Below are 44929 nucleotides of genomic sequence, written 5' to 3' on the forward strand. Positions count from 1 at the left end.
AAATCTCAGGCGAAAAAAGCAAGTTGACATACATAGGAGCTTCGAGCAGCAAGGATACCGAGCTTTGTGGGAAACCGGTCAGACAGCAAGCCGGGACGCTGCGACGGGAACGGGGGGCAAACGGCGACTCGAAGCACTAGGCGGAAAGGAAAACGGGGGACCGAGACAATGCGCACTGAGAGGCCACCTGCAAGCTATAGCGCCGTGGAGCAGACGGACCTCGAAGAACACTGGGTAATACATATGGCGAACTCGTTACGCGTTGGTGACAGCGTCGGCATACGCGGGCCCGCGGCACTCGCGACGCGATACCCTACGGATAGCGGAACGTGGCTGCTAGGCCCGTCCCGCACAACGATTACCCGCGCCGCCCCGTGCGGCGCTACGCATAAGGAGCAGCTCATGGCGTTCTCGAAACATCCCATCATCGACGTGACCCCCGTTGACGCGGCGCGCGGCTCCGTCGCTGCGGCCCAAGCTGCTGCGGAGCCCTTCATGCCGCCCTCGTTCGGCAAGCGCGTCGGGAAGATGGATAACCAGCCGCTGCATACCACGTTCGTCGACGGTCGCGGCAATCCCGTTCGCAATCAAGGCGATGCTGCCGCTGCCGCATCGCGCCTGACAGGCGCAGCCCAAACCGTCGCCGGCGCCGCCGTCATGGCGGTGGGCGTGCCCATGCTTATATTGCCCGGGCCCGGCGTGCTCGCCATCGGCGCCGGGGCCGCCATTGCCGCCGGTGGAATCAAGAAGATCCGCAACGGGAAATAGCGCAAGGGGCGGCGGGTTTCGCCGCTCCTTAGCCTTTCCCTCCCATCAGCCCCTCTACGAACCCCATAGCCCGCATATCGCCTTGTGCGATGCGCGGGCTGTTCTCTCTTAGCCCCAAGTCCTTCTCGATATCATCCTTCCGCGCACCGTTTTACGGCAGAGCGAACATTCCGCGTCGCGATTCCCGCCCTACGAGCTGCACGCACCCCCGCTCAACGGCTTCGCAACGTAACAGCCGCATCGCCTTGTGCGATGCCCGAGCCATTCGCTTCCTTTGCCCGCATGCCGCGCCAACCTCCGCTCAACGGCTTCGCAACGCGAAGGCAACGCCCGGGCTTTCCCCATTGCAACCCGCTGCCGCAGGCGTACTATTCCTTTCTAGCAGGGGCAAAACGCCCCGAAAGAGCAAACGCAGGCGCAAACCCGCACGTCAACATTGAACGGAGGCACGTATGTGCACGGCGATTCGATTCACCGATTCTGACGGAAACCTATATTTCGGCCGCAATCTGGACTGGGCGTACGGCTACGGCGAGACCATCACGTTCACGCCGCGCAACCACCCCGCGAACACGGGGCATCGCGCAGTGCTGGGCATGGCCATCGCATCGGAAGGGTTTCCGCTGTATTTCGACTGCGCCAACGAGAACGGCCTAGCCATCGCAGGTCTGAACTTCCCCGGCTACGCCTACTTCCCCGACGATGCATGCCCGGGAACCGCAGCCGTGGCCCCGTACGAGTTCCCCTTGTGGGTCACCTCGAACTTCGACAACGTTGATGACGTCGAGGCAGCGCTGGCGAGCATCACGCTGGTGAACAAGGGCTTCGGCGACTTCCCCATCGCCCTGCTTCACTGGATCATCGCCGATGCCAGCGGTTGCATCGTGGTGGAGTCGACCGCCGACGGCCTGCAGGTGATGCGCGACCCCGCCGACGTGCTGGCCAATCAGCCGGGCCTTGCATGGCATCTGGAGAACCTGCGCAGCTACATGAACGTGACCCCCAGCGCACCAAGCTCCGTGACCTGGGGAAACGCGACATTGACGCCCTACGGTGCGGGCGCAGGCATGCGCGGGCTGCCCGGCGACGTGTACTCCCCGTCGCGCTTCGTGCGCGCGGCATACTTGAACGCACACCATGCGCCGAAGGACACCGAGCGCGGCAACGTGGCGCGCGTGTTCCGCACGCTCGGCGGCGTGGCCATGGTGGAGGGAAGCGCGCAGATGAACGACGGCGCGAACGAGTTCACCGTGTTCACCAGCGCCTATTCCGCACGCGAGGGCCGCTACTACTTCAACACCTATGAGAACGCCGCCTACGCCACCGCCGCATTCGCCGATTTCGACATGGACGGCACCGAAGTCCAGCAGGCGCATTAGACGAAGCGACAAGGCGAACCGAGCAAGGCGCCCATCACCTTACAAGCTGACAGTTAGTGCTACGTCCCCAAAGCGTCCGAAGTGTCCGACCCGAAGTGTCCGGCAAATGTCACGTAGCAGGTGCTAATTGGCTGCCGTGTGGACGCGTTGTGCTATCATCCCTTCAGGACGAGTGACGCTCCCGGGCATCTGGGAGCACAATAAGAAAGAAGGAATCATGGCAGAAGAGTGCTCGCACGAGTGCGGCAGCTGCGGTGTTTCGGGATGCGGCGAGCGCACCGCTGCCGGCCCCACCAAGCTTGAAACGAACAAGCGCAGCAACGTCAAGCACGTCATCGGCGTTGTCTCCGGCAAGGGCGGCGTCGGCAAGTCCCTGGTCACCAGCCTGCTTGCCAGCGAAATGAATAAGCGCGGCAACAAGGTCGGCATCCTGGACGCCGACATCACCGGCCCCTCCATCCCGAAGACCTTCGGCATCACCAACCCGCTGACCGCCGACGCTGACGGCATCCTGCCCGGTCAAACCCAAACGGGCATCAAGGTCATGTCCACCAACCTCATGCTTCCGAAGGGCGACCTGCCCGTGGCATGGCGCGGCCCGGTCGTGTCCAACGCCATCCGCCAGTTCTGGAGCGAGACGAACTGGGGCGACATCGACTACCTGTTCGTCGACATGCCTCCGGGAACCTCCGACGTGCTGCTGACCGTGTTCCAGTCGCTGCCCGTCGACGGCATTGTCACCGTGTCGGCCCCGCAGGAGCTGGTTGCCATGATCGTGGGCAAGGCGGTCAACCTTGCGCATGACATGGACGTCGAGGTGCTGGGCCTGGTGGAGAACATGGCCTACTTCAAGTGCGACGACTGCGGCAAGAAACACCACATCTTCGGCGAGCCGCAGGGCGCCGAGGTTGCCGAGCGCTACAACATCCCCGCCTACACCACCCTGCCCATCGACCCGAAGTTCGCGCGCCTGTGCGATGAAGGCAAGGTCGAGGACTACGACGTGGAAGGCAAGCTGGACGTCATCATCGACAAGATCGTCGAAGCCGGCGAAAAGCAGGACGAGAAAGCAGCCGAATAACGGCTTCCGCCCCAAACGCTTCAATCAAGAAAGCCCGCGAACCCTTTAAGGTTCGCGGGCTTTCTTTGCAACGGGCGGCCGTTAGGCAACCGTCGGTGCAAAGCAGCGCCGACTCGGCAAACCCGAACGGAAACGGTTGGCGGGCCAACGGCCGCGCCGGCGGGCCCATATCGCGACCAAAGCCAACGGCTTCCGTTGCAGACGGGCCCCGCCCGATGCCGAATCAACCGGTGCAAGCCGGTAACCGATCCGGCAAACCACCTAGCTGCAACCCGCCAACCGGCTTACCGGCTAACGGCTGCGTCGACGTGCCGCTATCGCCGCGACAAGGGCGGCAACGGCGGCGACTGCCGGCGGGATGATGGGCGCATTATCACCGGTTTCCGGAGAGAAACCGCCCAGCTTGCGCGAATCATCCAAATTGCCTGAACCCTTCGAATCATCGTGGTGATCGCCCGGATCCCCGGAATCGGAATCGGGATCGACATCCAGCACCCCGGTTACCGCATAACCGACCCGAATATGCTCGTCACTGGGCTCAACAGGCACCTGCTCACCGGCGCCGTCGGCCGAACCCCCAGCGCCAGAAGACGTGGCAGCCGCCTTGCCCTGCGCAACGCCGCCCGCAGGCGGGGCCCCGGCGGCGGTGGGATTGCCGAACCTGGAGCTATCCCAGCCAAGCGCCACCCAACGCCCGTCTACCCAACCGCCGGTCGAGTTCCCGACGAAGTCATAAGAGCCCACATCGTTCAACGAAGAATCGAACAGGTGCGTCTCCTGGGGCTCGAACGCGCCCTTCTCCCCGATGGCGATACGCGTTGCCGCCACGGCACCCTGCTCTCCGATGACCAGGTCCGTATAGGTCGACGCGAAGGAACTGACCGGGACAAGCGCACGGTAAGCTATTTGCTTACCGGCAAGGTCGAACTTCATGACAGCGCCCTCGCGAAGCGCATCATCTTGGTTCCCATCGGCATCCACGCGGCCCGACGCCAGCACGTAAACGGAATCCTCGCGGGCCTCCACGTCGCAGATGACCTGATATCCGCCCAATTCGCAGGTGCGCACCGGTTCCAAGCTTTCGGTGAAATCCTCGACCGTATCAAGGTCCAGCTCGGCCGGCGCAGCGGCCAAACATTCCTCAACCGCTTCTGCGTCATACAGGCGGATCGTATGGCTCGGCCCATCGGGATTGTAGGCGCCGTTTTCGGAAAACACCGCGGCGATCAGCCCGTTGCCCGCATCGTAGACATTCCCCGCCCGCGTCCAAAGCATGCCTTCGCCGCTCGATGACGCGTCGCCGGCGGCTTGCGCGGCCGCATCGGCGCCCGCGAACGCCGATGCCAGCACATAACCGTCCCCAAGCCCGAACTGATACGCATACGAGCCCACAACGGGCGCATCCCCCACCGCCATGGCGCGAAACAGCCCGGTGTAGCGGCTTAGAGACGCCTCGCGAATCACCTGACGCGTGCCCAGGTCCACCAGATAGGCGCGGGCCAAGCCGGAAGCTTCGCCGTACTCGAACGACGCCGTCACCAGGCAGCGGTCATCGGACAGCATGGCACAGCGCAGCACCGTGCTGGTCAGCGGATACGTAGGCAGCACCGCCCCCTCGATCATCGCCTCGTCCACCTTTGACGGGTCGTCCTCGTCGAAGGTTTCCAGATACAGGTCTTCGCCGACCGCGCGCATAAAGCAATGCGATCCGTCGCCGCGCGTGAGCACCGACGAGATGCCGACGTTCTCGACCACCGGGTCCGTTTCCAGCTCATAGAAGCCGTGTGCGCCGAAACCGGTCAGGCCAGACGGGGAGAACGGCACGCGGATCTCCTCGGAATACACCTCCTGCCCGCCGGCCACGCCCAACAGGAAACACCCCGCGGGAAACACCGCCTCGCAGGCGCTGGTCGGGGACACCTCGCCGGGGTTGAGCTTGTAATCCATGGAAACGGTTTCGCCGCTTGCATCGGTAATGGAAAGGACGCGCTTCCCGTCTATCTCAAGGTACGGGAACGCTCCAGTCTCATAGGCCTTGCAAAGCGCCGGGTACGACATGGTGAAGCACACCGGACCCCAATTCAGCAGCGTCGTCGGCTTCAACGAAAGGGAGAACTCGAGGGGAACGGGCTTAGCGGCGTCCGACCAGGAGACGGTCACGGCGCCGGAGCCCTCACCGCATTCGCCGACCGAGAACGTCAAGCCCGTGAAGCCGCCGCCGATGCTTTCGCCGAAGTTCGTGGAGGGATACGTCGTCGGCGACACCTCGTGGCCGTCGCGGAGCATGCACCCGTAGCCGGTGCCCGTGACGGCGGCAGGCGCATAGCCTACCCCGGAGGCGTGGGCTTCGTCCATATCGGGGTCGACCAGCTCGATAAGCTGGTTGCCGGGCGTGCCGGTGGTGTTCTTGTACAGATAGTCGTCCCCTTCTTGGGAAAGCGCCGCCTGCACGCGGAAAAGCCTGAAGCCCGACGGCAGGGGGACATCCTGGCCCCCGCGTTTGTATACTACCGACTGGTTGCCGGCATAGCGATCGTATTGCAGCAGATAATACGACGAGAACAGGCCCTTTTCCGGGTCCAGCAGATCCTCGGAATCCGATACGGCGATAAACCCGCCGCATTCCTGCAGATCAGACCCCGTAAAGGCGGAAAGCACCTGATCAAGCGAGTGCCCGTCATAGTGCTCCAGCACACCATTGCGCAGCACATCGACGCCGCCGGCGTTCGCGACCACGCGCACGACCTTGCCCTCGTCGACCCAACCGAGCATCCATTTGAAGAAGGCGTTGGTATCGCCGGTGTTATTGTCCATCAGGTCGAACGTCAGGCACCCGGAACGCTCGGTCGAATCCGCCGAGGTCCTTCGATAGCTATACAGGTCGGGAAGGCCAAGCACATGGCCCGTTTCATGGATGAGCGTGGAAGCCGCCATGTCCCCGGTGCAGTTCTCGGCCAGCAGGCACGCGTTCCACAGGCGCCTACCGTCCCAGGAACGCTCGCATACCTCGGGCGAGGCCTGCTGCTGCACCGTCCACTCCTGGCTCCACCAGGTGCTACCCCATCCCGAGTCAGGGCCGGCGAAATGGATGTACACACAGTCGAGGTAGCCGTCGTCATTGGCGTCGAACTGCGAAAGGTCAAGAGTCTCATCAAGCGCATCGAGCGCTTCCACGAACAGCGTGTTGATATCGCCCTGATAGTAGCTGCGCTCGTGCTTCGCCTGATAATCCACAGCAGTGCCCGATATGTCCAACTTGCCGTAGCTTGCGCGCTCATAGTACGCATGCAGGCTTTCGTAAGGGAAGCCCGACCTGCCGCCGCCGTTGATGAGCGCATCGAGCGCTTCAAGCGTATCGTCGTCGGCGAAGGAATAGTCCGGGAACGACACGCGCAACGCCAGCACGTGTCCGGCGCCGACCGTGGCCATGCCGCTTTTCCAAGTCGACGGGACCGCGGATCGCATCGGGGACGCGCCGGCATACGAGCCGAGAGCTGCCGCTTGCCGTGCAAGGGCCTGCTGCGTCAGACCGACGGACGGCCGCTCGTGGCCAAGGCGCTCGGCGGCCTGCACGCGCTCGTCAAGCGAGCCGTCGGCACGATAGGCTTCGATCTGCTGCTCGGTGGGAACGCACGGCGAGGTTCCATCGACGACGCCACCTTCGTCGGCAAATGCCCGATCGGGCATGCTTGCGCAGGTGATCGCCATGGCGGTAGCGACCAGCGTGGCCGCAATCGTCAGTTTCGCCCTCCGCACGATAACGTCGAAGGGTATGGGGAAATCACTCATGCGGTTCCTTTCGCACGGGGTAAGGCCGACAGGCAACGCGCCATCGGCAACGGCTGACGGCGCGACATCAGTATAACGAACGCGGCGGCGCGGGCAGCCGAGCAGACCCTAGCAATGCCCGCTCAAGCCTTGGGCAACAAAACGAGTGGTCGCACAGACGGAAAAGCAGCGAACAAGAATAAAGCTCACAAGCCTATAAGAGCCCGCGCTTTTGCAGCGCCCGCAATGCGCTTCGAGCCGTCGTCCTGGGAATCCCCGAAAGCTCGGCGATGCGCGTCGCCGACGATGCGGCGCGGGTGTTCAAGCCCCAGCGTTGCGCAACCAGCAAGGCAAGTGCCTGGGTTCGGGTGATGCGCAGGTCCCGCTGCATACGGGAAAGACCACGGCTCGCCAAGATCGCCTCGGAAAGCAGGCGATGGCCGCCGTTCGCCTCGACCGAGATCGCAACATCCTCATCGGCGCCATCCGCGAACACGGCCGACAAATCCTCGCAAACGTCCCAGCCCCCATCAAGCAGCTCGACGACCAGCGTGCGCCGATCGACGCCGCAAGAACGGAAAACGCACCCGCCCTCCTCAAGACGATTGAGCGAACGCGTGCACGAAACGCTATCGAGCCCAAGCTCAGCAATCAATTTCCCTCGCTCCATCGCCCCGTTGCCACGCTCCAGCAACAATAGGACGAGCGCATCGATCGCCGGCATGCCCGCACCTCGCGCCGCACGCTCGAGCGCGCACAGCGATTCCAAACCGGTAAGGCCATCTTGCCCGCTTCCTCGCCCCAAAGCCGTCGTCAAATCACGACAACCCTCTCCCCATCCCGCGGAAAAACCCGCACGCCGCCCAACGGGCGCTATGATACGGTTTGAGCTCAACTGATTCCCCCAATGCTGAGAAAGGCGGCCGATATGCGAAAAGCCCTGCTGTCCGGCGAGGTCATGGACGTGCTGTATTACACGCATATGCTAGCGCGAAACACCCTCATGGCAAGCGGGGACTTAACACTCGAGGAATACCTCATGCTGCTCGACGCGGCGTTTGAGCACGTCGCCACGCCCAAAGAGCTTGCCCGAGCGCTCAGCGTAGAATCCGCCCAGCTGCTCGCCGCCGCCGACGAATGCCGAGCGCAAGGGCTGCTCGTCCGCACCCGCTCACCGCTCGATCGGCGCCTTCCCGGGTTCACGGCGACGGCATCGGGCCGCCGCAAAGCCGTGCTGCTCAACCGACTGCTCGTAACCGTTGCAAGCGATTTCTGGCGCACCGATCAAGAAGGCGTGATCGAGCTGGTGAAAACCATCGAGCCGTTCCAGCGAACCGGACCTGCAGCCTGGCCGGTCGGCGACGAAGCACCCATCACGCTGCGCTCGCTTTGCGCGCTGCTCGGCCTCTGGCAGGCTTATCGCGATTTCGGTGCACGGTTTTGGCTGTCGTTTTCCGAGCTGCATATGCTCATCATCACCCACGAGTTCGGGCCGCAGCCGAATCACCCGCTGTACCGCGATCGCAACATGTTCGCCACCAACGACTACGCCGCCAACGTCATGATGGCACGCGACAAGGGGCTGATGATCGAAAAGGACGGCACCTTCGCCCTCTCACCGGCGGGCCGTCAGAAGATCGAGCTCATATTCGACGCATGCGAACCGCCCACCCAGCATCGCTCTCCGAAAGCCGACGGCCCACTTGCCGATTTGCAAGCTCTCTGTCGCCGCATGACGGCCCATGCCATGGAAAACGCTATGGACCTCTATCGCAGCGCCCCATCTCCAGGCAGGTAGATTCTCCACTTTCATCAGGCTTTTGCCGAATATGAAATCGATTGTTTTCTTGTCTGCCGCCGATTGGCATACTACAGGAGCAACGTTACCGCCTCGACCATGGCTAAGCTTGAGCGTAAGCAAAGCGACGTCGCGCACAGCGCCGCAAGCGGTAACGGCAACGGGAATGGCCATTCCCCTTCATCGCACTAAACGAAGGGGGATCACGTTGAAACAACCGAATCCGACCGCCCGCCAATCCGACGAGACGGGCGCAAGCTCATCCAATGCGCCGAGCATCAGCCGCCGCGCGTTCGTCGGCGCAACCGCAGCCCTCGGCGCGGCATCGCTTGGCGGCGCCGCCGACCTGTTCGGCACGTACGGCGAGGCGCAAGCCGCCGAAGCTGCCGAAGAACGCACGTTCGAATGCGTCTGCCGCCCCAACTGCCACGGATTTTGCCGCCACAAGGTCACCGTGCGCGACGGGCTTGTGGTCAAGTCCGAACGCGCGAGCTTTCCCGATTCCCGCTACGACCGCATCTGCCTGCGCGGTATCACCAGCTTGCAGCGCATCTACGACCCCGACCGCATCAAGTACCCGATGCGGCGCGCAGGCGAGCGCGGCGAGGACAAATGGGAGCGCATCACCTGGGAAGAGGCCATCGACACTATCGCAACGAAGTGGAAGGACATCATCGCCCGCTATGGCTCGCAGGCGCTTGCTTTCCACCATTCGGGCGGCGATGTGTCGCTGTTAAACTGCTGGCCGACCATCACGCGTTTCACGAACCTGCTCGGCGGCACGTACATCGACTACAACACCGATATGGGCATCGATCACGGCACCGGCCAGGTGTTCGGCGCAAACGACTGGAACGGTCCGTCGTCAAACGACCCGAGCGACTGGAAGAACTCCAAGACCATCTTCCTCTGGGGTTACAACATCACTGAAGCGAATATCCAAGCATGGCATTTCCTTGCCGATGCGCTCGAGGGCGGAACGAAACTCGTAGTGGTCGACCCCGTGTTCACTACCGCCGCCTCGAAGGCGCACGCCTACGTGCCGATCCGCCCCGGTTCCGACCTGGCGCTGGTGCTGGGCATGGCGCACGTCATCGTCGAGGAAGGCCTGGAGAACGAAACCTTCTTGCGCGACAAGTCCTGCGCCCCGTTTCTCGTGAACCAGCAGACGGGCAAGTTCTTGCGCGCAAGCGACCTGGGCCTTGCCCTGGAAGGCGACCCCGCAGCGGTGTTCGACGAGGCCCGCGGCGAAATCGTCCCCGTCACCGAGGCGAAGACGCCCGCCCTAAGCGGCGACCGCTCCCATGACGGTCTTGAGCTGCGCACCGCCTGGGACATGCTGCGCGACGAGTTGGCGAAGTACCCGCCCGAACGTGTCGAGGAGCTTACCGACGTCGCCGCCAACACCGTGGTGGAGCTAGCGCATCTGCAGGCCGGCGAGCTGGTGAGCAACCTGCACGGTTTCGGCAACGGCTGCTACGTCAACGGCGGCGTGTTCGGCCACGCCCTGGCAACGCTGGCATCCATCACCGGCAACATCGGAAAGTCGGGCTGCTCGTTTGGGTTCCCCGTGCATGTCGGCATCGCGGTCAACGACGCCTGGCTGCGTGCCGACCTGGCGAAAATCCCCGGCGGTATCCCCACGCTCGTCCTGCCCGAGGTCATTGCCACCGGCAAGTTCCACGGCGAGGACTTCCCCATCAAGGCGCTGCACTTCTCGAATTCCAACGCGCTGTCCAACACCGTCAACCACAACGTGCTGCGCGAACAGGTGCTTCCCAACATCGAGCTCATCGTCACGCAAGACGTCACCTTCAACGACACGGTGCGCTACTCCGACATCGTGCTGCCGACGCCGAACTACTACGAGGAAGAAGAGCTCGTGGCCCTGTTCTTCGCCCAGCACCCCTATATGCAGCATTCCGACAAAGCCGTCGACCCGCTGTTCGAAGCGAAATCCGACACCGAGATATTGCGCTTGCTTGCCGATGCGATGGGCATCGGGGATCAGTTCATGCCCATGAGCGACGAGGAAGCCTGCGACCTGCTGTTCGACACGCCGCTTGGGCGCGAATGCGGCCTGACGTTCGCCAACTTGAAGGAGAAGGGCGTCATCAAGGTGCCCGGGCTCGACATCATGTTCGAAGGGCAGAAGTTCAACACGCCGTCAGACCGCGCCGAGTTCTACGTGGAAAATCCCGCCGCCCGCAACGACTACGGCCAAGAGCTCGACGTCGACCACGCGCACCTGCCGCAGTGGGAAGAACCTGCCGAGGCATGGCCTGAAAACCCGCTTGCCAAGAAGTACCCGCTTGTGGTCATCACGCCGAAGGCCCGTTACCGCGTGCACGGCCAGTGGTTCAACGTTCCGGCGCTGCGGGAAATGGACCCCGAGCCCACGACGTACCTCAACCCGCAGGACGCGCAAGCGCGCGGTATCGCCGACGGCGACTACGTGGAAGTGTTCAACGACCGCGGCGGCTACGTGGCGCGCTGCATCCTTTCCGAGGGGATCCGCCCGGGCGTGATCTCCACGCCGAAGGGCTGGCAGCGAAACCAGCACAAGCGCGGCGGCTATCAGGAAGTCACGGGCGGGCACTTCGACCCGTTCACCGTGAACAACTCGTTTTATGAAACGCTTGCCGACGTGCGCAAGTGGGAGGAGGAATAGGCCATGGCGAAACAGAGACTGGGCATGGTGATCGACACCGCCCGCTGCATCGGGTGCCAAACGTGCGCCATGGCATGCAAGTTCGAGAACAACCTTCCTCGTGGCGTGTGGTGGAACAAGGCGAAAACCATCGGAGGAAGCCACGCCGACACGCCGTCGGGCCAGTTCCCGCAGGTGCGTATGGATTTCTTCACGTTCTCGTGCCAGCACTGCGACAACGCGCCGTGCGCGAAAGTGTGCCCGACCGGGGCCACGCACGTGCGCGAGGACGGCATCGTCATGATGCAGACCGACCGCTGCATCGGATGCCGTTACTGCATGGTGGCCTGCCCCTACGAAGGCGTGCGCAATTTCAACTGGGACGAACCGACCTACGACGTATCGCACGCCGTCGGCGGCACGGGCATCCAGGAGCACCGCAAGGGCACGGTCGACAAGTGCAGCCTGTGTTACCACCGCGTGGACGCAGGACTCGAACCGGCGTGCGTGCACGATTGCCCGGCGCGAGCACGCTATTTCGGCGATTTCGCCGATCCCGACTCCGAGGTGTCGCGCCTTATCGCCACGCGCGACTACTATCAGCTGATGCCCGATCAGGGCACACACCCGTCCGTGTATTTCCTGAAATAGAGGTGCGCTATGGAAACGTTGAGGAGCAAGAAGACGCTCGCGGTGCTGGCCGTGGCCGTTGCCGCCGCCGTGGCGGGCATGGCGGCCTGGATCATCGAGGGCGTCACGCCCGAAAGCGACATGGGGCTTGCCAGCAGCGCGCCCTGGGGTTCATCGATGGCGCTGTTCATCACCTTCATCGGGCTGGCGACGGGCAGTTCGCTTGTAGGAGCTTGCTCGGTGCTGCTGAACCTGCCGGGGCTGCGACGCGTCTGCGGGTTGTCATGCGCAGCCGGCCTGGCCGCTAGCATCGGCGGCGTCTTCTATATCATGTCCGACCTGGGGAATTTCCCGAACATCATGAGCATGCTCACGGGATTCAACGTGCGCTCGCTGCTGTCCTGGGACATGATCGCCCTGCCGCTGTTCATGGTGGCCGATGCGGTGTTCTTGCTGGCGCTGCGCTTCGGCCGCGCCCTGCGCGGGCCTGCTGCGTTCGTGATAGCCGCTTCGCTGTTCCTGCTGTTCGTGGATGCCTGGATCTTCGAATTCAACACCTCTCGCGAAGCATGGGCATCGTCGGTGATGCTGCCGTGGTTCATCGTATCGGCCGTATCGTCGGGCCTGGCGCTGACGATGATCCTGGCCGCGCTGTGCGGGCAGCGCCCGGAAACCGACGCCTGGGCGCTCGGCGCCATGGCTGCGCTGGCAGGGTTGGACGCATTCTTCGCCGTCACGGAAGTGGCGCTCGGTTTCTACCATGGGGCAGGCGCTGAGCTTACGATTTCCCAAGCGCTCGTGTTCGGCAACATGGCGGGGCTGTTCTGGTTCGAAGTGGCAGCGTCGATAGCCGCGATCATCTTGGCCCTGACGGCGCGACGAAGCTGCCTACGAAACGACGGCGAAGGCCGCGGGCGCAACACGACCATCGCAGCCGGTGCGCTTATCGTGTTGGCGGTATGCGCGAAGCGCCTGTACTTCATCGAGTCGGGGTTTGCCGTGCCGCTAGCCCCCGAACCTTCAACAGAAGGGATGATGGCAGCCGCAAGCGCGGCAAACGCAGCAACGGGCATCACCGCTACGTCGACGCTGCTGGCGCTTGGCGGTATCGGCATCTTCGTGGCGCTGTTCGTGATAGCCCGAGCTCTGGCGCCGACCGGCACCGACCAAACGACGACGAAAGAAAACGCCTAGCAACCGAATCGGTGCCCCGTCTGCGCAGCCGCGCAGACGGGGCACCGGTGGAAAAGGAGCGGACATGCTAAACGAACGCAACGCCATCGGGCTCGAAACCTCCGCCGACGCTTTCGAGCTGGCTTCGCTTGCGATGACATACCCCGACAGGCGCTTCGCCGCAGCGGTAGCCGACGGAACGTTCGCGCAAGCCTGGAGCCGTGCGATTCGGCAAGTGTTGGGCGAGAACGCCACGGAAGCCGGGGCGATAGCGGGCTCGGCATTCCCGCACAAATCGCCCGACGACATCTTTCACCAGCTGCGATGCTCGTACACCAACACGTTTCTCAACATGCCCCGCCCGAAGGTTTCCCCCTACGAATCCGCCTGGACGTCTGACGACAAGGCGCTGCTGTACGCCAACGACACCTGCAGGACCGTGCGGGAATGCTACCGCGCTCATGGCATGGAGCCGGAAGCGCTGCACGAGCCCGCCGACCATATAGCCTACGAGCTGGGGTTTTTCTCGTTGCTGGTGAAAAGCGGCGAAGTCGGGGGTGCGAAGCGTTTCTGGCAAGATCACCTGGGCCTATGGCTGGAACGGCTGTGCGCTGCGGTGATCGCGAGGGACGAGCCCTTCTACGCACCGCTGTTCCGCGACCTATCCGAGGTCGCCGCATCCGTCAACGAATCCCTTGAGCCCAAGGGAGCGCGGTCGTGAAGCCGGAATCGACTCCCCCGAAGAAGAACCGATGCGCCAGCCGCGCCGCCCGAACGGCAGCCCTTACCGCGGCTCTGTTCGCAATAGCCATGGCGACAAGGGGAATCGCCCTGAGTTTTCCCAACAGGTACGGCTTACATGCAGCACTGTGCGCACCGCTATTTGCGTTGGCGTTCGGTGTTCATTTGCGAAGATACCGGCATCCCAGCTCCATCCCGGCATCGATCGCGATTATGACCTGCGCACTCGCAGTCATGAGACCCATTGAAATGGGCATGCCGTTCGCTTGCACCACCGTATTGGCGGCACTTGGATGCCTGGCGACGAATGCTCGGCAAGGGTGTGCAGCAAGCATCATCTTGCCCTCAAGTTGCGCTTTCTTGTACCCGCTGACCATGCTTGCAGGCGTCATCGGCGCAAGATGCAGCCTGTCCTCGTTGGCAAACGGCATGCAGCTGCTCGCATTCGCTCTCAATGCGCTCCTTTGCCTGCTTGTTGCCACCGCAACGGCGAAAAGCGCAAAACCGTAGCATCGACCTTCTCATGATATGGTTGCAAGCTCACCGTCACCCACAAGCTCGGCAACAAAAAAGACGCCAAGCCGCATCCAGGCTTGGCGTCTTCTGTTTTCCCAGGTCAATCCTACAGTCCGTAAAACTCCGTCGTTAAGGGCCTTGCGAACAGGTCCTTTGCTGCCGCTTTCGGGTCGGCGCCTTCCCACACCACGCTACGCACCACGTCGGTGATGGGCAGCTCGACATCGTAGGCGTCCGACAGCGTCTTCATCGTTTTGCACGCCAGCGCGCCTTCCACCACCATATGCGTACGCTCACGATACCCATCAAGCGTGCCACCCTGCGCCAGCTCCACGCCGAACGAACGGTTGCGCGAATGCTCGGAGGTGCACGTGGCGATCAAGTCACCCGCACCGGCCAGGCCCATGCACGTGATGGCCTGCCCGCCGCACTTCACCGTCAGGCGGCTCATCTCGGCCAAGCCGCGCGTCATGAGCATGGCTGCCGTGTTGTCGCCATAGCCCAAGCCATACGCCACGCCCACGGCAATGGCGATGACGTTCTTGAACGCGGCGCACAACTCCACGCCCGTGACGTCGTCGCTGGTGTAGGTGCGGAACGTCGGCGAGGCGAACAGGTCGCGGAACAGCACCGCCGTATCCTGACCCGACGACGCGATCACGGTGCCCGCCGGCTTGGCCTTGATGACCTCCTCGGCATGGTTGGGGCCCGAAAGCACCGCCAGACGATCCCTGTTGCCCAACTCGGATTCGAACACGCCCACGGGCAAGTAGCCGCTTTCGGCCTCCACGCCCTTCGAGCAGATGATGATCGGGAACTGATCGTCCACCACATCGGACAGCACGCGCGCCACACCACGCAACAGGTTCGAGGGCGTCACGATGACGGCGGCCTTCGCGCGATGCAGCGCGTCACGGTACGAGGTGGTGGCCACGATGTTGTTGGACAGCTTCGCATCCGAAAGGTAGCGCGGGTTGACGTGCTCGTGGTTGATACCGTGCACCACCGAATCCTTGCGCGCCCACAGGCTTACGTTATGCCCATTGAGGGCCAGCGTCTGCGCCAACGCGGTTCCCCACGAACCGGCGCCGATGACTGCAACCTTCATGTCGTCGTCCACTTTCTTACGCTTCCTTATCCTTTTGCCCGATACGGCGCTCGTTGCCTGCGCGCAGGCGCTCGATGTTACCGCGATGCGCCCAAACCACCGTCAGCGCGGCAACCGTGGTGCACACCCACGCTGCGGGCGCGAACGTGGCATACAAGAAGTAGTACGCGGCGAACAGCGGGCACGCCCCCGCGGCGGCGATGGAACCCACCGACACGTACTTGGTGGCAAGCACCAGCACGGCGAAGATGGCCAGCTCAAGGCACGCGCCCTGCCAGCCAAACGTCACGAACAGGCAGCCCACGGCCACGGCGATGCCCTTACCGCCCCTGAATCCCAGCCAGGGGCTGAAAATGTGCCCCCATACGCAGCCCAAGAAGGCCACCGTGACGAAGTCGTCGTAGCCGATCACATGGCCCGACAGCGACATGCCGCCGCCGAACATGACAGCAGCCGCAGCTGCAATCAGGCCCGATGCGATGCCCTTGCCGAAATCCAACACGAACACGGCGCTGCCGCCCACCTTGCCCATGGTGCGCATGGCGTTGGTGGTGCCGATGTTGCCCGAGCCGTGCTCGCGGATGTCGGTGTGATAGAACACCTTCGAAATGATGACGCCCCAAGGGATGGACCCCAACAGGAAAGAGACGACGAAAACCCCTAATGCTCCCAGCAGTTCCACAGCGGATCTTCCCTAATCTTTTTTCTTAAACTTCATGCGGATGGGCGTGCCCGTCAGGTCAAACGACTTTCGCAGACGATTCTCTAGGAAGCGCTCGTAGTTGTCGTTGACCAGGTCGGGGCGGTTCACGAAGAACGTGAACTGCGGCGGGCACGTTGCCGTTTGGGTGACGTACTTCATGCGCAGGATGGCCTTGCCCTTCGAAACGGTGTGGCCGCCCTCGCGAATCTCGCCCAGCCAGACGTTGAGCTGGTTGGTGGGAATGCTCTTGCAGAAGTTCTCGTACGCAACGTCAACGGCTTCCCAGATGCGATGGACGGATTTGCCCGTGAGCGCGCAGGTGGCCACAACGGGGGCATAGCCCACGAAGGTCATGCGGTCGGTGATCTTCTCGCGAACCTCGGCCTTGGCGTCGGGGCCCTCCACCAGGTCCCACTTGTTCAGCACGATGACCATGGCGCACTGGCGGTCGGCGGCGAAGCCGGCCACGCGCTGGTCCTGGTCGGTCAGGCCGATGGAGCCGTCGATGACCAGGATCGCCACGTCGGCGCGGTCGATGGCGCGCATGGCGCGCACGAAGCCGTAGTACTCCACGTCCTCGTCGATCTTGCTCTTCTGGCGCAGACCAGCGGTGTCGACGATGGTGTAGCGCTGGCCGTCGTGCTCGATGACGGTGTCGATGGCATCGCGCGTGGTGCCGGCAACGTTGGACACGATGGAACGATCATCCGAGGTCAGACGGTTGGTCAGCGAGGACTTGCCGGCGTTGGGGCGGCCGATGATGGCGATGTTGATACCGCCGTCCTCTTCCTCGTCGTCGGCCGTCTCGACCTTCTTCAGGTCCTCGACCACGGCATCGAGCAGGTCGCCCGTGCCGTTGCCGTGCAGCGAGGAGACCGACCACGGATCGCCCAGGCCCAGCTGGTAGAACTCCCAAACCTGGTCCATGGTGTCGGGGTTGTCCATCTTGTTCACCACCAGATACACCGGCTTGGAGGTCTTGCGCAGCACGCGCGCCACCTCCTCGTCGTCGGCGTTGATGCCGGTGCGGCCGTCGACGATGAAGACGATGACGTCGGCCTCGTTCACGCCGGCGAACGCCTGCGTGCGAATGGAGCTTTGGAACGCGTCGTCGTCGCCCATCTCGATGCCGCCCGTGTCGATGAGCTTGAACGGCACGCCGTTCCAGTCGGCGATGTGGTACGAACGGTCGCGGGTGACGCCGCGCATCTCGTGCACGATGGCCTCGTCGGCCTGGGCGATGCGGTTAACGAAGGTGGACTTGCCGACGTTCGGCCGTCCAACAACCGCCACAATGGGCAGAGCCATATCAAATCCTTTTCGGTTGAGGAAAATACTACGTTTGCGGCGCCGCTATGCGCGCGCCAGTTCGACGAGTTCCGGCAAGAACCCAGTCGCGTTACAGGATACCACGCTCACGGGCACGCCCGCCGCCTTCCCCATATCCTCCAACGTTGCGTCATCGAGCGTGACGCCGTCGTCGTTGAAGATGACCTTGGGGACCACGTACGTCCAGCCCGGGTGCTCGGCGGCGTCGGCGCGGATGGCGTCGGCGATGTCGCAGCTGCACAACAGCCCCGTGACGTCGACGTTCCCGCCGAAGAAGCGGTTCTCCACGAACAGCGGCTCAACCACCCCGGCAAGCGGGCCGCGCGAGAACAGCGGGCGGAAGAAATGCGGCGTGGCCATGCCGGCGATGTAGCGCACGCGCATGCCCGCCTGCTGCAGCGCCTGCGCGGCTTGCGCGTCAAGCCCGGCCTCTTCCGCTGCTTCCCAATCGTCCACGAACGAGCGGATGATGCCCACGCCGTCCTCGAACATGCCGAAGTCGCCGTAGTGCTCGGTGGGCGGGAGGTTCTCCAGCAGCTCGTCGCCGTAGGCGTTGCAGTAGAACTCGTCGGCGGCGAAGGCCCACAGGTGGCCGCGTTCGGCAAGGGCGCGCTGCTGAGCAGGCACGATGGTATCCATGGCGGCGCGGGCGGCCACCGGGTCGTTGAAGCTTTTCGTGAAGCACGTCTGGTGTTTGGTGAAGCCCAGCGGCACGATGCAGATGTCCAGGATGCCCGGGCGCGCATACGCCCAGTCGAGCGTCTCGCGCAGCGCGTCGCCGTCGTTCTCGTCGGGCATGAGCACGATCTGGGCGTGGAACTCGATGCCGGCGGCAAGCAGGCGGTCCATCACGTCGATGCCGTGCTGGGCATGCCTGCCGATGATGTGCCGGCGAACCTCGGGGTTGGACGCGTGCAGGGAAACGCGCAGCGGGCTGATGTGCTGCTCGATGATGCGTGCCTCGTCCTCGGCAGACAAGTTGGTGAACGTGACGAACGTTCCGGACAGGAAGCTGAGGCGGAAGTCGTCGTCACGCAGCGTGAGCGACGGGCGCATGTCGTCGGGCAGCTGGCGCATGAAGCAGAAGATGCAGGCGTTGCGGCACAGCTTGACGCCGTCGAACACAACGCCCGAAAACTCGAAGCCCCACTCCTCGCCTTCGTAGCGCTCAAGTTTCACCTCACCGGAATCACCGTCGGTGTCGATGTATCCGAGGGTGATCACGTCGTCGGCGGTAAGCCAGCGCCAGTCGATCATGTCGCGCACGGGCTGGCCGTCCACGCTGGTGATGATGCAGCCCGGGGTGAAGCCCGCGTCGTCAGCAGGGCTTTCGGGCAGCACGGATTCGATGACGGCCTTCGGAGGCTCGGGAGCACGGCGCTTGCGGCGGCCTGCGGACTGCGCAGCCTGCTTCGCCACGTCCTGAGGAGGATAAATGCCCACGTCAACACCGCCTTTCCGCTTCCGCTTGCCCATATGCCGTCGATTTTTCGCAGCATATTATGCTAGCATGCCGCACCCGCCAAGGCGCACGGCGAGAACACGGCGCGGAAAAACAGCGCAACTGGGGATGAGGACCTACGATGCGGAGAACGACCTGAGGGCGTCGCGGACGGTGCGGTACTGGCGCTGGCTGATGGGCACCGCCTCGTCGCAGTCCATGACCAGCCCATCGGCAGAGGCTTGGATCACGTGCTCCATGTTCGCCAGGTAGCTTTTGTGGCAGCGCACGAAGCTGCCGGGCAGCTGCTGCTCAAGCTCGACCAGCGCCGCATACGATTCCAGCACGCGAGTATCCGAAAGCCTGACCAGCACTTTTCGCCCGATACTTTTCACGTACACCACGTCGGCGGGGTCCACGATGTGCACGGTCCCGGCGCTGCGCAACGCAAGCGGGCTTGCCGCGCGATGGCCGAGCAAGCCGAACACCTTGTCCAAGGCGTTGCGCGCCTCCGTAGGCGAATACGGCGCCAGCAGCAGATACTGATGGTCGGTGCCGTAGACCGCCGAGGTGTAGGCGGCGCGCGTGGTGCAGTACACGGTCAACGGAAGGATGCCGCGATCTTGCAGCTCGCGCACCAGCGCGATGCCGGCGCGTTCATCGGAGGCACACGCCGGGAAGGCGTCGGGGGCATCCACGGGAGCGAACAGCGCATCGATGCGCGGACCTTGGGAGACGCGCTCGCTCACCTGAGAAAACGCGCAGCTCTCCAACTGGATCGCGCCGGCGCAGGGATGCTGCTCGATGAGCACGCGCAGCGCCTCAGGCTCGGGCACGGCATCTTCGACGAACAATATCCTGCACATGGTGGCAACCTCCGCATCGCGTTCGCGCGCCGGCTCTTTTGCGGCGCCGGACGGCTTCGTTCATGCTTCAAGGCTAACCCGGTTTTCGCGGGATTTGTTGTGCAACAAATCGGGCCGTTTCTCCACCGTCCGTGCACAAAACCGTCCCCGCCCTCACATGCCGAAGCACGTGCAGACGGGGACGGTTCACATGGGGATATATAGGAAATGCAGCGCCATGACGGCGGACAGGGAAATGCGAGTGTAGGCCCACCCGCATGATAAGGATCGCTACATGCGCTCCAAACGCTGCACCACTTCGTCGATCTGGTCGTCGGGAGTGCTGGCGCCTGCCGTGACGCCCACGGAGGAGCAGCCCACGAACCACGCGGGATCAAGCTCGGCGGCCGACTCGATGTGGTACGTGCGCGGGCATTCCGCAGCGCAGATCTCGGCCAGATGCGTGGTATTGGCCGAATTGCGCCCCCCAATGACCACGATGGCGTCCACCTGCCCGGCAAGCTCCGCAGCAGCCTGCTGGCGCTGGCGCGTGGCCGTGCACACCGTGTCCTTGACCTGCGCGGCAACGCCTTGGGCGCGAATGCCCTCGAGCACGTCGTCGAGCGCATCGCGGGTTTGCGTGGTCTGCACGACCACGCCCACGTGCTCAGGCAGGTCACCGGGCAGGTCGGCGGCCGTTTCCGCCACGTGCACCTGCGCACCGGCCTCGTGGGCGTAAGCCACCAGGCCCTCCACCTCGGGATGGCCTTCCTCGCCCACAACAACCACGTAGCCGCACTCCTCGGCAAGCGTGGCGGCGGCCTTTTGCGCACGGGCGACATGCGGGCACGTGGCATCGATCACGGGAAGCCCGCGCGCCTCCACCGAGCGGCGCACGGCCGGGGTGACGCCATGGCTGCGGATGATGATGGCGCCGTGCGTTGCCTGCTCAGGTTCCTTGACGGCCAGCACACCGCGCGCCTCAAGGTTCGCCACCACCTGGGGGTTGTGGATGAGCGGCCCCAACGTGAACGCGCTGCCATCGCCCTCGCTGGCTTTCAGGGCCAGGTCAAGGGCTCGTTGCACGCCGTAGCATGCGCCTGCGTTCTTGCTGCGGATGACTTCCATGTCCGGTCCTTTCATATGGGTAAAGGTTGAGGTTCGCGGTTTGACGCTCGCAGTTTGCGGCTTGCAGATTGCGGCTGCGGGCTTACGAATGCAGAAAGCGTTTTGCGACTCACGCCCTCCGGCCTTTGCGCCACGCACGATAGCGCAAGGGGCCGCTCTCGCGGCCCCTTCCCCTCAAAACCTGCTACTGCTCGGCCTGCGCCTTCTTCGTGGGGCGGGTCAGCTCGATGGCCTCGGCAGGAGTGTGCTCGGGAATGGGATGGGAGGCGAACGCCTCCGTGAAGTCGCGGCCGTCGGGGAACAGCGCGACCATATCCACCTGCTCACGCGGCACGCGCTGATGCAGCGCGAACACCTCGCGCATGGCGTACCACGAGCACCCGTCCAAGCGATCTTCCTTCGGCAGGAAGTCGAAATCGCTTACCACCAGGGGCTTTCCGTACTCCACCGAAATCTTCGGGAAGCGGATGTGCTCGCCTTTGCGCTTGACGTTCTCCGCCTCGCGCACGCACATGGGCAGGATGGGCGCCTTACCCATCTTCGCGATGAATGCCGCACCGGAGTGGATTTCGGGCGTTTTGCTGCCCTTGCCACGGCGCGTGCCCTCCGGCAGGATGCCCACCAGCTGATTTCCCTTCAGCATGTGCGCCGCGCGCTTGATGGCGGTGCGGTCGGCCGAATCGCGCTTGATGGGGAACGCGCCCACGCGCGAGAGAATCTGCCCCGCCAAGCCGTGGGCGTTGCCGAACAGCGAGTCGCGGCCCATCAGGCGCACGAACTGGCTCGGGCGCGCTGCCACGTACATGAGCACCACGTCCAGAAACGACGTGTGGTTGGAAACCACCACCGCACCGCAGCGGTCCTTGAACGCGCGAAGGTTCTCGCGCCCGTCCACGCGATAGCGGAACAGCACCTTGAACACGAAGCCGATCAGCACATAGGCGAAGTTCGCGAACCAATGCGGGATCTGCTTCTCGTCGGTGGTGCCTCCGAGCGCGCGGTCCCACATGTCCTCGTATCTCAGAAACAGGCTCATACGCGCACGCCCTTCTCCTGGGCCAGCGCGCAGATACGCTCGATGACCTGCTCGATCGTGCGGCCGGTGGAATCCATCTGCACGGCATCGGACGCCGGCTTGAGCGGGCTCGTATCGCGCGAGGAATCGATGGCGTCGCGGCGCTCGATATCGGCGAGCACCTCGGCGTAATCGGTGCTTCCCACGCCGCGGCGCTCGTTTTGCGCCACGCGGCGATGGGCGCGCTCGGCGGCACTGGCGGTCAAAAACACCTTCAACTCGGCCTCGGGGAACACCGCCGTGCCGATGTCGCGGCCTTCCACCACGTAATTGCCCGCGCGGCCGATGCGCTGCTGCTGGGCCACAAGCGCCTGGCGAACGGCGGGCGCGGCGGCCACGGCGCTGACGGAGCGGTCAATCTCGGCGGTGCGGATGGCATCGGTCACGTCCACGCCGGAAATGGAGACGCGGCGTGGCAGCGGATCGCCCGACTCATGGGAGAACCCGATCTCGTGCATGTCGGCGATGCGGCCGAGCGCTTCGCCATCTTCCAGCGAAACGCCGTCTTGCAGCGCCTGCCAGGCGATGGAGCGGTACATGGCGCCCGTGTCCAGGCACGAGAAGCCCAAACGGCGCGCGACCGCCTTCGAAACGGTCGATTTGCCGGCGCCGCTCGGGCCGTCGATAGCGATGATCATCGTGCAAGCCTTTCGATATCGTCCAAGAAGCCGGGATAGCTGACGCACACGGCCTCGAAATCCTTGATGTTCACGGGGACCTTGCCGGTCAGGCCGACGAGCGACCAGGTCATGGCAAGGCGATGGTCGCCGAGCGAATCGAACTCGAGCCCCTCGGGAACCTGCAGGCCGGGCTGACCCTCGATGCAAAGGTCGTCGCCTTCGCACCATGTATCCACGCCCAGCTTTGCCAGACCGTCCATTATAGCGGCAAGACGGTCAGTTTCTTTCACACGAAGCTCCCCCACTTGACGGAACACGGTGATTCCATGCGCGTGCGCCGCCACCAGCGCCAGCACGGGGATCTCGTCGATAATGCCGGCGATCTTGTCGGCAGGCACCTCGCAACCGCGCAGGTCGGGCGTATAGCAGGCCTCAATGATGCCGTAAGGTTCCTTTCCCGCCGCACCCGTGTGCGCGACGCTGACCTGGGCGCCCATGCGCTCGAGCGTGCGCACGAAGCCGATGCGGGCCGTGTTCAGGCTGACGTCTTCGATTTGGATCGAGCTTTCGGGGCGCAAAACCGCCGCGCATGCAAGGAACGCCGCCGAAGACGGGTCGCCCGGCACGAGCACCTCGCCCGCCTGGGGCTGGGCGGGACCGGTCACGCTGGCCGTGCAGGCGCCGGCCGTGGTGGCCACGCCGTATTCGGGCAGCATGAGCTCGGTGTGGTTGCGGCTCGGCGCCGGCTCGTTGACCGTGGTGGTTCCCAAGGCGTACATGCCGGCAAGCAGCACTGCTGTCTTGAGCTGGGCCGATGCCATGGGGGCATCGTAGGTGAGGGGGCGCAGCCCGCCGCCGTGGACGGTGATGGGCAGCGTCTCGCGGCCTTCGGGAAGGAAGCGTGCGCCCATCTTCATGAGCGGCGCGGTGATACGGCGCATCGGACGCTTGCACAACGAGGAATCGCCCGTGAGCGTGACCTGGATATCCCACGGCGCCAGAATGCCCATGAGCAGGCGCACCGTGGTGCCGGAGTTGCCGCAATCCACGGGCTCGGCGGGCTGGCTGGGACCGGCGGCGCCCCAGCCGGTGATGCCGCCGGCAAGGCTTCCGTCGGCCTGCTTCTCCAGGCTGACCTGGGCGCCAAGCGCGCGCACGGCCCCGATGGAGCTGCGCACGTCGGCGGAATCCAGCACGCCGGACACGCGCGAAGTGCCCTCCGCCATAGCGGAGAACAGCACGGCGCGGTGGCTGATGGATTTGTCGCCCGGCACACGCGTGGAACCGTGCATGGGGTTTTCCAACGGTTTGATGACGGTGACGTTATCCGACATGGGTGTGCTCCTTAGGCGCTAGCGGGCTGAACGAAACGGAGAAACCGGCATTGATAAGGTGCGCCGACAGCTTGCCGATGTCACCTTCGTCGGTGAGCACGAGCGAGAGCACGGCCGAATCCTCGGTGACGTGGTCGATCTCGATGGACTGGATGTTGCACCCCACCTTGCTGGTGATGGTGGTGACCTCTGCCACCACGCCGGGACGGTCCTCCATGGGGATGCGAACCTCCAGCAGCCGCTCGGTGCACGGCAGCCATGCGGCCGGCAGTGCGCGGCGGGCATCGGCTGCCTCGGCAAGCAGGCTGGTCAGCGTTGCGCGATCGCCCGCTTCAAGCGCGTCGGCGAACTGCCCGATGATGCCCTGCATCTCGCGCAAACCACCCAAAAGCGCATCTTTGTTGTCGAAAGCGATACCGCACCACAGCTCGGGTGAGCCAGCCGCGATGCGCGTGGAATCCTTGAACCCGCCCGCTGCCAGGCGCATAAGCGAATCCTGGCCCTTGGCGTGACGCACGGCAAGCTGCACAAGGGAGCTGGCGGTGAAATGCGGCACGTGGCTGACCACGGCCACCGCCGCGTCATGCTGTTCGCGCGGCAGGCTGATGACGCGCGCGCCGATGCCGGTGATCAGCTCGTGCAGGCGCGTGAAGTGCTCGGCGGGCGTATCGGCGTCGGGGCACAAGATCCAGTACGCGCCCTTGAACAGGTCGGCGCGAGCGCCCACGATACCGTTCTTCTCGGAGCCGGCCATAGGGTGTCCGGGAACGAAGTTCTGCGGATACGGAAGCGTGTGCGCGGCCATTTCGATGATGCGGCTTTTCGTGGATGCGGTATCGGTGATGATGCCTCGATAGCCCCACTCGCCCAGGTCTTTCAAATAGCCTTCCACCACGCTGACGGGCGTGGCCAAAACCACCAGGTCGCAGCCGTCTTCGATGAACGCGCGGAACTCCGCGGCATCGGGGGCGGCGGTAGCGGTGGCCCAGCCTCTGTTGACGGCCTCGACGCGGGTGGCCAGGTCGGTGTCGACGGCCATGACCTGCGCCGACGGGTTTGCCGCGCGCAATGCGGCGGCGAAGCTGGCGCCGATGAGGCCGAAGCCGATGACGGCTACGTTTTCGAAACCGCCGGTTTTCGCTTGATCGATTGTTTGTGCCATAAGGCGATGCAGACCTTCCGGATCCGATCTAGGGTAGGACGTTGCGGGCAAGCCGGCATCGCATCGGCAAGCGTGAAACCGCCGCGCAGGTCGAAGAAGGCCCGCGACAAGGCGAAACGCCGAGTTCGCAAACACCAGCTGTTTACCCGGGTGACCATTATAGCCGTTTCCCGGCGGCGCACATCCCACCGCCTCCGCGCAAGCACGAGGGGAACATGAACGCGAGACGGGGGTACGTTCACGGTTGCCCTTTCACTTCCCAAAGAGCCCTCGTGAACGCACCTCCGTCCCCTGTTCACCCCCCGTTCGCCCCGGCGTCCCCCTTCGACGTCCCTGGACGGCTCGCACTCTCCTACTTAATAGACGCGTGCAGCGCCGCCACCTCTTCGGGGGTAAGCTCGCGCCACTGGCCGCGGGGCAGGTCGCCCAGCTCGATGGGGCCGAAGCTGTCGCGGTGCAGCGCCAAAACGCCGTGTTTGATGGCCGATAGCATGCGCTTGACCTGGCGTTTCCTTCCCTCTCGCAGCACCACGCGCACCACAGCGCGCTGCTGGGAGCGCTTGCGCAGGATGGCGGCGCGTTGCGGGCTGGGCACGCTGCCGTTAGGTTCGTGGTCGGGCACGGCAGGCGGAACCTCCAGCATGGACAGCGCGCGCTTCGCTTCTGCGCCTTCCACCAGCGCGGCCTTCGCGGGCGCGGTCATGCCGTCGTCAAGCTGGATGCCCTGCTCAAGCTGGGCCAGCTGCTCGGGCGTGGGCTTGCCGTTGACCAGCGCCAGATAGCGCTTCTCCACGTGATGACGCGGGTGCAGAAGGCCGTTGCCCAGCTCGCCGTCGGTGCTGAACAGCAAAAGCCCCGTGGTGTCGAAGTCCAAGCGCCCGATGGGGAACAGCCCCGGGAAGCGATCGGTGGGCACGAGCTCGGCCACCGTAGGACGACCCTGCGGGTCGGACATGGTGGTCACGTAACCGGCGGGTTTGTGCAGCATGATGGTGACGGGGCCGCCCTCCAAGCGCACGGGCACGCCGTCGACCGCCACCTGGTCCACAAGCGGGTCCACCTTGCTTCCCAGCTCGGTAACCACCTGGCCGTTCACCGTCACGCGCCCGGCCGTCATGAGATTCTCCGACCCGCGACGGCTTGCCGCGCCGGCGCGCGCCAGGAACTTCTGCAGGCGCATGGGCACAAGGCGCTCCTCAGGCTGCGTTTGGTTGGGTTTGAGTTGCCTGATCATGATTCTCCCATCACAGGTCGGTCGAGGTTTGCCGGGAACCGGTTACTCGTCGTCGGTTTCGAATCTCAGGTTGTCGAAGTCGATCTTCTCCACCAGCCCGAAGCTTTGCGCCATAGCATCGGCGAGCATCTGCTGCGCGGCATTGCTCGCCGGACCGTCACCGGCCGGGAACGCGGCCTGCGAGCCCAATGCGTCGCGATTCGGGTCGTCAGCGGAAAGCGGCAGCTGGTCGTCCGCCGCGACGCGCTCCGACGCCGCCTGCCGAGGCGCACGAGCCTCGCCGCCGGCACCACCCGCGCCGCCAACACGCTGCTGCGAGGTCAACGCAACGCCGGCGCCTTCGTCCTCGAAATCGAACTGCAGGCCGTCGAGCGGATCGGCGGCTCCCCCATCCGACATCTGCGCCTCGGGCGCCACACGCGCCTCCTGCCCGCCCGCGCTCAGACGCTCGCGGATGAGCTGGCGCGTGGCGTCATCGGGCGCAAACTCGTCCAAATCGGGAAGATCGCGCACCGAGCGCAGCCCGAACTTCTCCAGAAAGCCGCGCGTGGTAGCGTACAGCGTGGGGTTGCCCGGCGCGTCAGCCTGGCCCGCTTCTCGGATTAACCCCTTCTCCACCAGGGAGTTTATGGAGCTGTCGGAGTTCACGCCGCGAACGCTGGCAACACCGGCGCGCGTGCAGGGCTGCAAATAGGCAACAATGGCGAGCGTTTCCATGGCCGCCTGCGAGAGTTTGCGCGTGTCCCACGACAGCACGTACTTCTCCACCAGGTCATGGTACGCCGGGTGCGTGTACAGCCGCCAGCCGCCGGCCACCTCGCGCAGCTGGATGCCGCGCTGCTCGCGCTCCAGCTTCTCGCGCAGGTCCACCAACGCCTGCTCGACCAGCTTCGGGTCGGCCTCCAGCATGTCGGCAAGCTCGATGACGCCGACCGGTTCGTCGGTGACGAACAGCATGGCCTCTATGGCGCCGCTCAGCTGCGCCTGATCAAGTCCCTCGAACATCTATTCCTCCCCAACCGACGTCAGCGCGTCGTCGCCATCCAGCAAAAGCTCGCCCGAGCCCTCGATGTACTCGATGTCGATGTCGCCGAACAGCCGGCTTTGCTCCACGCGCACCATGGAACGCTTGTACAGCTCGAGCACCGCCAAAAACGTGACCACCACCAGCGGCGTGGGGGCATCCTTGGCGATCAACTGCGAGAAGCGCAGCTGTTTGAGGTTGCGGATGCGCTGATGGATGGCGCGCACGTGCACCTCCACCGGGATGGGCTTCGCAGCGATGTGCTCGCTTTCCAGCAAAAATACCTCGCGCCGCGCCAGCGCACGAGCGGCAAGCAGCGCAAGAGAGTCCAGCGACACGTCACGCAAGAAGTCGGGCATGAGATTTAGAAAGCACGCTTCAGGTCCGAACGGGCGCGGATGCATACGGCCCTCGGCGACGAACCGCGCATGCAGCGCCGCAGCGGCGTTCTTGTACTGTTTATATTCCAGCAGACGCTCCACCAGCATGTCGCGCGCCTCGGAGGGCGCCAGCTCGGCAATGTCGTCCTCCACCTCGATATGCTCGCGCGGCAGCAGGCTTTGCGCCTTGATCTCCAGCAGCGTGCTGGCAACCAGCAGGAAATCGCTGGCGACGTCCAAGTCGAGATTCTGCATGCGGCCCACTTCGGCCAGGTACTGGTCGGCGATCTGCGTGATATTGATGGCGCCGATGTCAACCTTCTGACGGCTGACCAGGTACAACAGCAGATCGAACGGCCCCTCGAAGCTGTCGGTGCGAACGCGATACGACACGATGCCCCGCCGCCCCTACGAAATGGTGAAGGGGAACAGCAGGTTGCCCAGATTGCCGGCGGTGACGTCCAGGTAGATGCCGAACACGTTCACGTGGATGATATACGGCAGCAAAATAGCCACGATCATGAAGATCGGGAACGCGTACTGCTGCACCTTGTAGTACTTCGGCAACCACTTCACAGGCATGAAGAACGCGAAGATGGAGCTGCCGTCCAGCGGCGGGATGGGCAGCAGGTTGAAGAACATAAGGTACAGGTTGATCAGCGCGAACATGGGCAGGAACATCAGGTAGAAATAGAAGAACGCCTGGCTCTGCACCACCCACTGCGCAACGGGGGCGAACCCGTAGAGAACCCACGCGACCACGCCCGCCAGCACGGCGAGCAGCAGATTGGCGGCAGGACCGGCCAAACCCACGATCAAGTCGCCCTTGCGCGGGTCCTTGAAGTATGCGGGGTTGTATGGCACCGGCTTGGCATAGCCGAACACGGGCATGTTCATAGCCATGAGCAGAAACGGCATGATAACGGTGCCGAACGGGTCGATATGCGCAAGTGGGTTGAACGACAGGCGCCCTGCGCGCTTGGCGGTGGGGTCGCCTAGTTTCCAGGCAGCAAAGCCGTGCGCCATCTCGTGCAACACGATGGCGGGAACGAAGCTCAAAATCGAGCAGATGAGATAAGGAAGCTGTGTAGTCATAATCGCATTATTATAACGCCACAAACGCCAATGCGAAACCGATAACCGACCTGAAACCCATTCGTAACGCCAATAAGCACAAGCAAACTCGATAGACGCAGCACCGTGCAACTACGCAGCTCGCACGCAATCGCAACGCACAACACGTGTCCACCGGACGAACGCAAAGCGGGCGGGCGACCTTGGTGGCCGCCCGCCTGCTGGAAAGCGCTATCGTCTATCGCGAACTTATGCGTTCTCACGCTCGAACTTGTCCATGAACTGGACCAGCGCCTCGACGCCGGCCTTGGGCATGGCGTTGTAGATGCTGGCGCGCATGCCGCCGACGCTGCGGTGGCCCTTGATGTTCTCGATGCCCGCGGCCTTCGCCTCGGCGATGAACTTGGCGTCCAGCTCGGGGTTGCCCGTGACGAACGGCACATTCATGAGCGAGCGGAACTCCTTCTTCGCCGTGCCGCTGAACAGGTTGGACTGATCCAGGTAGTCGTAGAGGATGGTGGCCTTCTCCTCGTTGAGCTTCTGCATGGCCTCAAGACCGCCCAGGCCCTTGAGCCACTGGAACACCTTGCCGCACATGTAGATGCCGTAGCACGGCGGGGTGTTGGACAGGCTGCCGGCGTCGGCCTGCGTCTTGTAGCGCATGATGGTGGGCGTGAACGGCAGCACGTCCTCGCGAATCAGGTCGTCGCGCACGATGACGATGACCACGCCGGCCGGGCCGACGTTCTTCTGCACGCCACCGTAGATCAGGCCGTACTTCGACACGTCCATGGGCTCGGAAAGGAACATGCTGGAAACGTCGGAGACCAGCGGGATGTCGCCGGTTTCGGGCAGCTTGGTGTAGCGGTTGCCGTAGACGGTCTCGTTCTGGCAGATGTAGACGTAATCGGCGTCGGGGCTGAACGTGAGGCCGTCGACGTCGGGCACGTAGGTGAAGTTCTCATCCTCGGAGCTGGCGATGCAGCGAGCGTCGCCGTAGAGCTTGGCCTCCTTGAAGGCCTTCTTCGACCAGTTGCCCGACACGATGTAGTCGGCAACCTTGTTCTGCATGAGGTTCATGGGGATGGCCGCGAACTGCTGCGTGGCGCCGCCCTGCAGGAACAGCACGCGGTAGTTGTCGGGGATGTTCATGAGGTCGCGGATGTCCTGCTCGGCGGTCTCGATGATGCCCTTGAACGCGGCGGAGCGGTGCGACATCTCCATCACGGACATGCCGGTGCCCTGATAATCGAGCATTTCCGCGGCGGCGGAGGACAGCACCTCCTCGGGGAGCACTGCCGGACCAGCCGAGAAATTGTACACGCGAGCCATGCTGAACCTCCTTGGGTTGACGAATGGATGCAGCGCGCCCGCGATTCGCGGGTTGGCGCCGAACGCGGAGCGCAAGCGCGTTCCGCACCAGTCTAGTATGGGCCTTTCGCATGTTGAACCTACCGGCGATACGGGATTTAAGGGCAAACGGTGAAGGCGCTCCGCGGGCGGCGGGTGCGGGCACGTGTACGGCTGGCGCGCGAAAGCCGGCGATTGACGCGTGGACCGGCCGCCGGATACGCCTGGCGAAGTCGCAGCTGACGGCAGACGAGTCCGTTGCCCGCAGCCGGCGCGCGAGCCGGAGGATGGAGAAACGATGGGAACTTTACAGCTGTCAAGTCAGCTGTAAAGTTTTGCGGCATACTGCAGCGTCAAAGAACCGCACGAAAGCATGGAGCGAACATGAGCGAGCAGGTCATCGAAAACAACGCAGGGCAAACCGGCGCAGGCACGCAAGCGTCTGGCACGGCCGAGCCCATCGCGGCGCTCACCCAGGAGATCGCGCAGCTAAAAGAGCAGCGCGACGCCGTGATCTTGGCGCACTACTACGTGCCGTCCGAGGTGCAGGCCGCGGCCGACTACGTCGGCGACAGCTTCGCCCTGGCGAAACTGGCCGTCGACCTGCCGCAGCAGACCATCGTGCTGTGCGGCGTCGAGTTCATGGGCGAATCGGCGAAGCTGCTCAATCCGGACAAAACCGTACTTTTGCCCGAGCCCGCCGCCGACTGCCCCATGGCGCACATGATCAGCAAACCTGACATCGACCGCGTGCGCGCAGAATACGGCGACGACCTGGCCGTCGTGTGCTACGTCAACTCCACCGCCGAGGCGAAAACCTGGTCCGACGTGTGCGTGACCTCCTCGAACGCCGTGAAGATCTGCAGCAACCTGCCGCAGCGCAACATCCTGTTCATCCCCGACATGAACCTGGGCCGCTACGTGGCAAGCCAGCTTCCTGACAAGCATGTCATCCTGAACAAGGGCTATTGCCCGCGCCACATGACCATCAGCGTGGAGCAGATCATCGACTTGGAGGAAGCCCACCCCGATGCCGTGGTCATGGCGCACCCCGAGTGCCCGGCCGACGTGCTGGCCGAGGCCGATTATATCGGGTCGACGAAGGGCATGATCGAGCATGCCGCCGCATCGGGCGCGCAGGAGTTCATCGTGTGCACCGTGGTCGGCATCATCCGCGAGCTCGAGCTGCGCACCCAGGGCACGGGCAAGCGCTTCCACTTCCCCGCCACCACGCCGCGCTGCGAGAACATGGACCTGGTCACGCTGCCGAAGCTGGCCGCATGCCTGCGCAACCCCGCCCCGTACGAGGTGCACGTTGGCGACAGCCTGGCCCCCGCGGCGCGCCTGACGCTCGAACGCATGCTGGAGTACGCGGCAAAGTAGGCGGCGAAGATGAGCGAAAAGAACGAATTAGCTGGCGAAATGGGTGCTGCACCTGCGGAAACGGTGGCTTCCGCTACAGTTCGCACGCACATCGATGACGCATGCGTGTCAACCGGTGACCGATTACAACCGGAGTACGACGGCGCTACCGAGGCGCACGACATCGCCTGCGACGTGGTCATCGTCGGCTGCGGCGTGGCGGGCTTGTACTGCGCGCTCAACCTTCCCTCCACGCTTTCCGTGGTGATGCTGGCGAAGACGACCGTGGACGAATGCGACTCGATGCTGGCGCAAGGCGGCATCTGCGTGCAGCACGACGACGCCGACTACGCGCCGTTTTTCGAGGACACCCTGCGCGCGGGCCACTACGAGAATCGCTGCGAGAGCGTGGATCTGATGATTCGCGCAAGCCGGAGCATCATCTCCGGCCTGGTGAAACGCGGCGTGGGCTTTGAGCGCGACCAGGCGGGCAACCTTCGCTACACCCGCGAGGGCGCGCACAGCCGTCCGCGCATCTGCTTCCACGGCGATATCACCGGCGACGAGATAACCTCCACGCTGCTTGTTCGCGTGCGCGAGTTGCCCAACGTCCACATCTTGGAGCACACCTGCATGGACGACATTCTGATCGCGCAGGATGATGGCGAGCGCCGCCAGCCGCAAACGCGTTGCCGCGGCGTCCTTGCGCATACGGCCGACGGGGCGCAGCTGCGTATCTTCGCAAGTCAGACGCTTTGGGCCTGCGGCGGCATCGGCGGCACGTACCCGCGCTCCACCAACTTCCCCAGCCTTACCGGCGACGCATGCGCCATTGCCGCGCGCCATGGTATCGCCCTCGAGCACATGGACTACGTGCAGATCCACCCCACCTCCCTGTACTCGACGCAGCCGGGCCGGGCGTTTCTGATCTCGGAATCGTGCCGCGGCGAAGGGGCAGTGCTGCTCGACGCTAACGGGAAGCGCTTCACCGACGAGCTGCAACCGCGCGACGTGGTGAGCGCGGCCATATACCGGCAGATGGCCGCAGAAGGCTCGGAATTCGTGCGCCTCTCCTTCGCCAACATGCCAAAGGACGAGATCACGGGACACTTCAAGAATATCTACCAGCGTTGCCTGGAGGAGGGGTTCGACATCACGCGCGAGCCCATCCCCGTCGTGCCTGCGCAACACTACTTCATGGGCGGCGTGCGGGTGGACCGCAACAGCGCCACGGACATGCCGGGGCTCTACGCCGCGGGCGAGACCAGCTGCAACGGCGTGCACGGGAAGAACCGCCTGGCCAGCAACTCGCTGCTTGAGTCGCTTGTGTTCGCGCAGCGCGCCGCGTGGGATATGTGCCGCAAGCTAGGAGCGAACGCGCCCGTCGAGCAAACCTATCCCGAGCAGCCCTGCGGCGCCGACGCGCAGGCGTACAAACGCCTCTGCGCTGAAGCCGAGCGCAAAACCCGCGAAAGCGCAGCGCAAGGCGAGCCGCAAACCGCGGCGCAAACCTGCACGCAAACCTGCGTACAAAACGCTGGGCAACCCGGTTCGCAAACCTGCGCGCAAAACACGACGCAAAACAGGTCGCAAACCCGCGCGCAAACCCTTTCCCCGTCCGACAACGATTGCACCGCAAGCTCCAAGGAGGTCGTTTGCGCATGAACCCCATCACGCTGACAACCGTGGCCGAACCGCTTATCCGCCAGGCGCTGGCCGAGGACATCACCAACGAGGACGTTTCCACCGCCTCCATCATGCCCGATGCACGCCCCGCCGCCGTGGACCTGATCGCGAAGGCCGACGGCGTGCTGTGCGGCCTCGACGTGTTCGAGCGCACGTTCGCCATCCTTGACCCCGAAACCCGCATCCAGCGCTTCGCCGCAGACGGCGACGGCGTTTGCGCAGGCCAGACGCTTGCGACGGTAACCGGCGACGTGCGCGTGCTGCTGTCGGGCGAGCGCGTGGCCCTGAACTACCTGCAGCGCATGAGCGGCATCGCCACCTACACGCACCGCGTCGCCGCGCTGCTCGAGGGCAGCACCACCCAGCTGGTGGATACGCGCAAAACCACGCCGAACATGCGCGTGTTCGAGAAGGAGGCCGTCAGGTGCGGCGGCGGACGCAACCACCGCTACAACCTCTCCGACGGGGTGCTGCTGAAGGACAACCACATCGCCGCCGCAGGCGGCGTGCGCGAAGCCATCGAGGCAGCGCGCGCCCACGCCCCGTTCGTGCGCGAGATCGAGGTGGAGTGCGAGACGTTCGCGCAGGTCGAAGAGGCAATCGCCGCCGGGACGGACATCATCATGCTCGATAACATGGGCCACGACGCGATGGCGGCGGTCGTCGCGTTCATCGACGGGCGCGCGAAGACCGAGTGCTCCGGCAACATCGATGCGCACAACGTGCAGGCCATCGCCGACCTAGGCATCGACTTCGTGTCCAGCGGCGCGCTCACCCACTCGGCGCCCATCCTGGACGTGTCCATGAAGCACCTGCGCATGCTGGACGGCAATGCCGATAGCACCCCAGCCGCTGACGGCAACGCACCGGTCACTGGCATACACCGGAAAAGCGAGCAGTAGTCATGACGACAAAAGCCGAGGCCAGACGCGCATCGCTGCTCGATGCGCTCCGATCAGCCGATGCACCGGTATCCGGCGGTCAGCTAGCGAACACCCTTAACGTCAGCCGGCAGGTCATCGTACAGGACATCGCGCTGCTGCGCGAGGCGGGCGCAAGCATCGTGGCAACCACGAAGGGCTACGTGCTGGCTGATGCCGCGCAAACCGCAGCTCAAAACGCAACGCAAACCATGGCGCAAAACGCCGCGGAGCAACCGGCCGTGCACCTTGACGAGCCAGCCCGCACGTTCAAGCTGCACCACGAGGTCGAGCAAACCAGGGACGAACTGCAGACCATCGTCGCACTCGGCGGGCGCGTGCACAACGTGTCCATCAGCCATCGCGCCTACGGTCGCATCACCGCGCCTTTGGAGATCGCCAACCAGGCGGATATCGAACGGTTCATCAACGATATCGAAAGCGGGAAATCCTCGCCGCTCAGCACCGCCACCTCGGGATACCACTATCACCTGGTGTCGGCGCCAAGCAACGAGGCCCTCGAAGCCATCGGCCGCGCGCTCGCGGACAAGGGCTTCCTAGCCCCGCTGCTCCCCCACGAACAGGAGGGATAAGGAATTATTCCCAGCTTTCCGGCATGCCCTCGATGAGCATGAACCGGGTTGACCCGGCAAGAACCAGCTCGTCGCCGGCGTGCACCTCGACCGGCTCCGCGCATGCGGAAGCACCCGCGCGCGCCGGTTCCACCACCGTCTCGGAACCGTCTTCGCCGCTGATCAGCACGGTGCCGTTGGAGCTTCCGAGGCCCTGCACGCACCACCGGCCCGCTTCGTTGCACCAGACGCGCAGATGATGGCCCGACACATCGGGCTCCACGTCGTTGATGTCGTCGGGCCCCAGGGCCAGGGCACCGATCTCCACGCCGTCGGAGAGCGGCTGCACCCAGTGCAAACCCCCGGAAACCAGGCCTCCCACCATGCGCAAAAGGCCCAGCGCCTGCGCTTGCTCGCGCGGGTCCGCGGACGCCGCGCCAGGCTGCTCGCCCTGGTCCATGACGGCGGCGGGAACGGTTTCCAGCCTTCCGCCGTGCACCGTCTTCACGTAATCGAGCACATAGGCGCACGCGCGCTTCACGTTCGCGCTGCATCCCGCCGCCACGAACAGCACCATGGCCAGCTCGGAGCGCTCCTCCATGCTGTAGCCCGCGCCGCGAGCTAGGCGCTCCAGCACGTTGCGATACAGCGCCAGGTCCTGGTGGCATTCACGCAGCGCCTGCTCCATAAGCGCCCCGCCCTGGTTCGTGACCAGCGACAACGCTTCCTCGGCCGACAGGCCCTTCCCGTCGCGGGAGCGCAGGCGTGCCGAAACGCGAAGGGCTGCCACGCCCCAATCGCAAAAGTACCGGTCTTGCAGCGAGCCCACGGGGGCATGCACGATGAAGCGCGAGACCCACGTGCGGTCGTCGCAGCGCGACAGCGGGCTTTTGCCGTCGGCAAGCGGACGGCCGGACAACACCAGGCGCGCCAGGTCCTTATGGCTGATGCCGCCATAGCGCTTCATGGTCTCGAACAGGGCGCCGCACGGCGTCAACTCCGTCGCCATCATCCTCACGCTCCTTCGTTCAAGTCGTCGTCCAACACATCGCGCTTGCCCGCAAACCGGGCATTTGCGCCCGAAGCCTCGCCTGCGGAGTCATCGACCTCGTACTCAGGTTGCGAGTCGGTGCCGCTAACCGGATTTTGCACATCGGCGGAAACCCCAGGCTCGCAGCCATCGCACTCGCCCGCAACCTGCAAGCCGCAGACTTTCTGCGTTTCACCCTTCCCGGCTTTGCCCTCAAGAGCCGGCGCTGCCGCGCCCGAAAGCGCGTCGGCCCCGTCGCAATCCCCCGACGGCAGCGCCTTACGGCGAATCACCTGGGGCAACGCCACGTTCAACGCGAAATCGGCCACTATGATGCACCAGCCCGCCGCCGCTGCGGCCACCAAGGCCATGGAAAGCAAGTGCTGCTGGGCCGCCTCCTCGAAGCGCATGTCGGCAAGCACCTGCCACAGCGCGGCGAACATGACCGCAAGGCCCGCCGTGCCGCGCAAAAAGCCCGCTATGGTGCGCGAGCCGCCGAAGCGCAGCGATAGCCCCACCAACGCGGGAAACAGCGCCGCAACGGCAACTGCGACCCCGGGAAGGCCGCCCGACCAGGCAAAACCCACCGCATCAAGCGATGCCTGCGCCCCGTTGGCAAGCACGGCCGCCGAAACCGCAACCCCCGCCAACGCCGCCGCCGCGATGCCCTTGCATGCCATGCGCACATGGGCCAGCGTGGAATTTGCCACATCAAGCGTCGACGCGGCGAACCCGCCGGGCACGCACGGCACCAGCGGACGACCGCAAAACGACCGTTCCACGTTATCGGCGTAGTGGATGGAGAACGACGACAGCGCGTCGCGAACCGCCGCGGCGTCGGGGCGATCGGATTGCCCGCGAGCCAGGCAATCACCCAACACGATACCCAGCTGCTCGTCCACGAAGGACAGCGCCTCAGCCGCCTCCGACACGCCCATCGGCGCGGACAGCTTGTCCTGCGCGTGTTGCACCGCAACCGCCACCTCGGGTTCGCGGGCAAACGCCTCGAGCAGCTCGCCGGCTCGGGCATGCGCCATCACCGCAGCCGGCGCAGGAGCGGCCATCTTCGCGCGATACGGCGAAACGGGCGCCCCGTCTTCCCCAACCGCATGCAAATCGTAAGGGGCCTGCCCGCACGCCAGCTGGTACACCACGCTTGCCGCGGCGTACACGTCAATCGCCGGCGATTTGCGCAACTCGGCCAGGCCCGGAATGTCATCGCTGAGCATCTCGGGCGGCGCGAAATCAGCCGTAGCGCCGCGGAACACCGCGTTCTCGCTGGTAAACGACGTGGAGCGCGACTCCGATTCGGCCGACGACCCGAAGTCGATGAGGTACAGATCGAACACGCCCTCGTCCACCTGCTGCTCCAAGGACAGCCGCGACGTGCGCACCATGACGTTGCGCGGGCTGATGTCGCGGTGCACGAACCCGCCTTCCACATACCCCATGCGCGCCACCAGGTCGAACAGGTCGCGGCCCAGGCGCGCCGCCACCAGCGGGCTCACGCGGCCGCAACCGTCAACGGCAAGCTGCCGCCGCACGCGATCCAAGGTGATGCCCTCAACCCATTCCATGACGATGCACGGCACCCCGTCAACGGTGCCCCGGCCATACAGACGGGGGAAGCCCTTCAGCCCCGACAGCAGGATATGGCACTCGTATTCGCGTTCGAACGCGGAACGCGAGGCGCGCACGCGGCGCTCATGATCATCCTCGGTTTCGCCATCGCGGCGATGCGGAAGCGAAAGCAGCTTGAGCGCCAGGTGCTCGCCCTGCGCGTTGCGCGCGTGCTCCACACGGCCCGTGCCGCCGCGATGGGCCTGCCCCTGCGACACGAACAACGTGACGAAACGACGCACGTAAGACGGCCGATCGGCATCGGAAAGCGAAAGCGGCGCGCTGAAATCCGCCACGCGCACCAGGCGCATGCCCTGAACAGCGCCCGACGAGGCAAGCGCGCCACCCTTGTTCACAAACCCGCTCATAGCCTGATACTCGCTAACGTCTCGTTCAGGCGCGCCGCCGCAATGCTGTTGCCGGAGGCATCCTGATCAGCGCGAACGGGTTCCATCCAGCGATCAACCCCTTCCGCCGGGTTCTCGTATGCCAAGTTCAACCCCCACGCGTCGTAAATGACGGAGAGATACTGGTCCAACGCGATATAGGCGCGCTGAAGGTTGCCCTTCTGCTCCTGCCAACGCGAGCCCTCCGCGAACGCGTTCGAATTGCGCAGCAGCAGGAAGTCGGTGAGCGTTTGGCTGTCGATTGCCGCACACTCGTTGTAATCGCTTTGGCGAAGAGGCCGCGAGGTGCTCATGCAGTCGTTGTTGAACGCGGCGACAGCGTTGTTCACGCGCGCAACATAATCGTTCACCCGGGCCTGATGGTCAACCAGCACGGCATACGCCGCCGCCTCCTGCTCGGCCGTGGGGCCGGCAGGCGCAGGTGCGGAACCGGAGCCGTCAGCGCCTTCCGACCCCGATCCCGAACCACTCACGTCGCCCGACGCGCCGCCCGAACCGCCGGAGTTGCCCGAACCGGAACCGGAGCCGGACGCGGAGCCGCTTCCCGCAGACCCCGAGCCCGCCTGCGACGAGCCGCCAGAAGCCGCGGGGCCCGACACGGAACCAGACCCCGACGCAGCCGAGGCGCCAGCGATCTGCTGAGCACGGGTGAACGACGAATCCACCGAAGAAGCCGCAGATGCCCCGGTCAGCGACGCAACGCCCAGCATGCCGGAGCTCGAGCCAATGCCCAAAGCAGCCGCGGCATCGGGCGCAGCGGCATCGGTCTTCGACCCTTCGACCGTCAAGGGACCCACTGCGCGCGTCGAGTTCGCAGGGCCAGCCTGGACCTCGCACATCTGGCCGTCAAGCCACAGCGCGGACTCCAGCGGGATCACCACCGCGCCGGGCTTGTCGCCGGCAACCACGGCGGGGATTGCGGACACGTAACCGCCGACGCCCGCAATCATCAGGGCGAACGATGCGGCCGAAAGCGCCATCATGGGACGGGTGATTCCGGGCTTCCACCGCAGCCTGCGCGCGCGGCGCGCAGGGCAGTCGGTTGCAGCGAATGTGGGCGGGGGGCTAGGGGAAGGGCTGACAGCGCGGCCAGCGGGCGTCAGCTGCCCAGCGGGCGGCTGAGAGCGTGCGGCATCAGCGGTAGCCAAGTCCGCCGCGTCGCCAGCCGCCAGGTCCGACGCATCATCGACGGCCGAATCCGATGTATCATCGATTGCCAGGTCTGCCGTATCGTCGGTGACCAAGTCCGTCGCGTCGCCAGCCGCCAAATCCGCGGCATCGTTGGTGGCCAGATCCGCCGTATCGCGCTCGTCGTCGTGCGCGTTCTGCTCCGTCATCGCCTTCCCTCCTTTCCCCGTTCGTCTCAAAAGTCGCCGTTATGCCAGGCCGGGCCAGTTTTGCTGGCGCAAAGCCTCGTATGCGGCTATTGCAACCGAATTGCTTAAGTTTAAGCTGCGCATGCCATCGCGCATGGGGATGCGCACGCAGGCGGACTCGAAGCGCTGCATAACGGCCTCGTCGAGCCCACGGCTTTCGCGCCCGAACACCAGCCAGGCGTCCGGACCGTACGAAACGTCGGCGAAGCTGCGCTGCACGTGCCCCGTGAACAGGTGCAGCTCATCGGCGGCATGGGCCTCGAAGAACTCGTCGGCGCACGACCAGCGCACGATGTCGACGTCGTCCCAATAGTCGCACCCCGCGCGCGCAAGGTTGCGCTGCGTGACGGCGAAACCCATGGGCTCCACCAGATGCAGCCGCGCGCCGATGCACGCGCATGTGCGTGCGACGTTCCCCGTGTTCTGGGGAATCTCAGGCTCCACCAACACGATGTTCAGCATCCTTGCAACCTTTCTTTCAAATGAATAGCCCCTCGTGAGCCCATGGCAGGGAGCCCGCAAGCGCCGCAGCCCCAAATGACCGAGCCCCGACGGCACCAAACGCCGCCGGGCGCGCAATCGCGCATCCGGCGCAGCGCCCCTACACGCCCACGCGAGGTCCCTACACGCCCATCGCTTCGGCCTGTTTGGCCATCTCCTCTTCGAGCTCTTCGTTGAGCATGAACCACTCCTCCTCGGCAGCGGCGATACGCTGCTTGAGCTTGGAATGCTCGGCCACGGCATCCGAGGACGCATCCTCGTTGATGTAGAAGTCGGGGTCAGCCATCTTCGCCAAAAGCTCCTCCATGCGGGCGTTGTCGCGCTCCATCTGCTTGTCAAGCTCGGCGATGCGCTTGCGGTGGTTCTTCAGCGCGGCGTAGGCGCGGTTGCGCGCCTCGGCCTCGCGACGCTTCTGCTCCTTGGTCTTCGGCGAGCTGCCGCGCTTTGCCGTCAGCTCACCCGAAGCGGCAGGCGCAGGCGAAGCGGGCGAAGAAGGCACGGAAGAAGCGCTCTTCGACGCCTTCCCCTTCCCCGATCCGCCCTTTCCGGCGGGTTTGCGCTCCATCAGCTCGTCGACGAGCGACTCGTCGGTGGGCTCGGGCCCGTCGAGCTGGCCGGACTTGAACAGGTAGTAATCATAATCGCCGTCGTAGACGGTGACCTTGCCGGGTTTCACCTCCACGATGCGGTTCGCAACGCTGCGGATGAGGTGACGGTCGTGCGTGATGAGCAGGATGGTGCCCTCGAAGCGGTTGAGCGCCTGCTCGAGCACGTCGGCGCTGGCGATGTCCAGGTGGTTGGTGGGCTCGTCAAGGCACAGCAGCGGCTTGGGCGCCACGAGCATCTTCGCCAGCGCCAAGCGGCCCTTCTCGCCGCCGGAAAGCACGCTGACCTTCTTCTCGACGGCGTCGCCCTCGAACAGGAAGGCGCCGAGCAGGCTGCGCACCTGGCTGATGTTCCAACCCGGCGCCACGTGATCGAGCTCTTCGAACACGGTGTTGCCCGCGTGCAGCTCCTCGAGCTGATGCTGCGCGTAGTACGTCAGCGCCACGTGCACGCCGTAGTCGATGGTGCCGGCGTCGGGTTTCATGACGCCGGCGATCATCTTCATAAGCGTGGATTTGCCCGCGCCGTTGGGGCCCACAAGCGCCACCTTGTCGCCACGGTACATGGTGAAGTCGAAGTTGTCGTAGACGCGCTTGTCGCCGAAGGCCTTCACCAGGCCGCGGCAGCGCACCACCTCGTCGCCGGTGCGCGGGGGCTGCACGAAGTTGAAGTGGATGGGTTTCTTCTCCTCGGGAATCTCGATGAGTTCCTCTTTCAGGCGCTCCAGGCGCTGTGCGCGCTCCTGGGCCTGGCGGGCTTTGGTAGCCTTGTAGCGGAAGCGCTCGACGAAGTCCTCCAGGTGCTTCATCTCCTCAAGCTGCTTGGTGCGCTGCTGGCGCAGGCGCTCGATGCGCTCCTCGCGCGCCTTGAGGTACGCGGAATAGTTGCCCTTGTATAGGTTGACGCGGCCGTTGGCCACCTCGGCCACGCGGTCGATCATGTTGTCCATGAACTCGCGGTCGTGGCTGACCACGATGACGGTGCCCTCGTAACCGCGCAAAAAGCCCTCGAGCCACTTCACCGACTCAAGATCCAGGTGGTTTGTGGGCTCGTCGAGCATGAGCACCTCGGGATTGCGGACGAGCAGCTTGGCCAGCGCGATGCGCATCTGCCAGCCGCCGGAGAAGTTCGTGGTGGCCTGTTTGATGTCGCCTTCCTTGAAGCCCAAGCCGAACAGCACGCCGCGGACCTTGGCCTCGATGGTGTAGCCGCCCAGCATCTCGTAGGCGTCGCGCGCACGGCCGGCTGCGGCAAGCTGACGCTCGGTGGGGTTGTCGCCCAGCGACTCCTCCAGTTCGCGCAGACGCTGCTCGGCTTCCAGGATTTCCACCTGCGAGGACATGACCTCCTCGAAGATGGGGCGATCGGGCATCTCGATGGCTTCCTGCTCCAGGTAGCCCACACGGGCGCCCTTTGCGAACAGGATGCGGCCCTCGTCGGCGTCCTCGCGGCCGCTGATGATGTTGAGCATGGTGGTTTTGCCGGCGCCGTTGGGACCTACGAGCGCCAGACGGTCGTATTCCTCCAGCTTGAACGTGACGTCGGAAAACAGCGTGCGCCCGCCGAACGACTTCGACAGATGCTCAACCTGCATGATCATGGTGCGACAACTCCTTTAGCGCTAAAACGAACCTACGCGAAGGGAGCGGGCAGCCGACACCGAGAAATGAACGCAAAAACGGATACCCTCGACGAAGGAGGGAATCCGCGCGAGATAAAAAAAGAACCGCCAACTTGCGCTGGCGGTTCTTGGAGCTTCATGGCTCCCCGGGTAGGATTCGAACCTACAACCCTCCGGTTAACAGCCGGATGCTCTGCCGTTGAGCTACCGAGGAATTTCATCGGTGCGCTTCGTTTCCTTGGCGCAAGAAAGTATTATAGACATTTCAATTTTCGGCGCAACCCCCTTTTTTTAAAATTTTTTTCAGCAGCCGATTTCAGGAGGTTGGCTTGATTTGCAAGTTCATCCGGACACTTCGATTTCGCTATCGAACTCAGCAGGACATGTACGGCTGAGTCTGGAGTTGCAGTCGGCCGCGACAGCGCCCAGACGCCGTCGGGCAAATCACAGCCGCCCGCCTTCGCCGCTCAGCAACGCGACGCAAGCGCCACGCCGGGCACAACCACCGCGCAGCACCACAGGCCCTAGTAAATCCCGAACGCGTTCCACAGCAGCACGTTCGCGCCGATCATCAGCACGAGCGAACCGAACATGAAGTACAGCGCGATGCGGTACACCGACACCGTCTGCCCCGCCACGGCGGCCGATGCCACCGCATGCGCGCCCGCCTGCTGCACGGGCACCTGCGCATGGGCGCCCAGCTGCGTGGTCCAGCCCTTCGACAGCGGCTCGCTCGAGCGCACCTGCAAAAGCTCCAAAAACGACAGCGCCGCCGCAAGGGCGAAGTACAGCCCGAAGTCGCAAATGTAGCGCATAAGGATGCCGGCGCCCTGCAAGTCGAAGATGCACAGCACCACCGCCACGCACACCGCGCAGATCCACAGCGGCATGAGGCCCTTCGCCTTCAGGCCGTGGCGGACGCGCGGCAGCGCCAGCAGCACGAGCGTCATGGGATACAAGAAGAAGTAGCCGCCGAACATAGGCTCGTAGATGGTGACGCCCTGATATGCCGGGTCCATGTAGGTCTGATGCATGAACGGGAACTGGCTGCCCAGCGCCGGAGGCTGGAACAGGTACGCGTACAGGCCGAACGGGATGCGGTCGGCGTGGAACCCGCGATGCGTCATGTCGTTGGTGGTGAGGTTGTAGTTCGCGCCGAAGTCGAGCGGACTGCCGAAGCGCGCGAAGTTGTACACCATGACTGCTGCGGCGACCACCAGAAACGGCGTGAGCGCGGCGCGGAAGGCGCCCAGGCAGGCTCGTCGCGCCTGGGCGTTGCCGCGGGCGTCGCGCAAAAACGGCCAGAACAGCACCAGCCCGAACACAGCGGCCAGCACCATCTGCGGGCGCGCGGCAAGCGTCAGCGCAATGAGCGCCGCACCGGCCACCACACGCCTGCGGTCTATGAAACCGCCCGTGGTGCCCGACACCCACAGCCCCAAACCCCAGCTGATCAGGGCCAGGCCCATAGCTTCAGGCAGGAAGTACATGCTGGGCGTGCGCGCCAAGATCAGGCCGCCACCGGCCACGAACATCATGATATCGAGCACAAGCAGCACGCCGATCGACGTGCGAGGGAACCACCGGCGCGAGATGCGCGTGAGCAGATACGCGATGCCCGCCACGTACGCGCAGTCGCAGATGGCGACGCCAAGCCACGTGGGGAATCCGGTTCCCGTAAGCAACTGCCACGGGACGTAGAACACCAGACACGGCAGCACACCGAAGTACACGTAGTACTTCCCCTGGTAGTACGCGTGGTCCCACAAGTACGGAACGCCGGCGGAATCGCGCGCTGCGGTGTCGTAGGGGTTGTCCATGGCCTGCAGCGCTGCCGAAGGCACGTCGTCCAAGTAGAAGTGCCCCTGAAGCAGCGCCTGGGCGAGCTTTTGGTACTGGAACTGATTTTCCGTGCTGGCGGTGTGCGTGATGGACAGGAAGTGCGTGTTGGACATGACCAGGATGAAGATGACAACACACTGCACGGCCACCAACGCGATGACCATCCAGCCCTGACGCGAGATGCGGCCGTCGAACACGCGACTGAACAGGACCGATTGCGGCCGGACGGCGTACAGCGCCAGCAGCACCGCCAGAATGTAGGCGAAACGCAGCGGGTCGATGTCGAGCGGCACCTGCTGGTTCAGACCGATTCCCGTCACGGTCACCGAGCCCACGTCGGCCAGGTTCGTGATCGAGACGTAGATGGAATGACAGTCGCCCGCCGGGTCCAAGCTGATATAGGTGCTGACGGCGTCCTTCGGGTCGACCGAGACCGCCGGCAGCTGATAATAGTTCGCATTGCCTTCGTCCTGCAGATACATGACCACCTGCAGCTTGCTGTCGGTAGCCTTCGCGGCGGCAGCGGGATCGTTGAGCTGAGGGGTGAAGTGGATGCTGCGGACGGTATCGTCAAGGCCCGTGATCTCGAAGTAGTTCGCGGATGCATCGAGCGTCAGCGCGCCTTCGGTACCCGCGGACACGCCGTTGACCAGATACGTCCCCACCTGCGGGTAGGTCATGGACGTGAAGAAGGCCAGGTTGAAGCCGAACACCTCAATGAGCACGGCGATCAGCACGCAGATGACGATGCCGGCGAAGCGCTTGAGCGGGCTGACATAGGCGCCAGCAGATCCGGCGAAGCCCATGTCGCAGGTTTCGGAAGGCGAAGCCCAGCCCTGCTGCGGGCGCACGGCACCGTGACGGCCGTGACGCGCATACGCGGGCTGCGCAGAGTTGCCGGCATGGGCACCGGCGGCCGCCGAGCCGCCCGGGATACGCATAGTCCCTGACCCGCCGCGCGACCAGCGGCTATAGGGAGTGTTGCCAGGCTGTGCGGATTGCCCGCCGTAGCCCGCAGGCGCGCCGTTTCGGCCCGCGCCGCGACCGGCGCCGTAGCCGACGGGTGCGCCGGGAG

36 protein-coding genes and 1 tRNA gene are annotated in these 44929 nt (G+C 64.4%); 12 read left to right on the forward strand and 25 right to left on the reverse strand.

The genetic code is table 11. The features are described from left to right. The first annotated feature begins 402 nt into the window (after positions 1-402). The 3 genes from DW178_RS08755 to DW178_RS08765 all read left to right on the forward strand — a co-directional run bounded on the left by DW178_RS08755 (position 403) and on the right by DW178_RS08765 (position 3228). Entirely contained in the window at positions 403-768 is a 366-nt protein-coding gene (locus DW178_RS08755) for a hypothetical protein (RefSeq protein ID WP_118350616.1), read from the forward strand. Positions 769-1220: 452 nt separating this feature from the next. Beyond that, complete coding sequence (gene bsh / locus DW178_RS08760; RefSeq protein ID WP_118350618.1) at positions 1221-2147, forward strand: choloylglycine hydrolase; 927 nt, start codon at positions 1221-1223, stop codon at positions 2145-2147. Positions 2148-2364: 217 nt separating this feature from the next. After that, the gene (locus DW178_RS08765; protein WP_118350620.1) at positions 2365-3228 is read left to right on the forward strand and encodes an Mrp/NBP35 family ATP-binding protein; all 864 of its coding nucleotides are present in this window, start codon (positions 2365-2367) and stop codon (positions 3226-3228) included. Positions 3229-3519: 291 nt separating this feature from the next. Here DW178_RS08765 and DW178_RS08770 read toward each other — a convergent pair whose 3' ends face one another. Together DW178_RS08770 and DW178_RS08775 are read right to left on the reverse strand one after the other, a co-directional pair. Then, positions 3520-7017, reverse strand: coding sequence for a M6 family metalloprotease domain-containing protein (locus DW178_RS08770; protein ID WP_118350622.1), 3498 nt, complete (start codon positions 7015-7017; stop codon positions 3520-3522). A 193-nt stretch (positions 7018-7210) separates the two neighbouring features. Continuing rightward, positions 7211-7813 (reverse strand): MarR family transcriptional regulator, encoded by a 603-nt coding sequence (locus tag DW178_RS08775; protein ID WP_158574142.1) that lies wholly within the window; start codon positions 7811-7813, stop codon positions 7211-7213. A gap of 111 nt (positions 7814-7924) precedes the next feature. Here DW178_RS08775 and DW178_RS08780 point away from each other — a divergent pair, with 111 nt between their 5' ends. The 5 genes from DW178_RS08780 to DW178_RS08800 all read left to right on the forward strand — a co-directional run bounded on the left by DW178_RS08780 (position 7925) and on the right by DW178_RS08800 (position 13968). Then, positions 7925-8794, forward strand: coding sequence for a MarR family winged helix-turn-helix transcriptional regulator (locus tag DW178_RS08780; protein WP_118350626.1), 870 nt, complete (start codon positions 7925-7927; stop codon positions 8792-8794). A gap of 208 nt (positions 8795-9002) precedes the next feature. After that, positions 9003-11465, forward strand: a complete 2463-nt coding sequence (locus DW178_RS08785) for a molybdopterin-containing oxidoreductase family protein (RefSeq protein ID WP_158574145.1) — start codon at positions 9003-9005, stop codon at positions 11463-11465. 3 nt (positions 11466-11468) lie between these two features. Then, entirely contained in the window at positions 11469-12095 is a 627-nt protein-coding gene (gene dsrO, locus DW178_RS08790; protein WP_118350630.1) for a sulfate reduction electron transfer complex DsrMKJOP subunit DsrO, read from the forward strand. Positions 12096-12104: 9 nt separating this feature from the next. Continuing rightward, positions 12105-13268 carry an NrfD/PsrC family molybdoenzyme membrane anchor subunit gene (nrfD, locus tag DW178_RS08795; protein ID WP_118350632.1) on the forward strand — a complete coding sequence of 388 codons (1164 nt, stop codon included), beginning with the start codon at positions 12105-12107 and terminating at the stop codon, positions 13266-13268. A 64-nt stretch (positions 13269-13332) separates the two neighbouring features. Further along, positions 13333-13968, forward strand: a complete 636-nt coding sequence (locus tag DW178_RS08800) for a TorD/DmsD family molecular chaperone (protein ID WP_118350634.1) — start codon at positions 13333-13335, stop codon at positions 13966-13968. Positions 13969-14149: 181 nt separating this feature from the next. Here DW178_RS08800 and DW178_RS08805 read toward each other — a convergent pair whose 3' ends face one another. From DW178_RS08805 to serC, 16 genes are all read right to left on the reverse strand, one after another. Then, the gene (locus DW178_RS08805; RefSeq protein WP_158574147.1) at positions 14150-14443 is read right to left on the reverse strand and encodes a hypothetical protein; all 294 of its coding nucleotides are present in this window, start codon (positions 14441-14443) and stop codon (positions 14150-14152) included. A gap of 167 nt (positions 14444-14610) precedes the next feature. Next, positions 14611-15612, reverse strand: a complete 1002-nt coding sequence (locus tag DW178_RS08810; protein WP_118350690.1) for an NAD(P)H-dependent glycerol-3-phosphate dehydrogenase — start codon at positions 15610-15612, stop codon at positions 14611-14613. Between the two features lie 16 nt (positions 15613-15628). Then, on the reverse strand, positions 15629-16294 hold the full coding sequence (locus DW178_RS08815) for a glycerol-3-phosphate acyltransferase (RefSeq protein WP_118350639.1): 666 nt from the start codon (positions 16292-16294) through the stop codon (positions 15629-15631). 12 nt (positions 16295-16306) lie between these two features. Then, entirely contained in the window at positions 16307-17623 is a 1317-nt protein-coding gene (der, locus tag DW178_RS08820; protein ID WP_042435995.1) for a ribosome biogenesis GTPase Der, read from the reverse strand. Between the two features lie 45 nt (positions 17624-17668). Then, complete coding sequence (locus DW178_RS08825) at positions 17669-19087, reverse strand: DUF512 domain-containing protein (protein ID WP_286168622.1); 1419 nt, start codon at positions 19085-19087, stop codon at positions 17669-17671. 135 nt (positions 19088-19222) lie between these two features. After that, a complete protein-coding gene (locus DW178_RS08830) occupies positions 19223-19951 on the reverse strand; it encodes a LytR/AlgR family response regulator transcription factor (RefSeq protein ID WP_118350645.1) in 729 nt (242 codons plus the stop codon). Between the two features lie 270 nt (positions 19952-20221). Then, entirely contained in the window at positions 20222-21058 is an 837-nt protein-coding gene (ispH, locus tag DW178_RS08835; RefSeq protein WP_118350647.1) for a 4-hydroxy-3-methylbut-2-enyl diphosphate reductase, read from the reverse strand. Positions 21059-21242: 184 nt separating this feature from the next. After that, positions 21243-22094 carry a lysophospholipid acyltransferase family protein gene (locus tag DW178_RS08840; RefSeq protein WP_118350650.1) on the reverse strand — a complete coding sequence of 284 codons (852 nt, stop codon included), beginning with the start codon at positions 22092-22094 and terminating at the stop codon, positions 21243-21245. After that, positions 22091-22771: a (d)CMP kinase gene (gene cmk / locus DW178_RS08845; protein ID WP_118350653.1), complete on the reverse strand. Its 681-nt coding sequence runs from the start codon at positions 22769-22771 to the stop codon at positions 22091-22093. The genes DW178_RS08840 and cmk overlap by 4 nt, the downstream gene beginning before the upstream one ends. Further along, complete coding sequence (gene aroA / locus DW178_RS08850; protein ID WP_118350655.1) at positions 22768-24087, reverse strand: 3-phosphoshikimate 1-carboxyvinyltransferase; 1320 nt, start codon at positions 24085-24087, stop codon at positions 22768-22770. The genes cmk and aroA overlap by 4 nt, the downstream gene beginning before the upstream one ends. Then, on the reverse strand, positions 24077-25249 hold the full coding sequence (locus tag DW178_RS08855; RefSeq protein ID WP_118350658.1) for a prephenate dehydrogenase/arogenate dehydrogenase family protein: 1173 nt from the start codon (positions 25247-25249) through the stop codon (positions 24077-24079). The genes aroA and DW178_RS08855 overlap by 11 nt, the downstream gene beginning before the upstream one ends. 352 nt (positions 25250-25601) lie before the next feature. Beyond that, complete coding sequence (locus DW178_RS08860; RefSeq protein ID WP_118350661.1) at positions 25602-26483, reverse strand: pseudouridine synthase; 882 nt, start codon at positions 26481-26483, stop codon at positions 25602-25604. 42 nt (positions 26484-26525) lie between these two features. Continuing rightward, positions 26526-27488, reverse strand: coding sequence for an SMC-Scp complex subunit ScpB (gene scpB / locus DW178_RS08865; RefSeq protein WP_118350692.1), 963 nt, complete (start codon positions 27486-27488; stop codon positions 26526-26528). Further along, on the reverse strand, positions 27489-28280 hold the full coding sequence (locus DW178_RS08870) for a segregation and condensation protein A (RefSeq protein WP_118350663.1): 792 nt from the start codon (positions 28278-28280) through the stop codon (positions 27489-27491). A 15-nt stretch (positions 28281-28295) separates the two neighbouring features. After that, positions 28296-28982, reverse strand: a complete 687-nt coding sequence (locus DW178_RS08875) for a site-2 protease family protein (protein ID WP_042436021.1) — start codon at positions 28980-28982, stop codon at positions 28296-28298. Between the two features lie 228 nt (positions 28983-29210). Further along, positions 29211-30293 carry a 3-phosphoserine/phosphohydroxythreonine transaminase gene (gene serC, locus DW178_RS08880; RefSeq protein WP_118350666.1) on the reverse strand — a complete coding sequence of 361 codons (1083 nt, stop codon included), beginning with the start codon at positions 30291-30293 and terminating at the stop codon, positions 29211-29213. Between the two features lie 402 nt (positions 30294-30695). Here serC and nadA point away from each other — a divergent pair, with 402 nt between their 5' ends. The 4 genes from nadA to DW178_RS08900 are packed head-to-tail and all read left to right on the forward strand — an operon-like array spanning position 30696 to position 34872. Next, positions 30696-31694, forward strand: a complete 999-nt coding sequence (nadA, locus tag DW178_RS08885) for a quinolinate synthase NadA (RefSeq protein ID WP_118350668.1) — start codon at positions 30696-30698, stop codon at positions 31692-31694. Positions 31695-31703: 9 nt separating this feature from the next. Then, a complete protein-coding gene (locus DW178_RS08890) occupies positions 31704-33338 on the forward strand; it encodes an L-aspartate oxidase (protein WP_286168623.1) in 1635 nt (544 codons plus the stop codon). Further along, positions 33335-34261, forward strand: coding sequence for a carboxylating nicotinate-nucleotide diphosphorylase (nadC, locus tag DW178_RS08895; protein ID WP_118350673.1), 927 nt, complete (start codon positions 33335-33337; stop codon positions 34259-34261). Before DW178_RS08890 ends, nadC begins: the two co-directional genes overlap by 4 nt. Before the next feature lie 2 nt (positions 34262-34263). Next, positions 34264-34872 (forward strand): transcription repressor NadR, encoded by a 609-nt coding sequence (locus tag DW178_RS08900; protein ID WP_118350676.1) that lies wholly within the window; start codon positions 34264-34266, stop codon positions 34870-34872. Between the two features lie 4 nt (positions 34873-34876). Here the strand turns inward: DW178_RS08900 and DW178_RS08905 are convergent, their stop codons facing one another. From DW178_RS08905 to DW178_RS11310, 7 genes are all read right to left on the reverse strand, one after another. Next, positions 34877-35863 carry an FHA domain-containing protein gene (locus DW178_RS08905; RefSeq protein WP_118350678.1) on the reverse strand — a complete coding sequence of 329 codons (987 nt, stop codon included), beginning with the start codon at positions 35861-35863 and terminating at the stop codon, positions 34877-34879. 2 nt (positions 35864-35865) lie between these two features. Continuing rightward, positions 35866-37869 carry a protein kinase domain-containing protein gene (locus DW178_RS08910; protein ID WP_118350680.1) on the reverse strand — a complete coding sequence of 668 codons (2004 nt, stop codon included), beginning with the start codon at positions 37867-37869 and terminating at the stop codon, positions 35866-35868. Beyond that, a complete protein-coding gene (locus DW178_RS08915; protein WP_118350682.1) occupies positions 37866-39245 on the reverse strand; it encodes a hypothetical protein in 1380 nt (459 codons plus the stop codon). Before DW178_RS08915 ends, DW178_RS08910 begins: the two co-directional genes overlap by 4 nt. 39 nt (positions 39246-39284) lie before the next feature. Then, the gene (locus DW178_RS08920) at positions 39285-39746 is read right to left on the reverse strand and encodes a tRNA (cytidine(34)-2'-O)-methyltransferase (RefSeq protein ID WP_081469023.1); all 462 of its coding nucleotides are present in this window, start codon (positions 39744-39746) and stop codon (positions 39285-39287) included. Positions 39747-39906: 160 nt separating this feature from the next. Next, on the reverse strand, positions 39907-41991 hold the full coding sequence (gene abc-f, locus DW178_RS08925; RefSeq protein WP_118350685.1) for a ribosomal protection-like ABC-F family protein: 2085 nt from the start codon (positions 41989-41991) through the stop codon (positions 39907-39909). A 160-nt stretch (positions 41992-42151) separates the two neighbouring features. Continuing rightward, positions 42152-42226 (reverse strand) — tRNA-Asn (locus DW178_RS08930). A 310-nt stretch (positions 42227-42536) separates the two neighbouring features. Continuing rightward, on the reverse strand, positions 42537-44929 hold a 2393-nt coding region (locus tag DW178_RS11310), incomplete at its 5' end, for a hypothetical protein (RefSeq protein ID WP_199669280.1).

The sequence above is a fragment of the Eggerthella sp. AM16-19 genome, from assembly GCF_003474385.1.
In the GTDB taxonomy this organism is placed as follows: Bacteria; Actinomycetota; Coriobacteriia; order Coriobacteriales; family Eggerthellaceae; genus Senegalimassilia.

Bases quoted from the DNA above. Each gene is read 5' to 3' on its own strand.
- DW178_RS08755 (WP_118350616.1), top strand. From the start codon at position 403: ATGGCGTTCTCGAAACATCCCATCATCGACGTGACCCCCGTTGACGCG.
- bsh (WP_118350618.1), top strand. From the start codon at position 1,221: ATGTGCACGGCGATTCGATTCACCGATTCTGACGGAAACCTATATTTC.
- DW178_RS08765 (WP_118350620.1), top strand. From the start codon at position 2,365: ATGGCAGAAGAGTGCTCGCACGAGTGCGGCAGCTGCGGTGTTTCGGGA.
- DW178_RS08770 (WP_118350622.1), bottom strand. From the start codon at position 7,017: ATGAGTGATTTCCCCATACCCTTCGACGTTATCGTGCGGAGGGCGAAA.
- DW178_RS08780 (WP_118350626.1), top strand. From the start codon at position 7,925: ATGCGAAAAGCCCTGCTGTCCGGCGAGGTCATGGACGTGCTGTATTAC.
- dsrO (WP_118350630.1), top strand. From the start codon at position 11,469: ATGGCGAAACAGAGACTGGGCATGGTGATCGACACCGCCCGCTGCATC.
- nrfD (WP_118350632.1), top strand. From the start codon at position 12,105: ATGGAAACGTTGAGGAGCAAGAAGACGCTCGCGGTGCTGGCCGTGGCC.
- DW178_RS08800 (WP_118350634.1), top strand. From the start codon at position 13,333: ATGCTAAACGAACGCAACGCCATCGGGCTCGAAACCTCCGCCGACGCT.
- DW178_RS08810 (WP_118350690.1), bottom strand. From the start codon at position 15,612: ATGAAGGTTGCAGTCATCGGCGCCGGTTCGTGGGGAACCGCGTTGGCG.
- der (WP_042435995.1), bottom strand. From the start codon at position 17,623: ATGGCTCTGCCCATTGTGGCGGTTGTTGGACGGCCGAACGTCGGCAAG.
- DW178_RS08830 (WP_118350645.1), bottom strand. From the start codon at position 19,951: ATGTGCAGGATATTGTTCGTCGAAGATGCCGTGCCCGAGCCTGAGGCG.
- ispH (WP_118350647.1), bottom strand. From the start codon at position 21,058: ATGGAAGTCATCCGCAGCAAGAACGCAGGCGCATGCTACGGCGTGCAA.
- DW178_RS08840 (WP_118350650.1), bottom strand. From the start codon at position 22,094: ATGAGCCTGTTTCTGAGATACGAGGACATGTGGGACCGCGCGCTCGGA.
- cmk (WP_118350653.1), bottom strand. From the start codon at position 22,771: ATGATCATCGCTATCGACGGCCCGAGCGGCGCCGGCAAATCGACCGTT.
- aroA (WP_118350655.1), bottom strand. From the start codon at position 24,087: ATGTCGGATAACGTCACCGTCATCAAACCGTTGGAAAACCCCATGCAC.
- DW178_RS08855 (WP_118350658.1), bottom strand. From the start codon at position 25,249: ATGGCACAAACAATCGATCAAGCGAAAACCGGCGGTTTCGAAAACGTA.
- DW178_RS08860 (WP_118350661.1), bottom strand. From the start codon at position 26,483: ATGATCAGGCAACTCAAACCCAACCAAACGCAGCCTGAGGAGCGCCTT.
- scpB (WP_118350692.1), bottom strand. From the start codon at position 27,488: ATGTTCGAGGGACTTGATCAGGCGCAGCTGAGCGGCGCCATAGAGGCC.
- DW178_RS08875 (WP_042436021.1), bottom strand. From the start codon at position 28,982: ATGACTACACAGCTTCCTTATCTCATCTGCTCGATTTTGAGCTTCGTT.
- serC (WP_118350666.1), bottom strand. From the start codon at position 30,293: ATGGCTCGCGTGTACAATTTCTCGGCTGGTCCGGCAGTGCTCCCCGAG.
- nadA (WP_118350668.1), top strand. From the start codon at position 30,696: ATGAGCGAGCAGGTCATCGAAAACAACGCAGGGCAAACCGGCGCAGGC.
- DW178_RS08890 (WP_286168623.1), top strand. From the start codon at position 31,704: ATGAGCGAAAAGAACGAATTAGCTGGCGAAATGGGTGCTGCACCTGCG.
- nadC (WP_118350673.1), top strand. From the start codon at position 33,335: ATGAACCCCATCACGCTGACAACCGTGGCCGAACCGCTTATCCGCCAG.
- DW178_RS08900 (WP_118350676.1), top strand. From the start codon at position 34,264: ATGACGACAAAAGCCGAGGCCAGACGCGCATCGCTGCTCGATGCGCTC.
- DW178_RS08905 (WP_118350678.1), bottom strand. From the start codon at position 35,863: ATGATGGCGACGGAGTTGACGCCGTGCGGCGCCCTGTTCGAGACCATG.
- DW178_RS08910 (WP_118350680.1), bottom strand. From the start codon at position 37,869: ATGAGCGGGTTTGTGAACAAGGGTGGCGCGCTTGCCTCGTCGGGCGCT.
- DW178_RS08915 (WP_118350682.1), bottom strand. From the start codon at position 39,245: ATGACGGAGCAGAACGCGCACGACGACGAGCGCGATACGGCGGATCTG.
- DW178_RS08920 (WP_081469023.1), bottom strand. From the start codon at position 39,746: ATGCTGAACATCGTGTTGGTGGAGCCTGAGATTCCCCAGAACACGGGG.
- abc-f (WP_118350685.1), bottom strand. From the start codon at position 41,991: ATGATCATGCAGGTTGAGCATCTGTCGAAGTCGTTCGGCGGGCGCACG.